Here is a 57,671-nt window from a genome sequence, read left to right as displayed (position 1 = left end):
ATCGCGGGTCTACAAGATCGCCTGAAGAACGACTTCGACCTAGACTTTGATCTCCAAGGTTGGTTGGACGAAGACGACAAGCTTTACGAAGAAGCACTACGTGAACGTATCCTAGGCATGGCTGTTGATGCTTACAAACAGAAAGAAGAAGTGGTTGGGGCACAAGTGCTACGTAACTTCGAGAAGTCTGTAATGCTGCAAACGCTAGATGGTCTATGGAAAGAGCACTTGGCTGCGATGGATCACCTTCGTCAAGGTATCCACCTACGTGGTTATGCTCAGAAGAACCCGAAACAAGAGTACAAACGTGAGTCGTTTGAACTGTTTGAAGGTCTACTGGATGTACTGAAGTCAGATGTTATTACTATCCTTTCGAAAGTTCGCGTTCAGCAACAAGAAGAAGTAGAAAAGATGGAAGCGCAGCGTCAGGCTCAAGCTGAAGAAGCAGCGCGTCGTGCACAAGCGCAACACGCAACAGCAGAAAACCAGCTAGGTGATGATGAAGCAGAAGCAGCGTCGCCACAAACTGTAGTTCGTGATGAGCGTAAAGTTGGCCGTAACGAGCCTTGCCCATGTGGTAGTGGTAAGAAGTACAAACAGTGTCACGGTAAAATCAATTGATGCTTTGCTGTAAAGGCTGATAACTGCGTCGGCGATGCTCATTTACACTTGTAAACTCCGCGTCGCCTCCTTGTTCTCAACCATTACAGCTTTGCCTAAATATAATTTTATTTATTCAAGAGTCGCTTAGGCGGCTCTTTTTGTATGTGAAAATAATAAGGTTTCGATAGCGTCATCCTCGAGAGTGAGGGACGATCGAGTCGGGGATCTTTCGAACTAACAAAAGAGCAGATTCCCTATCTAATTCGTTCCTCATTGTAGTGAATGACGGTAGAGACATAGAAGGAACACCATCAATGAAAAGAATTCATATCGTAGCGGGTATTATCTTCAATCAAGATAAGTCACAGGTATTTATTACAAAGCGTCCAGATGATAAGCACAAGGGCGGTTTCTGGGAGTTTCCAGGCGGCAAGGTTGAAGAGGGTGAGACCATTGAGCAAGCGATGACTCGTGAGCTCGATGAAGAGATCGGTATCAAAGTGACTGAGCAGTCTCTGTTTGAGCACCTTGAATTCGATTACACGGACAAGTCACTTAAGTTCGATTTTATTCTCGTGACTGATTTTGAAGAGCAACCATATGGTAAAGAAGGTCAGCAAGGTGAATGGGTAAGCCTTGAATTATTGAATCAGTACGCTTTCCCTGAAGCAAATGTGCCAATTTTGGAGCGAGTAGTAAAAGAGTTTTCTTAATTGCTAGCCTGAGTTTGAGATTGTTGTTAGTTTAAAGAGATTAATCGAATGAACGTTGCCACAAGAGAACTGTGGTGACGGAAACCAAAACAATGGAGATATTCGCAGTGGTAAGAATTGCAATAGCAGGAGCCGCGGGTCGTATGGGCCGCAACTTGGTGAAAGCCGCTCATCATAACTCAGAAGCTAGCGTTGGCGCTGGCTCTGAACGTCCTGAGTCATCATTAGTTGGCGTTGATGTTGGCGAGTTATGTGGGGAAGGTCGTTTTGATGTTGCTCTTGTGGATGACTTGTCTAAAGCCATCGAAGAGTTTGATGTGATTGTCGACTTTACCGCACCTGTTAGCACGTTAGCGAATATTGAACTTTGTAAACGCCACGGTAAAAAACTCATCATCGGTACGACAGGCTTCTCTGAAGAAGAGAAGCAGGTGATTGATGCAGCCTCAAAAGAGATGCCTATCGTAATGGCACCAAACTACAGTGTAGGCGTTAACCTAGTATTTAAGCTGCTAGAAAAGGCCGCTAAAGTGATGGGTGATTACTGTGATGTTGAAATCGTTGAGGCTCACCACCGTCATAAAGTAGATGCACCATCGGGTACTGCTATTGGTATGGGTGAAGCGATCGCCGGTGCTATGGGTAATGAGCTGAATGATGTAGCGGTATGGTCACGTGAAGGCATCACGGGTGAACGTACGAAAGATGAGATTGGCTTCGCAACGATTCGTGCTGGTGACATCATTGGAGAGCATACTGCGATGTTTGCAGATATCGGCGAACGAGTAGAGATTACTCATAAAGCGACGGACCGAATGACCTTTGCGAATGGTGCGATCAAAGCAGCAGTTTGGCTCAATGACAAACCAGCGGGCTTTTATACCATGACTGATGTCCTTGGTTTGAATGACCTGTAAATAGATAATTATGCGCTGGCAATTGCCGGCGCTTTCTTTATTTGCTACCTTTAACTCTGTATTCTTGTTTCTCACCTCTCTCTTAAATCTACCTTTTAACATCATTTTTACCTCACTTTTCTTGTTGTTTTGTTGTCTTGGTCTTGTTTTTGGATTAGATCTTTAAATCTTCATGTTTTCTGTTTGTATTTATCGATTGCTTTTTGTTGGTGATGTTTTTAGTACTTAAAGACTGAGAAAAGTAATGGGATAAAATTGGAAAATCTCAATATAGTGCTTAATTGACCATGAAAGTTGAACTTTTGGAGCTTTGGGTAGATAAATTGAATTAGTGCGTACAAATCTTTAATTTCTTTTCCGTTAAATGTTGACACGTATCACGCACATCACTAAAATACCGCCAATTTGTCTAATTTCCATAAACACGCAGTTTCTGGTGTTACAGGAAGGTAGATTTGCAAATTAAATCAATTTTAATGCATATTTATTTCTGGAGGTTGTCTTGAAAAAGTCAGCACTACTTGTCCTAGAAGATGGGACAGTATTTCACGGTGAAGCCATTGGCGCTGTAGGTTCTGCAGTTGGTGAAGTCGTTTTTAATACCTCGATGACGGGGTACCAAGAAATCCTCACTGATCCTTCCTATTCTCAACAAATCGTTACCCTTACTTACCCTCACATTGGCAATACCGGAACCAATTCCGAAGACGAAGAATCCTCTTCAATCCACGCTCAAGGCCTTGTGATTCGCGATCTCCCTCTTATCGCTTCTAACTTCCGTAATGAACAATCCCTTTCTGATTACCTTAAGTCGCAAAACGTTGTTGGTATCGCTGATATCGATACTCGTAAGCTGACGCGTATTCTTCGTGAAAAAGGCGCACAGAACGGTTGTATTGTAGCGGGTAACAACCTAGACGAAGCTTTGGCTCTAGCTAAAGCAAAAGAATTCCCTGGCCTGAAAGGTATGGACCTTGCGAAAGAAGTTACAACAAAAGAAGCGTATCAATGGAAACAAGGTTCGTGGACGCTTACGGGTGGACTTCCTGAAGCGAAAGCAGACTCAGAATTGCCATACCACGTTGTTGCTTATGACTTCGGTGCAAAACGAAACATCCTACGAATGCTCGTTGACCGCGGCTGCCGCCTAACGGTTGTTCCTGCTGAAACTTCTGCTGAAGAAGTGCTTGCACTAAACCCAGACGGTGTATTCCTTTCAAATGGTCCTGGTGACCCAGAACCATGTACTTACGCAATTGAAGCGACAAAAGTGTTCCTAGAAAAAGGCTTACCAATCTTCGGTATCTGTCTAGGCCACCAAATTCTTGCTCTTGCGTCAGGCGCTAAGACAGTGAAGATGAAGTTTGGTCACCACGGTGCAAACCACCCAGTTAAAGATTTAGATCGTGATGTTGTGATGATTACTTCGCAAAACCACGGCTTTGCTGCTGACGAAGACACACTTCCTGAAAACCTACGTGCAACGCACAAGTCTCTATTTGATGGTTCTCTACAAGGTATCCACCGTACAGATAAACCAGCATTTAGCTTCCAAGGTCACCCAGAAGCAAGCCCAGGTCCAGAAGACGCAGCGCCGTTATTCGACCACTTCATTGAACTAATTAAAAAGCACACAGCGTAATTCGGAGTAGTAGACAATGCCAAAACGTACTGACATTAAAAGTATTCTAATTCTAGGTGCTGGCCCGATCGTTATCGGCCAAGCATGTGAGTTCGATTACTCTGGTGCTCAAGCTTGTAAAGCGCTTCGCGAAGAAGGTTACCGAGTTATTCTTGTAAACTCGAACCCAGCGACCATCATGACTGACCCTGATATGGCTGATGCAACTTACATCGAGCCTATCCAATGGGAAGTTGTTCGCAACATCATTGCGAAAGAGAAGCCAGATGCAGTTCTACCTACAATGGGTGGCCAAACAGCACTTAACTGTGCACTAGACCTAGAGAAACACGGTGTTCTTGAAGAGTTCGGTGTAGAGATGATTGGTGCAACGGCTGACGCTATCGATAAAGCAGAAGATCGTTCTCGTTTCGATAAAGCGATGAAGTCTATCGGCCTTGAGTGTCCACGTGCGGATACGGCGAAAACCATGGAAGAAGCTTACGGCGTTCTAGATATGGTTGGCTTCCCATGTATCATCCGTCCATCATTCACTATGGGTGGTACTGGCGGTGGTATCGCATACAACAAAGAAGAATTTGAAGAAATCTGTCGTCGTGGTCTGGATCTATCTCCAACCAACGAGCTTCTAATCGATGAATCTCTTATCGGTTGGAAAGAGTACGAGATGGAAGTGGTTCGTGACAAAGCGGACAACTGTATCATCGTATGTGCGATTGAAAACTTTGACCCAATGGGCATCCACACGGGTGACTCAATCACAGTTGCACCAGCACAGACGCTAACAGACAAAGAATACCAACTGATGCGTAACGCATCTCTAGCAGTACTGCGTGAGATTGGTGTTGAAACGGGTGGTTCTAACGTACAGTTTGGTATCAACCCGAAAGATGGCCGTATGGTTATCATTGAGATGAACCCACGTGTATCTCGTTCTTCTGCACTAGCATCTAAAGCGACAGGTTTCCCAATCGCTAAGATTGCAGCAAAACTGGCTGTGGGTTACACGTTAGATGAACTACAAAATGACATCACGGGTGGCGCAACACCAGCATCATTCGAACCAACAATCGACTACGTAGTAACTAAGATTCCTCGTTTTAACTTCGAGAAATTTGCAGGTGCTAACGACCGTCTAACGACGCAAATGAAGTCTGTTGGTGAAGTTATGGCTATCGGCCGTAACCAGCAAGAGTCTCTACAAAAAGCACTTCGCGGCCTAGAAGTTGGCGCGACAGGCTTTGACGAAATGGTTGACCTAGATGCGCCTGACGCACTAACAACAATTCGTCACGAACTAAAAGAAGCTGGCGCAGAGCGTATTTGGTACATCGCGGATGCATTCCGTGCGGGTATGTCTGTAGATGGCGTATTCAACCTAACGCAAATCGACCGTTGGTTCCTAGTTCAAATCGAAGACATCGTTAAGCTTGAGCAAGAGCTTAAAGCGAAAGGCTTTGCTGGTCTGAACAAAGACGAGCTTAACAAGCTGAAGCGTAAAGGTTTTGCGGATGCACGCCTATCTAAGATTCTAGGTGTAGCGGAAAGCGAAATTCGTCGTCTACGTGACCAATACGACATCCACCCAGTGTACAAGCGCGTTGATACGTGTGCAGCTGAGTTCTCTTCAGATACGGCTTACATGTACTCATCTTACGATGACGAGTGTGAGGCGAACCCAACAGACAAAGACAAGATCATGATTCTTGGTGGCGGTCCAAACCGTATCGGCCAAGGTATTGAATTTGACTACTGTTGTGTACACGCATCACTAGCTCTACGTGAAGATGGCTACGAAACTATCATGGTTAACTGTAACCCTGAGACTGTTTCAACGGATTACGACACTTCTGACCGTCTGTACTTCGAACCAGTAACTCTGGAAGATGTACTAGCAATCGCTCGTGTTGAAAAGCCAAAAGGCGTTATCGTTCAGTACGGTGGTCAAACGCCACTTAAACTGGCTCGCGCACTTGAAGCGGCTGGCGTGCCAATCATCGGTACTAGCCCTGACGCAATCGACCGTGCAGAAGACCGTGAGCGTTTCCAAGTTGCTGTTGACCGTCTAGGTCTTCTACAACCAGAGAACGCGACAGTAACAACAATGGAACAAGCGGTAGAGAAATCTCGCGAAATCGGCTTCCCATTGGTTGTACGTCCTTCTTACGTGCTTGGTGGTCGTGCGATGGAAATCGTATACGACGAGCAAGACTTACGTCGCTACTTCAACGAAGCTGTAAGCGTATCGAACGAATCTCCAGTTCTTCTTGATAGCTTCCTAGATGACGCGGTTGAAGTGGATATCGATGCTATCTGTGACGGTGAGCGCGTAGTTATCGGCGGTATCATGGAGCACATCGAACAAGCGGGTGTTCACTCAGGTGACTCAGCATGTTCTCTTCCTGCATACACGCTAAGCCAAGAAATCCAAGACGTAATGCGTGAGCAAGTTGAAAAGCTGGCGTTCGAGTTGGGTGTTCGTGGTCTGATGAACACGCAGTTTGCTGTGAAGAACAACCAAGTCTACCTAATCGAGGTTAACCCTCGTGCAGCACGTACGGTACCGTTCGTATCTAAAGCAACTGGCGCACCAATCGCTAAGATTGCAGCACGTGTAATGGCGGGTCAATCGCTAGAGTCTCAAGGCTTTACCAAAGAAATCATCCCACCTTACTACTCAGTGAAGGAAGTGGTACTTCCATTCAACAAGTTCCCAGGTGTTGACCCACTATTAGGCCCAGAAATGCGCTCTACTGGTGAAGTTATGGGTGTTGGCGCAACGTTCGCAGAAGCTTACTCTAAAGCAGAATTGGGTTGTGGCAACATCTACCCAGAAGGCGGCCGTGCACTTCTTTCTGTTCGCGAAGGCGACAAAGAGCGCGTTGTAGACCTAGCATCTAAGCTATCTAAGCTTGGCTACCAGCTAGACGCAACACACGGTACAGCAGTGATTCTTGGCGAAGCGGGTATCAACCCACGTCTAGTAAACAAGGTACACGAAGGCCGTCCTCATATTCTTGACCGTATCAAGAACAACGAGTACACCTACATCGTGAACACTGCCGCTGGCCGTCAAGCGATTGAAGACTCTAAAGTTCTTCGTCGTGGTGCACTTGCTGAGAAAGTGAACTACACAACTACGCTAAACGCAGCGTTTGCAACGTGTATGGCTCACACAGCTGACGCGAAGACGACAGTAACTTCTGTTCAAGAGCTACACGCACAGGTAAAAGCTTCTCAAGCTTAATTTGTCTTAGCTTAGCTAACTGAACTGAAGTTAGCGGATATAAATGCTCAAAGCCCACTCTTCGGAGTGGGCTTTTTTATGTCTGTGATACAGCGTTAGTTAAATGATGAATATTTGGAATAGGTTAAAATCTTGTGTTTCGTTATTGATCGCCTGCTCAGGATGGTAAGTTGTCGCTACACGAGACTTTGAGGCGTTGGGCATATGGAAATCACTCTGGAAATATTGGCTATCTTATTTGTTGTCGCAACGGCAGCTGGCTTTATCGATGCGATGGCTGGCGGTGGCGGGCTACTGACTTTGCCAGCACTACTCGCAGCGGGAGTCCCACCGACACAAGCCCTAGCAACTAACAAGCTTCAAAGCTCTTTCGGCAGTTTTTCCGCAAGCTGGTACTTCGTGCGTAACGGTATCGTTAGTATCAAGGAGATGCGCCTCGCTATTTTGTGTACCTTCATTGGCTCGGCGATTGGTGCAGAACTCGTTCAGTTCATTGATGCGAGCTTATTGACCAGCGTGATCCCACTGCTGCTGATCGCTATCTCACTCTACTTCTTATTAGCACCACAAACTAAAGCCTCTGAAGGTAAGCAGAAGATCTCTGAAGCCATGTTTGCTTTGTGTATTGGCGGTGGTGTTGGCTTTTACGATGGCTTCTTTGGGCCAGGTACCGGCTCTATCTTTACTGTCTGCTTTGTCGCAATTGGTCATTTCTCTTTAGTCGATGCGACCGCTCGTACTAAGGTGTTGAACTTTACCTCTAACATCGCTGCACTGATCTTCTTTATTTTGGCAGGCTTGCCAATTTGGGAACTCGGCTTAGTGATGGCAATTGGTGGCTTTATGGGGGCTCAGCTAGGCGCTAAAGTGGTGGTGACAAAAGGGCAGAAGTGGATTCGCCCTCTAGTGATTGTGATGTCGATGCTAATGGCTTCTAAACTGCTTTGGGAACAGCATCAACAATGGATTCTATCAGTGTTTTAACCCGTGGAGACTGATAGCTATTTGGTCTCACGCAGATATGAATCGGTCGAATTAAGCCCGCTAATTCTGGGAAACTATACAGATATTGAGATTCAATATTGAGTGTTTTTACGATAGATAGTGGGATCAAAGCAGGTCCTGTCCCACCTAATGCAAGCTGCGCCGCTGCGGTGTAAGCGTCCATTTCCATCAAAGGTTTAATGCCAAACTTTTCTAATACTGAAAGTTGGTAAGAGTTGGCTGGGTTAGTCATGTCATTCGTGATGACTTTGGGTGGAAGCCCGTTCAACGGCAGTTTACTTACAATGTAAAAGGGCTCGTCGAATAGATGAAACGTCATTAATCCATGATGTGGCGGCAACAAGCCTGCGCATAAACCTAGGGTTGCCTTACCGGACTGAACTCGCTCGATGATTCTGGGCGTATGGTTGGTGGTTATGGTGATGTATTTATCTTGTTGGATAAACAGCCCCATCATTTCACCTAAATAGCCGGCGATCAGAGACTTAGAGCTGTCTAAGGTGATGAGAGTGGTATCTTCCAGTTCTTGCTGTTCATAAATAAGACCACGAAGTTCATTGAACGTAGGCCCAATACTCTCGATCAGTGCTATTGCATCTGGCGTGAGTTTTATCTGCCGACCGCTCGGCTCAATAAGCTTTTTTCCCAACTTCTTTTCTAAGTTAGCAATCCGTTTGCTTACCGCTGATTGGCTGATATACAGCAAGCTGCCAGTGCGGCTCATGGTTTTGGCTTTACTCAAAACCAAGAGAGTTTCGATTCCTTCGAGTAGCATTTGATGGTATTCATGAAAGTTGGGAATGATACCTCCAACTTATCTCAATCAAGGCCGTTGCTCTAGCTTTTGTTTATGAGTTCTTGAACCAAGCTGGCGATTCTTGAACCGTAGTATTGAGCAGTGAGCAAGTCATTGTGGTTAACGTTATCTTCACCATCATCGATACTAGACACTAAACCAATGTTTGAGCCAGTACGGTTTAACCCTAAATTATCTGTGTGTCTTGATGCGTCTAAGCCAACCCAAAGCATTCCGTGCTGGCAAGCTAGAGTGAAAAAGCTAAGCAAGGTTTGTTGTTGCTCTCCATTAAGACTTCCGCCTGTGGTGAATCCAGCAGCGAGCTTGTTTCGCCATAGCTTCTTGCAGTAGTTATCACTGCTCGCATCCATAAAACTTTTAAACTGAGCGGCAGGTGACCCCATATAGGTTGGAGCGCCAAAAACGATCGCATCGCAAGTGTCTAAGAGTTTGAGCTTTTCGTCGTTGTTATATCGGCCTTCAATGACCTCCGAAGGCAGCACTTCAATGAGTAAGGCAGAGTCAGGTAGCTGTGTGTTTACACCCTCAGCGATTAGTTCGGCGACTTGCTTAGTTGCGCCGCATTTAGAAAAGAAAACAATTCCAATTTTATTACAGCTCATCCTAGAACCCTCATCGTTAGTAAATGAATATCTTTATAAAGTTATCTGTTTACTAATATAGCCCGTCAATTGGTTAAGTAAATAAAAAGCATTACTAAGTTAAAAGTAGATATGTGGAAGTGACTTGAAGGGGAGAGGAAGAGCAGATCGCGAGGTGGCAAGATTAAAAAAGGCCCCTCAGCGGAGCCCTTCTTTTAACGATAGCTTATTTAATCGCGAACGTTGGCAAAGATAAGTGCCAACGAATGGCGCCAAGTCTAATCAACAATGTAGAGAACACGCCAGCTAGGAATGCCGTCTCTGAATCGTGGCCCATGCGAATAGCCATAGTGTGGAATGCACCGCCGATGATACAAGCGGTCGCGTAGACTTCGCTTCGTAGGATCATCGGTACTTCACGAGCAAGTACGTCACGAATAATACCGCCGCCGCAGCCTGTAATTACGCCCATGATAATGGCAACCAATGCTGAATCTTGGTACGCCAAGGCCTTTTCAACACCAATGCCAACGAACACAGCTAAACCTATGGCGTCACAGACAGGGAGGATCCACCATGCCAAACGCTTGGGGCGTCTTACGATAATCATAGTCAGTAAGCAGGTACCGATAATGACCCAAAGATAGGTGGTATCGGTTATCCAAAATACGGGAGTCGCGCCGAGTGCCATGTCTCGAATTGTACCACCGCCAATAGCGGTTACACTGCCGAGAACGGCGACACCAAAAGGGTCCATTTTTAGGCGGCCAGCGACAAATACGCCAGAGATAGCAAAGATGGCAGTGCCAAATAAATCGATAATATAAAGCAGCATGGAATCCATGATACTGGTGCTCTTATTGTTAAAATTGTAGGGACAGGTCGGTGGCGAATTGTACGAAAAAACAGACTAAAAAGTTAGTGATTTTCTCTGACTCTATCGAAGTAATCGCACACTTGTTGGATCGCTTGCAAAGTTCGGGTTGTTGGGCGATTAATCCAGTCTGAGTTGAGTGACCATATCTGATTTTTAGCGACGGCTGGGATCTCTTCTTCCCACGATTGCCACATGGTCCCATTCTCAATAGCGTGCTGAGAAGTGAAGATCACCTGAGGTTTATTCAGTACGACTTGCTCAATACCGACTTGCGGGTAGGGGGAAGCACTGTCTTCAAAAATATTTCGGCCGCCACAAAACTCAAACACTTCGCTTGGCCAGTGTCCTTGTGCCACGGTGATAATCGGTTTTTCACTCAGCTGGTAGAAGTAGCTGACCTGCTCCGCATCTTTGTATTTTAGCCTTAATGCGTTGAGCTGTTCTTTGTACTGCTTAGCATTATTCTCACCGATACTTGGATCGCTGGCGTATTGGCTAAGCTGTTCAATATTGGTCGCGATACTGTCTAGGCTTTTGGTTTTCGAGTAATAAATATTAAAACCAAACTGCTCCAGTTTCGCCAGTTCTCTCGGTGGGTTACCCGCTGGCCAAGCAAGGATAAGATCTGGTTGCAGCGCGATGATTTTCTCAACCTTGATGCCTTGATAATTTGCCACTTTTTCTAGCTTATCGGCTTGTGGTGGGTAATCACTTCGTTCACTTACGGCAACTAGGCTATCGCCTAAACCCGCACTGTATGCGAGTTCTGTGGCGTGAGGGGCTAGGCTGACCACACGTTTTGCTGTGGTTACTTCGGTTGCAAGCGTGCTTGGTATCCATAAGCTAAAGCTAATCGCGAAAGTTGCACATGATGTAACAAGTTGAGAGGGTTTCACTTTAAATCCCTTGGTGAATAATGAGTAAGGCTAGGCTTTGTAACAATATCCAGATAGCGATGCGTCCAAATAATAGCTTTTGAACCTGCGATAAGTGCAGTGCGGATGGTGCGATTCTGCCGCCTAATTTTGCGCGAATAGCTTTGGTGTCGTTGTAAATTGCTGGGCCACCGAGTGATAGCTCAAGCTTGTTCCCCACAGAGGTAATCAACCACGCAGGGCCTGGCAGAGGCCAAGAGCGACTTTGAGTGAGCATCATCTTAAATGTGTGAGATGCTTTATCACCGCATACGATCATCAAGGCAAATAAACGCATTGGGATAAATTCGAGGATAGCGACAATCTTGATTGCCGTTGAGCCAAAAGGAGAGAACTGCTTGCGGCTTGGTGACCAAGCTCGGGCTAATTCGACAATCAGACGATACATTAATGCCGCGATTCCGCCTCCGATGGCGTACCAAAATAGGACACAAACCACATTACGACCGTAGCCCATGATGATAGTTTCAGCTCCAGCTTTCCCAAGCCCTAACGATGATAGTGAATCGGTTTGGCGATTGACAATCGGGGCCAGTAATTGACGTGCTGTCGCTTTATCTTCTCGGCTAAGTGCTTTGATGAGTTGGTTCGCTAGCTTTTCATTGTTACGCCAATCAATAGCGAGCAGTAACAAAGCCAGTTGGAACAGTTGAGTCTGCCAAACCAGAGGTTGCAGTGCCAAGAGAATAATCAGAGTTGGAAGTACCATTAACCCCCAGGCTAAGGTGCCGGAGATAAGGCTTTGAGAGTAACTTTGATTGTTGTTGACCTTAGTTGCTAGTAGTTCAGCAAACTTATGCCATAAGGTCGTGGGGTGTGCGGCATGAGGGATCGGTAGAATCAAATGAAAAAGCAGTGCTCCCCACATTACAAGGAGCACGCCATTTGCAAATACCTGATCAAACAGTGTTTGCATGCTTAGTCGCTTACTTTAGTAGGGCAACCATTTTGATAACCATCTCAGAAGAGCTTTGTGCTGCTAGTGGCAGGAACTCTTCAAAACTCATTGGTGATTCTTTGTCTGCAACATCAGAGATTGCACGAACAACCACAAATGGTACTTGGAACTGGTGACAAGCTTGAGCAATCGCAGAAGCTTCCATTTCTACAGCTACTACTGATGGGAAGTGCTTACGGATGAACTCTTGGCGTTCTGCAGTGCAAACAAACGCGTCGCCAGTACAGATAAGACCACGAACCGCGTGCTTGTCTTCCATTTGAGCTAGCGCTTGCTCAGCGACTTTCATTAGGTTCTCGTCTGCTTTGAATGCAGCTGGTTGACCTGCCATTTGACCGATTTCGTAACCGAAAGCTGTTACGTCTGCGTCGTGGTGACGTACTTCAGTAGAGATAACCACATCACCAAGGTTTAGAGTTGAATCAAAACCGCCAGCAGAGCCAGTGTTTAGAACGACATCTGGTTGGTATTCACTTAGTAGGATAGAAGTACCAACAGCTGCTGCTACTTTACCAATGCCTGATTGAAGCAAAACAACGTCAACACCATTTAGCTGACCAGAGAAAAAGGTACAACCGCCTTTATTAACTTCAGTAATGTCTGAAATAGCTGCTTTTAGGATCGCAACTTCTTGCTCCATTGCGCCAATGATGCCGATTTTCATGTGTAGTCTCTTAATTAAAAATATTTAAACAGTAGAGCGAAATTGTAGCATGGATAAGAAGCGTCGAGCGACTGCCCAGAAGCACTTCTCATCCGAATAGTGTGGATTTACTCCAGTATTCTTTGTCTATTTGATTAGACCTTCGCTTTGCAAGCTAGCACGGAGTTGTTCTGCTCGTTTACGGTTCACACCAAAATCAGAGTAGCCAGTGCGGGACTCGGAACGAACGATGAGCTTGTCTCCATCGACTTTTAGCTCAAGGTCATCGACAAAGCGCATGATACGAGATGTGCACTCAACACGCAGGTAATCATCGGTTTTGTTGGCTGTTTTCGCGCCCGGCAAAGTTAGAGCGACTTGCTCAATGGCATCAAGGTTTGCTGAATCGGATAGTTCGTACGCAGCCAAAGCATGTTGTTCACGGTCATCTTGTGTTGATACGCAATTAGGTTTGTCACCACAAGGTGATGAGGTTCTATCTTTCATGTCCGTGATTCCTTGGCTGCAAGCGGTTAATGTTAAAAGTGATAGCGAGAGGAGAGCGGATTTTTTCATTGTGTTTCCTATGGCTTGTTTTTAATTCTAATTGTAGTTATCAGAATTGGCTTGTTTGCTGTTTTTTGTTCCGCTTGTGATAAACGTATCTAATTCAAAAAAGGATCCATAATTGGATCCTTTTTTATAGTAACGAACTGAGTAATAAAGGAAACCCACTCACACTTCTAGGTAATCTAATATCCCTTCAGCGGCTTTGCGGCCTTCATCGATAGCGGTCACCACTAAGTCAGAGCCGCGAACCGCATCGCCACCGGCAAATATTTTGCTGTTGGTGGTTTGATACTGAAACTCTTGTTGACCGGGCGCTTTAATACGGCCCCATTGATCAAGCTCGACACCGAAAGGTTCTAACCACTCCATAGCGTGAGGTTGGAAACCAAATGCCATGATAACGGCATCGGCTTCAAGAATGTGCTCACTGCCTTCAACAGGTTCTGGGCGACGACGGCCCGCTTCATCAGGTTCACCTAACGCGGTTTTCACGACTTTAACGCCAGCAACATGCCCAGAGTTATCAAGCTCTAAGCCGATAGGCTGGAGGTTAAACTTGAACTTCACGCCTTCTTCACGTGCATTCTTCACCTCACGGCGAGAACCTGGCATGTTGGCCTCATCTCGACGATAAGCACACACCACATCAGCCGCATTCTGACGAATAGAGGTTCGAACACAGTCCATCGCGGTATCACCACCGCCAAGCACGACGACTTTCTTACCCTGCATATCGATGAATGGGGTTGGGTTTTCCAGCTCCATGACCTTGTAGGTATTCGAAATCAAGAATGGCAGCGCATCATACACACCCGGAGCGTCTTCATTATCTAGACCTGCCCGCATGTTTTTATAAGTGCCTACACCAAGGAAAACTGCGTCGTAATCATCGACCAGCTCTTGAAGTTGAATGTCTTTTCCAACTTCGGTATTCATTCGGAATTCAACGCCCATTTCGCTAAAGATGCGGCGACGATTTTCCATGATACCTTTCTCAAGCTTGAACGATGGAATACCAAAAGTGAGGAGACCACCTATCTCTGGGTAACGATCAAAGACAACGGCTTTCACGCCATTGCGTACCAAAATATCAGCCGCCGCAAGACCTGCCGGGCCTGCTCCTATGATTGCGACCTTTTTATCGGTCCATTCAACGTGAGACATGTCTGGCTTCCAACCCATCTCAAAGGCTTTATCGGTAATGTACTTTTCAATGTTACCTATGGTGACGGCACCAAAATCATCATTGAGAGTACAAGAGCCTTCACATAAGCGGTCTTGAGGGCAAACACGGCCACATACTTCTGGCAGGCTGTTGGTCTGGTGAGACAGTTCAGCGGCTTCGATAATGCGCCCTTCATTAGCAAGCTTAAGCCACTGAGGGATGTAGTTGTGAACTGGACATTTCCATTCACAATAAGGGTTACCACAATCTAAACAGCGGTCTGCTTGTGCTTTGGCTTGCTGTTTAGTGAAAGGTTCGTAGATCTCTACAAACTCAATTTTACGTATCTTGATTGGTTTCTTCGCTGGGTCTACGCGATTCACATCAATAAATTGGTATACATTCTGGCTCATTATTGGCTCCTTCCAATTATTGCGCTTGAACACGAAGTTCAGCTGAGCTGCGGCTTTGGTGGCCGAGCAAGGTGTTTAGATCCGCCGTCTTTGGTTTCACTAGATAGAACTTTGGAATCCATTCATCAAAGTTCGCCAGAATAGCTTCAGCGTGTACTGAGCCTGTCTCTTCTAAGTGCTCTGCAATCAAGCCACGCAGGTGTTCTTGGTGGATATATAAGTCAGATAGGGAAAGCGCCTCAACCGACTCGTTGTTCACTCGACCTTGGAAGTCTTCATTCTTATCCATGACATAAGCGAAGCCACCTGTCATACCCGCACCGAAGTTGACGCCAGTTGCGCCAAGAATGGCAACAATACCGCCGGTCATGTATTCACAAGCGTTGTCACCTGCGCCTTCAATTACAGCAACCGTGCCTGAGTTACGTACGCCGAATCGTTCGCCAGCAGTACCTGCTGCAAATAACTTGCCTCCGGTTGCACCATACAGGCAGGTGTTACCTATGATGGTCGCTTCGTTACAAGTAAATGCGGTGCCTTGGTGAGGTTTAATGACTACCTTACCGCCAGCCATGCCTTTGCCAACATAGTCATTGGCATCGCCTGTTAGGTACAGCTCAACGCCACCTGCGTTCCAAACAGCGAAAGATTGGCCTGCAGTGCCATCGAGATACAATTTGATTGGTGAACCTGCCATGCCTTGGTTGCCATATCGCTTAGCAATTTCGCCAGAGATACGAGCGCCTATAGAACGGTCTGTATTAATAACGTTGTAGTAAAGGCTGGTGGACTGTCTTTTCTCAATCGCATCGAGTGCATCGTCTAGGATCTGCTGGTTGAGCTGAGCCTTATCAAATGGTGCGTTTGGTTCGGTCCAATACAGAGGATGCCCCTCTGGTGATACCGGAGCTTCCAGTATCGATGAGAGATCCAGTTTACTCTGTTTCGCAGTCAGGCCTTCAACAGCCTCCAGTAAATCTGTGCGTCCGATTAGGTCAGTGAGTTTTTCTACACCAAGGTCAGCAAGGTGTTGGCGAACTTCATCGGCTAAGCCTGTAAAGTAGTTAACCACCATATCTGGTAGCCCTTTGAAGTATTCGCGGCGTAATGTTTCATCTTGAGTTGCAACACCTGTTGCACAGTTATTGAGGTGGCAGATTCGTAAGAATTTACAACCCATTGCCACCATCGGTGCAGTACCAAAGCCAAAGCTTTCAGCACCGAGAATCGCGCCTTTAATTACATCGAGACCGGTTTTCAGACCACCATCGACTTGCAGGCGGATCTTATGACGAAGTCCGTTTGCAACCAGTGCTTGCTGAGTTTCTGCTAGCCCAAGTTCCCAAGGGCAACCCGCGTATTTTACCGAGGTCAGTGGACTTGCTGCGGTACCGCCATCGTAACCAGATATGGTGATCAGATCGGCGTAGGCTTTTGCCACACCAGTCGCGATAGTACCAACACCTGGTTCAGACACTAACTTCACAGAAACCAAGGCTTTAGGGTTAACTTGCTTAAGGTCGAAAATCAGCTGAGCCAAATCCTCGATCGAGTAAATATCGTGATGTGGAGGAGGGGAAATCAGAGTGACACCCTGAACCGAATATCTCAGTTTAGCGATCTCTGCCGTGACCTTATGACCTGGCAGCTGACCACCTTCGCCTGGCTTCGCACCTTGTGCTACCTTGATTTGCAGAACATCCGCATTGGTTAGGTAATGTGGTGTTACCCCAAAACGACCAGACGCAATTTGTTTGATGCGCGAGTTACGGTCGGTACCAAAACGTCTTGGATCTTCACCGCCTTCACCTGAGTTTGAATAACCGCCTAAACGGTTCATAGCCATTGCCAGAGCTTCATGCGCTTCTGGGCTTAGGGCACCAATTGACATCGCTGCGGAGTCAAAGCGCTTGAATAGATCGCTGCTTGGTTCGACTTGCTCAAGAGTTAATGGTTTATCGGCTTTCTTCAGGCTCATTAAGTCACGTAACATAGCCGCAGGGCGAGCATTTACCTGCTTAGCAAAAGAGAGGTAATCCGATGTTTCGCCAGTTTTTACTGCGGTTTGCAGTGTGCCAACCACGTCTGGGTTATAAGCGTGGTATTCACCACCATGGACGTATTTCAGTAAACCACCGTGCTCGATTGGCTTCCGCTTGGTCCATGCTTTACGCGATAAGTTGTAAATATCTTGCTGGAAATCGCTAAAGCTTGCGCCTTGGATTCGAGTGGTAACTCCGCGGAAACAGAGCTCAACGACATCAGAATGTAGGCCAACGGCTTCGAAAAGCTGCGAACAGCGGTAAGAAGCAATGGTTGAAATCCCCATCTTCGACATGATCTTATACAGACCTTTGTTGATGCCGTTTTGGTAGTTCTGCATCGCTGCGCGATAGTCTTTGTCTAAAGAGCCATCATCGAGCATCTTGCCTAACGTTTCATACGCAAGGTACGGATAAACCGCCGTTGCACCAAAGCCAAGTAGTACCGCGAATTGGTGTGGGTCGCGAGCGGTTGCTGTTTCCACTACGATGTTGGCATCACAACGTAGGTTGGTATCAGCAAGGCGAGTCTGCACTGCACCAACCGCCATTGCTGCTGGAATTGGCAGTTTACCTTTCTCTAAACCTTTATCCGATAACACAACCAAAACCGCACCATCACGCACTTCTTGTTCCGCACGATCACATACGTCATTGATGGCTTGTTCGAGATCTTGCTGAGCTGGAGCGTAGTGCATGCTTAGGATCGCATGGCGATAGTGCTTTTGATTCAGTTGCAGAAGTTGCTGCATGTCTGAGTAAAGCAGAACAGGAGAATCAAATGTCACACGATAGGCGTGACCATCTGTTTCACAGAACACGTTCATCTCTTGGCCAATGCTGGTGGCGAGCGACATCACGTGCTTTTCACGTAGAGGATCAATCGGTGGGTTGGTGACTTGGGCAAACTTCTGACGGAAATAATCAGTGACCAGTCGCTCTTTCGAGGAGAGTACCGCCATTGGCGTGTCGTCGCCCATCGAACCGACCGCTTCCTGTCCCATGTCACCAAGCACGCGTAATACTTGATCGGACTCTTCGTTGCTCATCGCAAACTGTTTTTGATAGGTTTTGAGCGTGTCATCGTCGAAGCTACGCTTACCCACTTGATCATCATCGAGTTCAGAAAATGGTGTTAGCTTGTGGACGTTCTTTTCCATCCACTCCTTATATGGGTGACGGCCTTTGAGGTCATTGTCGATCTCATTAGATTGCCATAGCTTGCCGCGGCGAGTATCGATCACCAGTAGCTCACCTGGCCCAACACGGCCTTTTTCTGCGACTTCATCTGGCGCATAGTTCCAGATACCAACCTCTGATGCCAGCGTGATTAGGTTGTCTTTGGTAATGACATAGCGCGCAGGACGCAGGCCATTTCTATCTAGGTTACATGCAGCGTAACGACCGTCAGACAGAACGATACCAGCTGGGCCATCCCACGGTTCCATGTGTTTGGAGTTAAAGTCGTAAAATGCGCGAAGATCTGGATCCATATCTGGGTGGTTCTGCCAAGCAGGCGGAACCAGCATACGCATAGCTCGGAACACATCCATACCACCGGCTAGGAATAGATCGAGCATGTTATCTAGGCTTGAGGAGTCAGAGCCCGTTTCATTCACGAAAGGTGCTGCAGTTTGCAAGTCTGGCAGCAGTGGTGAAGCAAATTTATAGGCACGAGCCTTGGCCCACTGACGGTTACCCTCGATGGTATTGATCTCACCATTGTGCGCTAAATAACGGAATGGCTGCGCGAGAGGCCAACGTGGTTGTGTGTTAGTCGAGAAACGCTGGTGGAACAGACATATCGCTGATTCCATACGTAAGTCTGCAAGATCGAGGTAAAATCGCGGAAGATCGGCAGGCATACACAAGCCTTTGTAGACCATCACTTGTGTTGAAAGGCTACAGATATAGAAATCTTTGTCTTCGGTGATCTGTTTTTCAATTCTGCGACGCGCGATGTATAAGCGGCGTTCGATATCACGCTCACGCCAACCGGCTGGCGCAGAGATAAATACTTGCTGAATATTTGGAACAGAATCTTTTGCGATAGGACCTAATACTTCAGTATTGGTCGGAACTTCACGCCAACCAGCAACGGTCAATGTCTCTTGGGCGAGTTCTTTATTGACGATCTCTTGTGCTGATTGAGCTTTGATTGGGTCTTGGCTGAAGAAAATCATGCCAATAGCGTACTGCTTGCCGAGATTAAAATTATTCTCTTCTGCAATAATTCTTAGATAGGAATCTGGCTTCTGTAGTAGTAAGCCACAGCCATCTCCAGTTTTACCATCCGCAGCGATACCACCACGGTGTGTCATGCGATCTAGGGCTGAAATAGCAGTTCTTACCAACTTATGACTAGGTTGGCCTTCCATTTGCGCTATTAAACCAAATCCACAGTTGTCTTTTTCAAGACTAGGATCATATAGAGCCATTGCAATTCTCCCTTTTGCTTCTCTGTCATCCAGACAGTAAATGACTAACTATTCATGTACTTGTTATTTTTTATAAACTTACCGTTTTTTAGCTAGTTCAACGTTATCCTTTGTGTTAACAAAACCCAGTGGCTTTATTTTCACCAGTTTTACAACGTATAGCTAATTGTGTTTAAGGTCAAGTTCATGGTTAATTATCATGCATAAACGCGATTAACCACGTAATAATCTAAAATACTCGATTGATATCAATTAGATATAAATAGGAAATGTTAATGATATTTAACACTTGTAGTGAGGGCGTATCTGTAGTGACAGAATGCTAGATAGAAAAAAGGCTAGCATCGAGTGCTAGCCAAATATAAAAGTTAGGAAGGGTGTTGCTTTTCCTTTAGGCTAACGTCATTGACGTTAGCCCGAGAAATATTATGCGGAAAGCATGAGTGAATCGGCTTTCGCTTCTAGGTTTGAGTTGCCCATTAAGAAGTCATCAATCGCAATTGCACATTCACGACCTTCGTTAATGCAGCGAACGACTAGAGACTGACCTGTACGCATATCACCAGCCGCAAAAACGCCTTTCTGGTTTGTTGCGTAACCTTCAGAAGCAACGTTACCGCGCTCGTCCAGTTTGATATCAAGTTGAGCAAGTACACCGGTTGGTTCTGGGTGTAGGAAACCCATCGCTAGGAATGCTTGGTCACATGGAATCACACGCTCTGAGTTTGCTACTTCGTCAAAAGTAGGACGCTCACCTGGCGCTGCGTCTTTCCACACGATATCGGCGATACGTAGACCGGTCACTTCGCCTTGATCGTTACCGATGAACTCTTTAGTCAAGATGTTCCAATGACGCTCACAGCCTTCTTCGTGGGAAGTCGTGGTCTTCATGATCATTGGGTATTGAGGCCAAGGCATGTTTGCAGGGCGCTTCTCTGGTGGGATCGGCATGATCTCAACCTGAGTAATACTCGCTGCTTTGTGACGGTTTGATGTACCTACACAGTCAGAGCCAGTATCACCGCCACCGATAACCACAACGTGCTTATCTTTAGCGTGAATCTCTTCACCTTTTAGGTCCATGTCGTTTGCGCGGCGGTTGTTTTGGCCAAGGAATTCCATAGCAAAATGAACGCCTTTCAATTCACGACCTGGGATTGGTAGGTCACGAGGAACCGTAGAACCACCAGTTAGCAATACCACATCAAACTCTTGGCGTAGCTGCTGGGCGTTAACATCAACACCAATGTGTTGATTCACTTTAAATTCAACGCCAGCTTCAGCCATTAGGTTGATCTTACGATCAATCACGTCCATGCCCAGTTTGAAATCTGGGATACCGAAACGCAGTAGGCCGCCAACTTTCTCGTCACGTTCAAATACCGTCACTGAGTGGCCAGCGCTGTTTAGCTGCTCAGCTGCGGCTAGACCTGCAGGGCCAGAGCCAACAATCGCTACGGTTTTGCCTGTGCGAGAGCGAGGAGTTTTTGGCTTTGCATACCCTTCACGGTACGCAGTTTCTACAATCGTTTTCTCGATATTACAGATGGTGATTGGGTCTTGGTTGATACCTAGTACACAAGCACTCTCACAAGGAGAAGGACACACACGACCTGTAAACTCAGGAAAGTTATTGGTCGAGCTTAGGATGTTCCAAGCTTCTTCCCAGCTGTCACGGTAAACCGCGTCATTAAATTCTGGGATGATGTTACCAATCGGACAACCGCTGTGACAGAAAGGTACGCCACAGTCCATACAACGAGAGGCTTGAGTATTAATCTTGTCGCCAAACTCTTCGTTAAGTACGAACTCTTTGTTGTCTTCAATACGAACCGATGGATCGAGCTTCTTTGGAAGCTCGCGACCGTGTTCTAAAAATCCAGTAGGCTTACCCATTATACTGCCTCCACTTCTTCCGTTTGTGCCTGTTGTGCTTCAGCTTTACGCTTCTCAAGAACTGCTTTGTAGTCGCGTGGCATTACTTTAATTAGTGATGCAACACTTGCTTCAAAGTTGTCTAGGAAAGACTGAGCAACTTCACTTCCTGTGAATTCAACGTGCTTGGTTAGCATATCTAGTAGAAGATCTTTATCTTCTTGTTCAATTGGATCTAGGTCTACAAGTTCAGGGTTAAGCTTGGTTTCGAAGTCACCGCCTTTATCCCAAACATAAGCGACACCGCCACTCATACCCGCAGCAAAGTTACGGCCTGTTGAGCCAAGGATAACGGCTACACCGCCAGTCATGTATTCACAACCGTGGTCACCAACGCCCTCAACAACAACCTTCGCGCCTGAGTTACGTACACAGAAACGTTCACCAGCCATACCGCGAATGAAAGATTCACCTGAGGTTGCACCGTAGAAACACACGTTACCAACCACGATGTTATCTTCAGCAACGATAGAAGACTTCGCATCTGGGTACAGTACTAAAGTACCGCCAGACAGACCTTTACCCCAGTAATCGTTCGCGTCGCCTTCTACTTCGAACTTAACGCCTTTCGCAAGGAACGCACCGAAAGATTGGCCAGCACTACCGTGGAACTTAACGTTCATTGGTTGTGGTAAACCTTGGTCTTTGTAAACTTTCGAGATTTCGTTCGACAGCATGGTGCCTGCAGAGCGGTCCGTGTTGATGATTGGGAAGGTCGCATTTACAGCTTCACCTTTCTCAAGTGCAGGAATCGCAGCTTGGATCAACTTGCGGTCTAGAACATCTTCTAGGTTGTGGTTTTGTTGTGTTTGGTTGTAGATACCATCTTCTTCACGAGCCTGCTCAATGTGCAGTACAGGTGTTAGATCTAGGTTCTTGTACTTCCAGTGGCCGATGTCGTCACGAACTTTAAGTTTGTGCGATTGACCCACCATCTCATCGATAGAGCGGAAGCCAAGTTCAGCCATTACTTCACGTAGACCTTCAGCCATGTATTGGAAGAAAGTCACTACGTCTTCTACGCGGCCGTCGAAACGCTCACGCAGAGTTTTGTTTTGTGTTGCGATACCAACAGGACAGGTGTTCTTGTGACACTTACGCATCATGATACAGCCTTCAACAACCAATGCTGCTGTTGCTACGCCCCATTCTTCAGCACCAAGTAGCGTTGCTACTGCAAGGTCACGTGGTGTTTTCATCTGACCATCAGATTGAACAACGATACGGTTACGTAGGCCGTTTTTCAGTAGTGTTTGGTGCGTTTCCGCTAGACCCAGTTCCCAAGGCAGACCTGTGTGACGGATAGAAGACATCGGAGATGCACCCGTACCACCATCGAAACCTGCGATAAGTACTACGTCAGCTTTCGCTTTTGCTACACCTGATGCAATCGTACCAACACCTGCTTCCGATACTAGCTTCACGTTAACGCGGCCAGCGCGGTTTGCGTTCTTCAAGTCGTAGATCAGCTGAGCCAAATCTTCGATTGAGTAGATATCGTGGTGTGGCGGTGGCGAGATAAGACCTACGCCAGGAGTAGAGTGACGCGTCGCGCCGATCCAGTCATCAACCTTATCACCAGGTAGTTGACCACCTTCACCAGGTTTCGCACCTTGAGCCATCTTGATTTGCAGTTCGTCAGCGTTCGATAGGTAGTAAGACGTTACACCAAAGCGACCAGAAGCCACCTGTTTAATTGCTGAACGTTCCCAGTCACCGTTTTCTTTGCGTTCGAAACGTGCTGGATCTTCACCACCTTCGCCTGAGTTTGATTTCGCGCCGATGCGGTTCATTGCAACAGCCAGTGTTGAGTGAGCCTCATGCGAGATAGAACCAAAGCTCATTGCGCCGGTAGCGAAACGCTTAAGGATATTCTCGATTGGTTCTACTTCCGCTAGAGGAATAGAGCCTGCTGGGTTTTTGATGAAATCAAGTTGGCTACGTAGCGTTGCTGCGTTGTCGCCCTGGTCATCAACGGCTTTCGCATACTTCTTGAACTGAGCGTAATCTTTATTGCGCGTTGATTCTTGAAGTAGAGAGATGGTTTCTGGGTTGAATAGGTGTTTCTCACCACGCTGTTTCCATTGGTAAACACCGCCAACATCAAGGATTTGAGCTGGGATTTCACGAGCTGGGTAACCAACACGGTGACGAACAAGCACTTCACGAGCGATGTCGTCGATCGTTAGGCCTTGAATACGCGAAACCGTACCTGTGAAGTATTTTTCAACCACTGACTTGCTGATACCAAGCGCTTCAAAGATTTGCGCACCGTGGTAAGACTGCAGTGTCGAGATACCCATCTTAGAGAAGATTTTCAGTAGACCGCCGTTAACACCTTTACGGTAGTTATCGAAGAATTCACGTGGGTGAACGTTAGGGTCTAGTTTCTTAGTACGTTGTAGTTCAACAATCGTTTCAATCACTAGGTATGGGTTAACTGCGTTAGCACCGTAGCCCAGAAGCGTTGCGAAGTGGTGTGTTTCACGAGCATCACCCGTTTCAACCACGATGTCACACTTAGCACGTAGGCCTTTACGGATTAGGTGGTGGTGCACAGCGCCAACAGCCAGCATTGCTGGAATTGCAGCGTGGTTAGAGTTAACCGCACGGTCAGTCAGTAGGATGATAGAGTAACCATCAATTACGGCATCTTCTGCATATTGGCAAATACGTTTCAGTGCACGCTCTAACTTACCTTGGTCTCCGTTTGCTTGGAATACGATATCTAGCGTCTTCGCTTGAAGGTGCTCGTTATCAATAGCACGCAGCTTTTCTAACTCAGAGTTAGACAGTACTGGAGACTCAAGCTCTACCTTTTGACAGTGTTCTGGTGTTTCTGAAAGTAGGTTCTGATCTTTACCTAGGTAAGTGTTCAGAGACATAACCATACGCTCACGGATCGGGTCGATCGGTGGGTTAGTTACTTGAGCAAACAGCTGCTTGAAGTAGTTTGAAAGGTGCTGCGATTGGTGAGAAAGAATCGCTAGCGGCCAGTCAGCACCCATTGCAGAAAGCGGCTCATAGCCGGTTTTCGCAAGAGGTAGAATGATTTCGTTTACTTCTTCAGAGCTCACACCAAACGATTGTTGTTTGTGGAGAAGTTTCTCTGGAGAAGGTTGGCTAAATTCGTTGCTCGCATCTGGCAGCTTTTTCAGACTCAGAAGGTTCTCTTCAACCCATTTCTCATAAGGTTGAGATTTCGCGATGCCATCTTTCACTTCTTCATCAGAAATGATGCGGCCTTGCTCAAGGTCAGCAACGAAGATACGACCTGGTTGTAGACGACCACGGTACTCAACGTTTTCTGGTGCGATTTCAACAACGCCAGATTCAGACGCCATCACTAGGAAATCGTCTTTTGTCACTGTGTAGCGAGAAGGGCGCAGACCGTTACGGTCAAGGGTTGCACCTACTTGAACACCATCAGTGAAACATACCGAAGCTGGGCCATCCCATGGTTCCATTACGTTCGCGTGGTACTGGTAGAACGCGCGACGAGTTGGGTCCATGTTTTTGTTTTCTTGCCATGCTTCCGGGATCATCATCATCAGCGCATGTGGCAAAGTACGACCAGACAGAACTAGAAGCTCCAATGCCATGTCGAAGTTTGATGAATCCGAGCTGCCTTCCTGACAGATAGGCAGTAGCATGTCGATTTCAGCTTGTGTGAATAGATCCGATTCTAGGATCGCTTCACGCGCTTTCATCCAGTTTAGGTTGCCGCGAACTGTGTTGATTTCGCCATTGTGCGCGATGTAACGGAAAGGCTGAGCTAGACGCCAACGTGGGAATGTATTGGTAGAGAAGCGAGAGTGTACTAGTGCTAGAGCCGTCACCATAGTTGGATTTTGCAGGTCTAGGAAGTACTGAGGAACTTGTTCTGTTGTTAGCTGACCTTTGTACACCAATGTCTTGTAAGACATAGAGTTGATGTAGAAGTCATCACCGATATTTGAAACGCTTTCTAGGCACACGCGAACGGTGTAGTTACGTAGAACGTAAAGTTTACGCTCAAGCTCTTCTGGAGTAATACCAGGGCCGCCAGAGATAAATACGTGTTCAAATTGAGGTTCAGTGCTTAGTGGGTCAGCACCAATCATTGAATTGTCCGTCGGAAGTTCACGGTAGCCGATCACTTCTAACTCTAGGCGTTGTGCATTGCGTTCTAGAATGTCACGACACTGTGCACGTTTGTGTTCATCTTTAGGGAAAAGTACAACACCAACACCATATTTTTCAAAAGACGGCAGTTTAATTCCAAGCTTAACGGCTTCTTCAAGTAAGAATTCGTGCGGCTTCTGTAGCAGGATACCTGCACCATCACCAGAACACGGATCGCAGCCTTGGCCGCCACGGTGTTCCATACGTGCAAGCATATCGAGTGCTTGAGTTACTACATCATGAGATTTGCGATTCTTTAGATGCGCAACAAAACCGATACCACAAGCGTCATGCTCCAGTTCAGGAGTATACAGACCCTGTGAGTTCTGCTCTTGATCTACCATAGATACATCCTTCCAGTTAAATCTAGGCGCAACTTCTTTGTATAAAGTCAGCCTTGTCCTTTTATATTTATGAGTCTAAACCGGCCTGTGTTGGCGGTTTGAATCCTTTCCGTATCTCGCAGGAAAAGTATTGCGAGAAAAACAATCCTTGGTGATATCCGTTTATTTTTAGCCACAAACTAGTGGTTTATATAGGTGGGAGTTAGATATCACCGACTTATTAGCAAGTTTTCGTTGTAAGAAATTACACAAAAATAGCCAATATGTGTAAGTATCCTACAATTTTGTCTAGGCGAATTGCAATGAAAGTTGAACCGTGTAGACCATTTTTTTCGTTTTATTTTGAATTTTATGTCTAACAAATGTGCAACATTAGGCAAATAGAGCGACTTTTTTGCATGTTTATTGATATTTGATAGGTTGCTCGCAAAAAGCCTTGAGTAAACTAATTGGTCGAATTTTGCAGGGATGTAATTTTTTTTCAAAAAAGACTGATATTCATTCTTATTTACTTGAGCGCTTTGAAAATATGCAATTACATGAGTTGGTCAATACTATCGGCCAAGATCTTCAACGCCGTTATGGCGAAAAGGTTCACAAGCTAACGCTGCACGGTGGTTTTAGCTGTCCAAATCGAGATGGAACCATTGGTCGCGGAGGCTGCACTTTTTGTAATGTGGCGTCTTTTGTCGATGAGCAAACTCAGGTTCAAAGTATTGCCGACCAATTAAAAGATCGTGCGGGTGAAATCGCTCGTGCTAAGAAGTATCTGGCTTATTTTCAGGCGTACACCAGCACTTATGCTGAGGTGCAAGTGCTCAAGAATATGTACGAAGAAGCGCTAAAAGCACCGGGTGCGGATATTGTGGGGCTCTGTGTTGGTACAAGACCAGACTGTGTGCCTGATTCTGTTTTGGAATTATTGGCTAGTTATGTTGAGAAAGGGTACGAGATCTGGTTAGAGCTCGGCTTACAAACGGCTAATAACGATACTCTTAAGCGCATCAATCGCGGCCATGATTTTGCGGTGTATGAAACGATCACCCAGCGTGCACGCGCTCTCGGAATTAAGGTGTGTACTCATCTTATTGTTGGACTACCAAAAGAGACCAAAGCCGATAACCTTGAAACGTTAGACAAGGTATTAGCAGTCGGTACAGATGGCATCAAGCTTCATGGCCTTCATATAGTAGAGGGAAGCACTATGGCCAAAGCATGGAAAGCCGGCAAGCTAGAAGCACCAAGCCTTGAAGAGTATGTCGACATTGCTACTGATATCATCCAACGCACTCCTGCGAACGTGGTTTACCATCGTGTTTCATCTGCGGCAAGACGCCCTACATTACTCTCTCCGTTATGGTGTGAGAACCGTTGGCTAGCGATGACAGAGATAGGTCGATCACTGGATAAAACCGGTGCTCAAGGCGTGAAAACAGGCCCTGCATTCGAGTACATATTACCTGTTTTAAACGCAACTGATTGATAGAAATGAGTGAGAGTAGGTAACAGCAGATAAAACCAACAAATAGTGGTAACATTTCCCTCACAGATTTTATGGTATAGATTGAGAGTAGATGGAACTGGTAATGACTTGGTTGTGGGATAGAGCTTATGGCTACGGTATATATATCGTTCTCATATTGCTGTTTGCCCTGATCTGCTGGCATCTTTATGCTCGTTATCAGTCGCACATTGAACAACTGCTACTCTCTACGCCATCTCCTCTCTTTTTCGTTGATGTCCGAACCGGCGAGATCTTGTATGCCAACCGCCAAGCGATGCAATTGCTTGGTATTCGCCAGATTGGTATTCACTTTCGTTTTCCAACAGTGGAGAGCGAGAACAGCTTTCGCCATTACCTTACTAACCACATCAACTCTCGATCGTTTGAGCAGAACTCGTTGTGGGCACTGTCTGAGTTTGAATTTTTCAAGATCAATCTTGTGGGGCGTAAGATCCGTTTTAGAAGTAAAAAGTCGTGGATGATTCACGCATCTCCCTATAAGAACACTAATGAGGAGTTGTCCCAAGAGCTACGTGAACTGAACGTTGCTCGTACCGCTTTGGACTCTTTGTCTGAACTAATCTACGTAAAAGATCAAAAGGGCGAATTGCTCGCGAGTAATCGCTCGTTTAAAAAGTTTTGGCATGGCCGCCCAGAAGAGGGCACCTTGAGCGTTTCTGGTGGTGCACTGAAAGGGCGCGTTAGTGAGCGTTCATGGACAACTGACCAAGATGGTAAAAGCTGCCTACTCGAAACGTACCAAAGCGTCTTACTTTCTCAAGATGGGGAAAATATTGGGACACTTTCTATTAGCCATGATGTGACCGATTGGCACGACATGCAGCAACAACTGCGTGGCGAAATGGAGAAACGGAAAGACACCGAAGTGGCACTTGCGCAAAGAGACACTATCTTGCAAAACATCTTGGAAGCCAGCCCAGACTCGATCGGTATCTTTAATGAAAACATGGTTTATCAAGCGTGTAATAAACCCTTTGTTACAGCGCTCGGGATCTCTGAAGTCAGTGATTTGATTGGCAAGCGACTACAAGATGTCGTGCCAAACAGTATGTATGTACGGATCTCTGAAACCGACCATCAGGTTCTTCATCAAGGTAAATCGCTGCGCTATATCGATAAAGTGATGTCTAGTGACGGTGAATACACTTGGTATGACGTGGTGAAGTCGCCATTTAGAGATCCTGCATCCAGCACCAATGGTGTGTTGATCATGGCTCGTGATATCACTGAGCGTTACCTTGCAGAGCAGAAGCTCGAAGAGGCGAACCTAGAGCTTGAACGTCTCAGCTTTATGGACAGTTTGACTCAGGTTTCTAACCGACGCCGCTTTGATGAACAGCTGTCGACACTATGGCACTACCATGTGCGCGAGAAGTTGCCGTTGACCATCATGCTTTGTGACATCGACTTCTTTAAAGGTTACAACGACTTCTATGGTCACCAACAGGGCGATGATGCTTTGATTCAGGTTTCACAAGCCTTTAAGCAGGTATTGAATCGTTCGTCTGATTGTGTGGCTCGTTATGGCGGCGAAGAGTTCGGCTTTATCTTGCCAAACACAACCGCTGATGGGGCATTAATGGTGGCACAACGTATTCATGATGAAGTGCTCAAGCTTGGGCTGATTCATGAAAAGTCGACCGTTTCTGAGTTCATTACCGTCAGTATTGGCATTATCTCTTACGTGCCTACTCCTAATGATGAGATGGAGTCTGCGGTAGCCTTAGCCGACAGTGCGCTTTATCAAGCGAAGTCTGATGGCCGAAACCGTTCTAGTGTGCATCCATCATCGATCCGCTAAGCCAATCTATTACTGATTAAGCCATTATTTACTTGGGTTATCTGTTTTAAACAATATAACCCAGCTCTCTTGCTGCATGTGATGTAGCTAGCTTACCTCCTATCTTCAAACAGGGTAGAATGTTGCTAGTCTTATCGCATGGAGCGCTAAATGAAACCCATGAAAAATCTCGCCCAGTATTACGTGGATCTACTCGTAAAACTGGGGATTGTCCGCTTTTCTATCTTACTCGCCCTAGCGCTTGTTGCCCTCGCCGTTGTTGTACAAGTCGGTATTACGCTCGCACTTAAAGGCAATGTTGATGACATCGATATTGTCCGTTCTGTTTTCTTTGGTTTAGTGATTACACCTTGGGCGGTTTATTTCCTTTCTGTAGTGGTTGATCAGCTTGAAGAGTCTCGTCAGCGTTTAGCTAAGTTAGTCTCTAAGCTTGGTGATATGCGTGAGCGCGACCAAGAGTTGAATAACAAGCTGCAGCTCAATATCGAGAAGCTCAATCAAGAAATTGAAGAGCGTGAAAAAGCTGAAGAAGCACGTGCTGAAGCGATGCATGACCTCGAAAATGAGGTGTTTCAGCGTGAGCGAACTCAGCTGGAACTTGCAGAGCGAACAGCGCTGCTACGTTCGTTTATCGATGCTTCGCCTGACCTTATCTACTATCGCAATGAAGATGGCGTGTTCTCGGGTTGTAACCGAGCAGTCGAAGAGCTAACCGGCAAGAAAGAAAAAGACTTGGTGGGTTTGACGCCTTGGGATGTCTACAGTAAAGAAATCGCCCAGCAAGTTGTTGAAACCGATAAAAAAGTTTTTGCTGACAACCAGGCTCTGACCTACGACCAATGGCTCGAATACCCAGATGGGCGTAAGAGCTACTTCGAACTGCGTAAGGTGCCGTTCTACAGCAAAGATGGTCGCCACCTTGGTTTGGTCGGCTTTGGTCGTGATATTACCGAGCGTAAAGAGCACCAAGAGTCTATCGAGAAAGCCAGCCGCGATAAGACCACCTTTATCTCTACTATTAGCCACGAGTTAAGAACGCCGCTTAATGGCATCATTGGTTTAAGCCGCATGTTACTCGATAGTCAATTGACCATAGAGCAGCGTAAGCAGATGCAAACCATCAAAGTGAGCGCGGTAACACTGGGTAATATCTTCAACGATATTATCGATATGGATAAGTTTGACCGTCGCAAGCTTGAGCTATTCCCAACCCCAATCAACTTTGAAGATTTTGTTGTGGAGATCGAAAGTATCTCGGCATTAATGGCTGAACAGAAAGGATTGAGGTTCGACTTAGAACGATTGTCTGACCTTCCAGTAGCTGTTGAGGTTGATGGCACTCGTCTAAGACAGGTGTTATGGAATCTAGTTAGTAACGCGATGAAGTTCACCAAAGATGGTGGCGTGGTGATGACAGTCAGCGCCGATATTGATGGTGATTTTGCCAACATTACCATGGAAGTCGAAGACACAGGTATTGGTATCCCTGAAAGCGAACTCGAGAAGATTTTCGCGATGTACTATCAGGTTAAATCGGGCACCGATAACTTGCACGCTGTGGGCACCGGTATCGGCCTTGCTGTTTCTAAACAGTTGATCAACATGATGGATGGCGACATTGAAGTGACCAGTGAAGAGGGCTTTGGTAGTACCTTTACGGTTTCGATTCGTGTGCCGGTTAATCATGATACTCAAGCCTTGATCAAGAAACCTAGAAAACAGTCGAACCTTAAGATCTTCATGGTTGAAGATATCGAACTTAATATCACGGTTGCGCGCTCGCTGTTGGAGAGTTTAGGTCATGAAGTGACTGTGGTGATGACTGGTAAAGAGGCGCAAATTGCTTTTAATCCAGAAGATTATGACTTGGTATTGTTGGATATCCAGCTACCAGATATGACAGGCTTCGACATTGCTCAGTACTACCGTGAGAAATACAGCAAGCTACCGCCATTAGTGGCATTGACTGCAAATGTACTTAGCAACAAGCAAGAGTACTTCCAGAAAGGTATGGATGAGGCGATCAGTAAGCCGCTATCCGTGAGAGCGATTCAAGATGTGATAAGCGAACTCATTGAGGATGCACCAGAGGTTGTTGAAGAAGCCGAAGTGACCGAAAAAGTTGATGAAAGTAAGCCAACTATTTCTTCTATTGATACCAGTTTGCTTGATATTGATATGCTAGAGTCTTATGTTGACATTGTTGGACCGAAGCCGGTTTTAGATAGCATCGTGATGTTTGAAGATATGATGCCGGAGTATATGGAAATATTGAACTCCAACATGGTCGCGAAAGACCAAGCCAGTATCGTCTCTGAGGCGCACAAGATTAAAGGTGCTGCAGGTTCAATTGGTTTGAAGCGCATCCAGCAAGTGGCTCAGAAAGCTCAATCTCCAGACCTACCAGCTTGGTGGGAAAACATTTCAGATTGGGTCGATGAGATTAATAACGAATACCAGAATGACATTGAAGTCTTAAAGAGTTGGTTAAACCAAAGGTAGAAGAATAATGAAAAAATTAGCATTCGCCGCATGCGTAGTGGCATTAGCGGGCTGTGCTGCACCACAAGTTGAGTGGCAGCAGGACAACCAAGTTGAAGTATCTGCAGCGACAGTCACAATGAAAAGCAACCTTTGGCACAACAAGATGCCAACGATCGGAGAGACTCAAGACAAGACTCTGCATGGTGCTATTTACCTAGAGTCAGATTCAGAGTTACCAGCAACACTAGCGGTGGAGAGTGTGACTGTTAAGCAAGGTGCAGATACCTTGCTAGTAACGTCTGACGATCTAGATCTAAGAACGCACAGCGAGACTCAGTGGGAAGTCGCTTTTGTATGGCAGCTAGAGATCGACAGTGAAAAGCCTGTTGATGTTGCGGTTGAACTGAAAGACGGCGAAACGGTGAAGTGGCTGGTGGAGAAAGACGTTAAGGTCGATACGGTTTACTAAACCTTATTCAATCCAGAACAACAAAAAAGGGAGAATGCGTTAGCATTCTCCCTTTTTAATAACTATTGATTGCGCTTCTACTCTAATAAAACACTCAGTGCTTAACGATTGGAAACGCCAATCTAATTAGTCTTCTAGGTCACCACAGAAGCGGTAGCCTTCACCGTGAATCGTTGCGATGATTTCTGGTGTACCAGAAACAGATTCAAAGTGCTTACGAATACGACGGATTGTTACGTCTACAGTACGATCGTGTGGCTTAAGCTCACGGCCTGTCATCTTCTTAAGAAGGTCTGCACGTGTTTGGATCTTACCTGGGTTCTCACAGAAGTGAAGTAGAGCACGGAACTCTGAACGAGGTAGCTTGTAGCCTTCGCCGTCTGGGCTAACCAGAGAACGACTGTTGATATCTAGTACCCAACCGTTGAACTCGTACTTCTCAACGCTGCGCTTCTCTTCTTGAACAGAGCTTGTGCTCATTGAACGGTTAAGAAGGTTGCGCGCACGGATAGTCAGTTCACGAGGGTTGAAAGGCTTAGTGATGTAATCATCAGCGCCGATCTCTAGGCCTAGGATCTTATCAACTTCATTATCACGACCAGTTAAGAACATAAGCGCTACATTTGCTTGCTCACGTAGTTCACGCGCAAGTAGTAGGCCATTCTTACCTGGAAGGTTGATGTCCATAATTACAAGGTTAACTTGGTTATCAGATAGCACTTGGTGCATCTCTTCACCGTCGCTAGCCTCAAAAACAGCATATCCCTCTGCTTCAAAAATACTCTTTAGAGTGTTACGAGTTACTTGCTCATCTTCAACGATAAGAATCTGCGGGGTTTGCATTTGGCGGTACCTAAATTTGTGACGAAACTGTGCTAATAGAATAAATTCTAGGCAAAAACATAACATACAGGTAATGTATTTTTGATGATAACTTAAAGTTTTCAAAAAAACACTTACTTCCAGCTATCTGCCTTCCTTGAAGTATTGCCCAATAACGTAGATCCAGTACGCCTTTCAATCATTCTTTTAGTGATTGCACCGGATTCTATAATGTTAACAGCATGCTAACAACGCGAGAATGTTAATTCCATTCACTTTGTTGATTTACATCAATTGCCGTATCGCAACAAACTTTAATAGTATGGCTACAACTTAACCAGTGGTATGGTGACTATTTAGCAGGAAAACCAGAATGATTATTCGAGATAGTGATCACATCTCGCCTGCTAAAGAACTGATTATGAACCAAGGAAGCCGAAAGCTGTCTTTAGATTCTAGTAGATAAATATGTTCAATCAAGCCTAATTCAGTATTAGATTGAGCATAGAACAATGAAAACAAAGGAATAATTTTTAATAACAATATAAAAGCATAGGGGCTTGCCTGATTTGCGGGTTTGCCTTACTCATGGAGGATATATGCACGATATAACACCTGACTTATGTGATGAGTTTGAAAGCAAAGTCACCCTACTTAACCTACCTTTGCAGAACTTCGGACAACGTGGTGCGTTCTGGGGAAAAATTGTAACAGTTCGTTGTTATCACGATAATTCCAAGGTTCGTGAGGTATTAGCGACCGACGGCAATGGTAAAGTGCTGGTTGTCGACGGAAATGGCTCGTGTCAAAAAGCGCTACTTGGCGATCAACTCGCTATTCTTGCTATAGAAAATGGTTGGGAGGGCGTGATTGTTAACGGCGCTGTGCGTGATGTTGGCATGATGTCGCAAATGGACTTAGGTGTTCAGGCGCTAGGTGCATCACCATTCAAAACAGAGAAGCGCGGTGTGGGCCAAGTGAATGTGACATTGACAGTGCACAATCAATTGATTCAGCCTGGTGATTACATCTATGCAGATTGGAATGGTGTGTTAATTTCATCTGAGCAGCTGCTCGAATCTTAGGTTATTTACCTATATCAAGCTTATTAGGTTAGAAGCGAAACCCTAATCCTACTTCGACACCTTGCTGCCACTCTTCGTAATCAAGGGTGGCATGCAAATCCAAGTTGTCTGTCAGTTGTACTCGGCTCGATACTTCAGCTGCGACAGACTTCTCATTTTCTTCGGTTTCATCTTTATAGGTATGAAGAGAACTGTTGAAAGAGATCCTTTCTGAGAACTGGTAACTGACACCGCTCAAGAATCCACTTTCGTGTTTCAATGATGCACTGTTGATCCGCGTACCGACATAAAGATCCACATCGTCAAACAAGCTATAGGCGTAGCCACTGTCGACTTTCCACGTATCGAAACTCTCGTTGGATGCATTTTGGGATGAGATAAAGAATTTGTGTGCCGAACGATCAATCTGACCGGGCAATAAGGGCAAGCTATTCGCTGAACAAACAACAGGCATAGCAAAGGCTAAAAGAATAAGTAATCTCTTCACTTCCCACTCCTGATGTCATTTATTATTGTTCTTTGAACGTTATCGTTCAATTAAAGCACAGTTATTGTATGCTTGCTGAACAATCGATATAGCGTTTTGTTATGACCTTATATGAAATTGATTGCTTTTCTCTGTTCGTTAATCAAACTGTATCTTCGAATTGTCGGTGCACACTGGATGTTTTATCACTGAAATGACGGTTTGCTCTGAAAAACGCTTCGAATGTAAAAAAAACGCAACTTTTCATTGACGTCTAGTGGTAAAAATTGATACACGTAGAGTAAAGCACAAGCAGAGAATTTGATATGCAGCACGTAAGCCACCTAGTAATGACCACAACCATTATTATTACCGACATTAACATTGTTGGGGCAGGCTGCTAAGTAACGGATTTTAAAAAAAAGGCCTGTATCCAACAAGATACAGGCCTTTTTTTGTACCATTTTTATGACTTATGGAGAAAGGGATGCGCGTTTTAAAGTTTGGAGGTTCATCATTAGCTGATGCAGATCGTTTTTTACGAGCGGCTGATATTATCGCTAATAATGCCCAGCAAGAAGAGCTAGCCGTTGTACTATCGGCTCCAGGAAAAACAACCAATAAGTTGGTCGCTGTTATTGAAGCTGCACTGAAAAATGGTGAAGCTGAAGCACAAATTACAGAGATCGAATCTTCATTTAATACTCTGTTTTCAGAGATCAAAGCAGCTGTGCCTTCTATTGATGGTTCAGCGTTTCAAGAGCAGGTCGATACCTCTCTTACTCAGTTAAAGCAGTTCGTGAATGGCATCAACCTACTTGGTATGTGTCCGAATCACGTCAATGCTCGCATCATCAGTAAAGGTGAGCGAATCTCTATCCAGTTAATGAAAGCGGTACTGGAAGCGAAAGGCCAACCTGCCAGCCTGATTGACCCTGTTCAATACCTATATGCTAAGGGTGATCACCTAGAAGCTATGGTCGATGTGGATGTCTCTACTCAGAACTTCCAACAGTCGCCACTTCCGAAAGGCCACGTTAACATCATGCCTGGTTTTACTGCTGGTAATGAGAAAGGTGAGCTAGTCACGCTTGGTCGTAATGGCTCTGACTACTCAGCAGCTGTGTTAGCGGCGTGTCTACGTGCTGATTGCTGTGAAATCTGGACTGATGTCGATGGCGTTTACAACTGTGACCCGCGCTTAGTTGACGATGCTCGTCTGCTTAAGTCTTTAAGTTACCAAGAAGCGATGGAGCTTTCTTACTTCGGTGCTTCGGTTCTACACCCTAAAACTATTGCGCCTATCGCACAATTCCATATTCCTTGTCTGATCAAAAACAGCTTTAACCCTCAAGGTGCGGGCACACTTATTGGTCAAGACACTGGCGAAGATAACCTAGCGATCAAAGGTATTACGACGCTAAGTGACCTAACTATGGTTAACGTGTCTGGCCCAGGCATGAAAGGCATGGTTGGTATGGCGAGCCGTGTATTTGGCGCGATGTCTTCAGCTGGTGTTTCTATCGTTCTTATTACTCAATCGTCTTCTGAGTACAGCATCAGCTTCTGTATCGAATCGGCTGACAAGTTAAAAGCTAAGCAAGTGCTATCAGAGGCGTTCGAACTTGAGCTTAAAGATGGCCTATTAGAGCCAGTTGAGTTCATGGACGACGTTGCTATCGTGACGCTGGTGGGCGATGGGATGCGTACTTCACGTGGTGTTGCTTCTCAGTTCTTCTCTTCTTTAGCTGAAGTGAACGTTAACATTGTAGCGATTGCACAAGGTTCATCTGAGCGCGCTATCTCGGCGGTTATCCCTGAAGACAAAATTTCAGAAGCAATTAAAGCTTGCCACGAGAACCTATTTAACTCTAAGCACTTCCTTGACGTATTCGTTGTTGGTGTTGGCGGTGTTGGTGGTGAACTTGTTGACCAGATCCAACGTCAGCAAGGCAAACTGGCTGAAAAAGGCATCGTGATTCGCGTATGTGGTTTAGCCAACAGCAAAGGCTTGTTGCTAGACAGTGAAGGTCTACCACTAGAACAGTGGCGCGATCGCATGTCGAGCGCGACTGAAGAGTTCAGCCTAGCTCGCTTAGCGGCTCTTGTTCAACGTAACCACATCATCAACCCAGTATTGGTTGATTGTACGTCTAGCGAAGATATTGCAGCGCAGTATGCTGACTTCCTAGCAGCAGGCTTCCACGTAGTCACACCGAACAAGAAAGCAAACACAGCAAGCATGGCTTACTACCATCAGCTGCGTGAAGTTGCACGTAACTCACGTCGTAAGCTGATGTACGAGACAACCGTAGGCGCAGGTCTACCAGTAATCGAAAACCTACAGAACCTAATCTCTGCAGGTGATGAACTTGAGAAGTTCAATGGCATTCTGTCTGGTTCTCTTTCTTACATCTTCGGTAAGCTTGATGAAGGCATGACACTGAGCCAAGCAACGAACATCGCTAAAGACAACGGCTTTACTGAACCTGACCCACGTGACGATCTATCTGGTATGGATGTGGCGCGTAAGCTGCTTATCCTTGCTCGTGAAGCTGGCATGGCACTTGAGCTTGAAGATGTAGAAGTTGACCAAGCCCTACCACCAGGTTTTGATGATTCAGGCACGGTTGAAGAGTTTATGGCTCGCTTACCTGAAGCGGACGCTTACTTCCAAGAGCAATCAGCTATCGCAGCAGAAGAAGGCAAAGTACTTCGTTATGTTGGTGAAATCGCGGAAGGTAAGTGTAAGGTTCGTATCGCAGCTGTTGATGGCGACGATCCAATGTTCAAGATTAAAGATGGCGAGAACGCGCTAGCATTCTACAGCCGTTACTACCAACCAATCCCACTTGTTCTTCGCGGCTACGGTGCCGGTACTGAAGTAACAGCAGCAGGCGTATTCTCTGATGTGATGCGTACTCTTGGTTGGAAATTAGGAGTTTAGGAATGAGTTCAAGTGATATGGATGTTGTCGTTTATGCTCCTGCATCAATCGGTAATGTCAGTGTAGGCTTTGATGTACTGGGGGCCGCTGTGTCTCCAGTGGATGGCACATTGCTGGGTGACCGAGTTATGGTTAAAGCCGGTGATGAACCATTCTCGCTTAAAACCGCAGGCAGCTTTGTTTCTAAGCTGCCAACTGAAGCGAAAGAAAACATCGTCTACGACTGTTGGGTGGTGTTCTCTAGAGAGCTAGATAAAAAAGGCGTTTCGATTAAGCCATTAGAAATGACGTTAGAAAAGAACATGCCTATCGGTTCCGGTTTAGGTTCAAGTGCATGTTCAATCGTAGCGGCGCTTGATGCGCTAAACCGTTTCCATGGTCAGCCACTGGATGAAACTGAACTGCTTGCCCTAATGGGTGAAATGGAAGGTAAAATTTCAGGCGGCGTGCATTACGATAACGTAGCACCTTGCTACCTAGGCGGTGTGCAATTGATGCTTGAAGAGCTAGGCATCATTAGCCAAGAAGTCCCATGCTTTGATGACTGGTATTGGGTAATGGCTTACCCGGGCATTAAGGTTTCAACGGCAGAAGCGAGAGAGATCTTACCGTCTCAGTACCGTCGCCAAGATATCATTGCACATGGTCGCCACTTAGCGGGCTTTATCCACGCATGTCACTCAGGCCAACCTGAACTGGCAGCGAAGATGATCAAAGACGTGATCGCTGAACCATATCGTGAGAAACTGCTTCCAGGGTTTGCTGACGCACGTAAATATGCGTTGTCGGCTGGTGCATTGGCTACTGGTATTTCCGGTAGTGGCCCAACTCTATTTAGCATTTGCAAAGAACAAGATGTCGCCGAGCGTGTTGCACGCTGGTTAGAACAAAATTACGTACAAAATGAAGAAGGATTCGTTCACGTTTGTCGCCTAGATAAGCAAGGTTCGATCGTTACAGGAAGTGAGTTATGAAGCTGTACAACATCAAAGAAAATGATGAACAAGTCTCTTTTGGCCAAGCCGTTCGTCAAGGCTTAGGTCGTAATCAAGGTCTATTTTTCCCATCTGAACTGCCAAAGTTTGATGATATCGATGCGCTGCTAGCAGAGGATTTTGTCCCTCGTAGCTCAAAGATTTTATCGGCACTTATTGGTGATGAACTACCGAAAGAGCAGATTGACCAAATGGTGGATGCAGCGTTCCAATTCCCTGCGCCTATCAACCAAGTAAAAGATGGTGTTTACGCACTTGAGCTTTTCCATGGCCCAACACTGGCGTTTAAAGATTTTGGTGGCCGCTTCATGGCGCAATCTCTAGCGGCAGTTTCAAATGGCGGTCAAATCACTATTTTGACAGCAACATCAGGTGATACTGGTGCAGCAGTTGCGCATGCTTTCTACGGCATGGAAGACATCAACGTTGTGATTCTTTACCCGAAAGGCAAGATCAGCCCGCTACAAGAAAAGCTATTCTGTACGCTGGGTAAGAACATTCACACGGTAGCGATTGATGGCGACTTTGACGCGTGTCAGGCACTAGTAAAAGATGCGTTTGATGACGCAGCACTGCGTGAAGAGATTGGTCTTAACTCAGCAAACTCTATCAACATCAGCCGCTTGATGGCTCAGATCTGTTACTACTTTGAGGCAGCTTCTCAGCTAACCAAAGAGCAGCGTGAAAACCTGGTTATTTCTGTACCAAGTGGTAACTTCGGTAACCTAACTGCAGGCCTATTGGCGAAAGCGCTTGGCTTACCAGTGAAGCGTTTCATTGCCGCTACCAATGAAAATGATACGGTTCCTCGCTACCTAGAAACCGGTGAGTGGGCTCCAAAGCCAACCGTTGCGACAACATCGAACGCGATGGATGTGAGCCAACCAAACAACTGGCCTCGTATCGAAGAGCTTTGCCAACTGAAAGGTTGGGGCTTAGATACTCTAGGCAAAGGTAAAGTATCTGACGAGCAGAGTGCTGAATCAGTACGTGACCTTAAAGCGCAAGGTTACCTTTGTGAACCACATGGTGCTATCGCTTACCGTCTATTGGATGAACAGTTGCAAGAGGGTGAAACAGGCTTGTTCCTATGTACAGCTCACCCTGCTAAGTTCAAAGAAGTGGTCGACGATATCCTAGGTTCAGATATTGAATTACCAGGTCCTCTAGCAAAACATGCTGCGATGGATCTATTGTCTGAAGATTTAGATAACGATTTTGAAGCGCTAAAAGCAGTACTTCGTCGTGTTCAACCTGCGTAATCTGTTATAGATAAAAGCAATTGAATTTAGACCATAACAAGAAAGGTGAATGAGCAATCATTCACCTTTTTTATTGCCTGATAGCTTATAAAGTTAACTTTATTTAGGTCATCTCTTAAGGTTAAATGGTTTATCTGGTTAATAGATTTAATCCAAGCTCAACGGAAAGGGATAGTATGAATTTTTTGATTTTCCTTGGCTCTGTACGTGAGAGTACACCGCCAAGACCTGCTCGGTTAGGAATGAGAGTCAGTAAGGCGTGTGCAAAACTACTAACGAATAAACATTCTGAGCATACGGTTGAGATCATCGACCCACTGGATTACGACTTTGGCGAGGTGTTTAAACCTGAATTTTCTTACCATCGCTCCAAAGTACCTGCACACCTTGCTGAGTTAGCGGACAAGATTGCCAAAGCTGATGGCTACGTGATGGTAAGCCCAGAATACAATCATTCAATGAGCCCGGCATTGGCCAATATTCTTAATCATTTTGGTAGCTCGCTATTTTCGTATAAGCCGAGTGCGATTGTGACGTACTCTGCGGGGCAGTGGGGCGGGGCAAGAGCATCGGTTTCGATGCGTACCTTCTTATCTGAACTCGGTTGTTTACCGGTTTCTGCGATGATTCATCTACCTAAAGCGCAAGAAGTCTTTGATGAAGAGGGTTGCGTTGCCCAAGAGTCAGAGCAAGCTCAATGGGATGAATACATGAACCGAACCTTTCATCAGTTGATGTGGTGGGCACAAGGTGCAGCGTTACAGAGAGATAAAGTGGATCCAACGTCGTTAGCAAAAGCCTTCACTAAAGATCCTTCTCAACGAAATGCGCCATAGCCAGTCTATAGGTAATTATTAGCAGTATAAAAACGAAAAAAGCTTGGCCATTTCTGACCAAGCTTTTTAAATCTTTAACACTCTAGTTTCTGAGATTATAGAGACTCAGTGAACGTACGTGCGATAACGTCACGTTGCTGTTCAGTTGTTAGAGAGTTGAAACGTACAGCGTAACCCGATACACGGATAGTTAGCTGTGGGTAGTTCTCTGGGTGAGCAACTGCGTCTTCTAGTGTTTCACGCTTAAGAACGTTAACGTTTAGGTGTTGACCACCTTCGATACGTGGTGCTGCTTCGATAGCAACTTCACGGCTCTCGTATTCACCTAGGTCTGCAGCTGGGATAACTTGGTCAGCTTCGAAACCAGCAGTAGCTGCAACACAACGAGCTTCATTCTTTTCGCTGTCTAGTAGCCAGATTGAGTTTAGTAGGTCGTCGTTTGCTGCTTTAGTAATTTGAATACCTTGGATCATAACTATCTCCTAGTCCACTGAATGTGGTTTGATTATGGTGTTAACTTTCGATTTTTATTGAGCTGGGTAATATATACCTAATGTTTGTGAGGTTAACATTGATTTAAGTCAAAAAACAACCAAAAACCATATTTTTACAAAGGTGATTATTTTGAGGTAAATCAATAAAACCTTTGAAAACAAACTAATTACAAAATATTTTAAAGTATAAAAAATATTTAACGGTCATATTTGTTGTAATTTTACTACATTTGTTGCTCTTTTATTGAGCAGTAACCGATGCGACCCTTTATTTATGATGCATTCTGAAAGTGTGAAGTGATTTAATGACAAACAAAATTTCATCGTCAAAACCTGAAACAAATATTAAGTTTATTGGCGCTCATGTGTCGGCCGCTGGTGGTGTTGATCAGGCTCCTATGAGGGCTCGAGAGATAGGCGCTAATGCGTTCGCACTGTTTACGAAAAACCAGAGACAATGGGCAGCAAAGCCGTTAGAGGCGAAAACCATTAGTGCCTTTAAAGCCAACTGTAAGATGCTAGGCTTTTCAGCAGAGCACATTCTTCCTCACGACTCCTACCTGATTAACCTCGGCGCACCAGAAGAAGAAAAGCTAGAGAAATCGCGCGCTGCCTTTATTGACGAAATGGAGCGTTGTAATCAGCTTGGTCTAACGCTACTGAATTTTCATCCTGGGAGTCATTTAAAGAAAATCTCAGAAAGCGAATGTTTGGCTAAGATCGCTGAGTCTATCAATCTCGCCCATCAAGCTGTTCCTGATGTGATTGCGGTGATTGAGAATACTTCTGGTCAAGGCACTAACTTAGGTTGGAAGTTCGAGCATCTCGCTGAGATCATTGATCAGGTAGAAGATAAGTCTCGTGTTGGCGTATGTTTGGATACTTGTCATACCTTTACAGCGGGCTATGACCTAAGAACAAAAGAGGCGTGCGAGCACACTTTCGCTGAGTTCGACCGCATCGTGGGTATGCACTATCTCAGAGCAATGCACATCAATGATTCAAAGGCTGAGTTCGCGAGCCGAGTTGATAGACACCATTCTTTAGGAAAAGGTGAAATTGGCTGGGATTGTTTCGAGTATATTGCCTCGGATCCTCGCTTTAATGGTATCCCGCTTATCTTAGAAACGATTGATTCGACGATTTGGAAAGAAGAAATTCAACAACTTAGAATGTTTCACCGCGCAGCAACGGTTGAGAATGGCGAAGCGTAATAATAGAGGAGAAAATTAAATTTCTCCGTTTTATCGAAATTGGCACCTTTCTTTCATAGCAACTAAGTGAATATGTAGTTCACTGTTTGATAGAGGAGGGTGCCATTATGTATTCTAAAACTCATACCCCAAGAACGTCTTCAACTATCCATGCTGCAGCTCGCTTACCTGCGCCAAATCGTCATATTCATAGTCATGGTCATCATCGAACTCAACAAAAAAGTGGTTAATAGAGATCCACACAACTTGAACTGATTATTATGATTCATCAACGAATGAACCCTACACATCATGTTTATTGATAGCTGTATGAGGTATAACTAGGGCGTGTTGATCTTTCGAGCTGATTTTTGCAGCGAGTTGTTGGGTATTTATACAAGGCAGAGGCTTTGACGTGTAGCTAGCCTACATGAGAAGCCGCTAACGCAGTAGAAATGACCAGCAAACGCTGCCCGAAGGGTTCGGCTAAAAGCGTTTTACTCTTTGTTGAGGGAGATTTGCTTAGAATGACTAGGCTACTTCTCCCTCGCCGCGATTAAAACGCTTTTATCTCGAACAAAATTTAACCACGAAAGGTCAACACGCCCTAGCGCCTTATTTAGGACAGTTAGCCGATACAGCTATTTTTTTGTCTGGCGAAACCTAGAAACCTTGATGATTGGGAATTAAAACGATGAACGCGCCAAAGACTTGGGAATCCATTATTAATGATGAACGTGAAAAAGAGTACTTTCAAAGTGTTCTCGCTTATGTCGAACTGCAACGTAATAGTGGGAAAACCATCTACCCGCCACTAGAACAGGTGTTCAGTGCCTTCGATATGACACCTTTCGAATCAGTGCGAGTCGTTATCCTAGGACAAGATCCTTATCACGGTGCTAATCAAGCACACGGCTTAGCTTTCTCTGTATTGCCCGGCGTTAAAATCCCGCCTTCTCTGCGCAACATGTACAAAGAACTGGCACAAGATATCGAAGGTTTTGAAGCACCTAACCATGGTTACCTTGAAGCTTGGGCATCACAAGGGGTGTTGATGTTGAATACTGTTTTGACTGTAGAAGAGGCACAAGCACACTCACATGCAAAATGTGGCTGGGAAACCTTTACCGATGCGATCATTGCTGAACTAAACCAGCGCTCTGAGCCGATCATTTTCTTATTATGGGGCGCACATGCCCAGAAGAAAGGCCAAGCAATTGATGCCCAGAAGCACCATGTATTAGCCGCGCCTCACCCTTCACCATTATCTGCACGTCGTGGTTTCTTTGGTTGTCAGCATTTTTCAACGGCTAACAAACTGCTTTCTTCTATGGATCAGCAACCTATCGACTGGCGTCTACCGGCTGAAGTGTAGGTTGGTTGTTTTCTGAGCAGGGTCAAATCATAACTCGGCATCTTCGTATACACTTATAAATAGTAGGTGTAATGGAGTGCAATACTATGATGATTGAAAGGATAAGACGAGAGCATGGCTATATGGCTCGGTTACTCGCAATACTCAACAATAAGTTAGAGCTGCTAAAGCAGGAGCGAGAGATAAACTATAGCCTGATCGCTGAGGTGGTTCATTACCTGATGAACCATTCAGACAAAGTTCATCACCCTAAAGAAGACGTCATTTACCGCTATTACCTGAAGCAATATGGCAGTGATCAAGCGATTGAAGACCTGGAGTTAGAACATCAGTTGTTATCTGAGAAAACGGCTGATTTTCTCGGTGTTGTCGATATGATTCTCCAAGATGCGGTGGTACCGCAACAGGTGTTTATCGACCAGCTTGAATCCTTTGTGAAAGCGCAACGAAAGCACATGGAGTATGAAGAGAAGCAGGTACTACCAATGATCGTACAAGCATTTACGGTGAAGGATTGGCAAAAAGTTGAATCGCAATGGCTTCAGCCAGAAGATGATCCTGTGTTTGGAGATACGATTGCTGATCAGTATCGTCAACTTGCTGCTCGCGTGCGACAAAATGAGCAAGAGTGTGTTTAGCACCTCGATATCGCTCTCTTTATAGTAGAGGGACCCCTTTATTAAAGGTATATAAAGCGGTTTGTAGGCTGAAACGTCACTTGATGAAATAAAAAAGGCACCTTCATAGGTGCCTTTTGCTATCTGTTTTCTTATCGTGCTGATTAAAGCTTTATATCGTCAAGGCTGAAATCAAGTCCTAGGTTCATCTCTCGCAGCTCTTTCTCAAGCTGTCTACGGTCATTGATTGCCTCAATTTCACGCCACTTACGCTTGAGTGGTTTAGAGCGTGTTTTCTGAGTTGCACGTGGCATTTCTAGTTCTGATATTTCATCGAATTGAAAGTTATCCATAAGCCATATCTCCTTCCGTGGGACTAGTTCTTACGAACTATTAAATATCATATTTAGGTTCACCATAACCTTGATTTGTTTCTCATTTGTTTCAAATACATGAAGGTTTTGTTCTCGTTTTTTATGCATGCTCACACATTGTGATGATTTTTGTGTACAAAAAACGAGCAAACAAACCTAAGTAAACGATTAAATTACAGGTTGTTGAATGTTAATTCATTGTGCGAAAGGAATAGCACTTTATCGACAATGCATTTAACTGCGTATCACGCTTTATTGGATAGTCATCTTATCGTCCTAGAAAAAAACGCAGAACTTCACTATACCTTGTAAAACCTAGGCTGGAGTTATTTTTATAGGATGTCGTTCTTGTTGAGGTAGGGCGATTGTGGATGTTGATAGGATGTCCCGATAATGTGACTTTTATTGGGCTGGATTGTTGAAAATTGTGTTAACAAAAGGTGTGTTATTAGTGAAATGTCATTTTAATATAAATGTATTTGCATATTGATTTTTAGATCATCTCGCTGCATTATCCGCCCGTCAAAAAATACACCGATACGTAAAATGGATGCATGAAGCGACATTTACAATCTAGATCGCAACAAATAAATATAAAACTAATGCCGACACAACTATTGACACTGGCATAGGTGATCTAGAGGAAGGCTTGGAAGCATGATCGGTGCTTAAACTCAATTACGAGGTTCACGTGACAGACTTAATCAATTTGATGAACGATCTCCTTTGGGGATCTATCTTAGTTTATTTACTGGTTGGTGTGGGTATCTACTTCACCGTACGACTAGGCTTCATTCAATTCCGCCATTTCGGCCACATGTTCTCTGTTCTAAAGAACAGCCGCAAAGCAGACAGTGCTGGTATCTCTTCTTTCCAAGCTCTTTGTACTAGTCTTGCTGCTCGTGTTGGTACGGGTAACATGGCAGGTGTTGCTGTAGCGCTTACCGCTGGTGGCCCTGGTGCTATCTTCTGGATGTGGCTAATTGCAATGCTAGGTATGGCAACATCGTTTGCAGAAAGTACGCTAGCACAGCTATACAAAACACGCGATAACGACGGTAACTACCGTGGTGGCCCTGCATACTACATGGAGAAAGGCCTAGGCATGCGTTGGATGGGGGTTCTATTCTCTATCTTCCTAATCATCGCATTCGGTCTTGTGTTCAACGCGGTTCAAGCGAACGCGATTGCAAGTGCAATGAATACAGCGTTTGACTTTGAACGCAGCTACACAGGTGTAGCAATCGTAATTATCTCTGCATTCGTTATCTTCGGCGGTATCCGTAAGATCGCACGTACTGCAGAAATCATCGTACCAATCATGGCATTGGCTTACCTTGCTATCGCACTGTTCATCATGTTTGCGAACATTGAGAAAGTGCCTGAAGTGATCGCTCTTATCTTCAAGAGTGCATTCGGTCTGCAAGAAGCAGCTGCGGGTGGCCTAGGTTACGCAATTGCACAAGCGATGATTAACGGTATCAAACGTGGTCTGTTCTCGAACGAAGCGGGTATGGGTTCTGCGCCGAACGCAGCAGCTTCTGCTACGCCTTACCCACCGCACCCAGCATCACAAGGTTATGTACAAATGCTAGGTGTATTCATGGATACGATCGTTATCTGTTCTGCAACAGTAGCAATCATCTTGATGTCTGGTGAGTATGTACCACACGGTGAAGTAACAGGTATCGAACTGACTCAACGTGCACTAACAGCACAAGTGGGCTCATGGGGCGGCATCTTTGTAGCGGTAGCGATTTTCTTCTTCGCTTTCACTTCAATCATTGCAAACTACTCGTACGCTGAAACGAACCTGATTTTCCTAGAGCACAACAATAAGAAAGGCCTAGTGCTATTCCGTATTATTGTACTAGGTATGGTTATGTTTGGTTCTCTAGCAACGCTACCTACGGTATGGGCACTGGCTGACGTATCGATGGGTCTAATGGCGATTGTTAACTTGGTGGCGATTATCCTGCTGTCAGGTATCGTTATTAAGCTAGCGAAGGACTACAACCGCCAACTTGACGCGGGTAAAGTACCGACATTTGATGCAAATGACTTCCCTGAGCTTAAGTCTCAACTGGAAGATGGTATTTGGGACAACAACAAGAAATAATCTTGTTGGAGCGATAAAGCGCTCATCCTAAAACGATTGCAAAGGCTAAGGTTTCGACCTTAGCCTTTTTCTTTGCCTGCGTTTTCATTCTCAGCGGCTTTGGATGATTGAAAGTGGGTGGTTAGAATCATCTATCAAAGTAATAGGAAGAGTCATAAAGACAAGTTGATGTTTTTTCTATACTCTAGCAGCATCCAGTTAGATAACCGATTAGGGTAAAGTTATGTTAGTTGTCGTGTCTCCAGCCAAAACACTTGATTACGAATCACCATTAGCGACAGAACGCTTTAGTCAGCCTGAGTTTGTTGAACACTCTGCTGAACTGATTGAAGAGTGCCGCAAGCTGACACCAGCAGATGTCTCTGCATTGATGAAAGTGAGCGATAAGATCGCAGGGTTGAACGCAGCGCGCTTTGAGCAGTGGAGCGAGACTTTTACCCAAGAGAATGCACGTCAAGCCATCCTTGCCTTCAAAGGTGATGTATACACAGGCCTAGACGCTGAAACACTGTCGGATGAAGATTTTGACTACGCTCAGAACCACCTACGTATGCTTTCTGGTCTTTACGGCTTACTAAAGCCGCTTGATTTGATGCAACCTTACCGCTTAGAAATGGGCACGCGTTTAGCGAATGCTCGCGGTACTAACTTATACCAGTTCTGGGGCAACATCATCACAGATAAGCTGAATGAAGCGCTGAACGCTCAAGGCGACAATGTACTGATCAACCTAGCATCTAACGAGTACTTCAAAGCGGTAAAACCAAAGAACTTGGATGGCCAAGTGATTACACCGGTATTCAAAGACTGTAAGAATGGTCAATACAAGGTGATCAGTTTCTACGCGAAAAAGGCGCGTGGCATGATGGCCCGCTACATCATTGAGAACAAAGTGGACTCAATTGAAGCGCTGACTAAGTTTGATACAGCAGGTTACTACTTCGTAGAAGAAGAATCGAACGCGAAAGAGCTAGTCTTCAAGCGTGAAGAGCAAAACTAGAGGTTATTGGTTCAAGGTAGTCGCGCTTTAAGGCGAGATACCAACTAGATAAAGAAAAGCCCCATGCAGCGAACTGCATGGGGCTTTTTGTTGAATCATTCAGAAGTTAGCAGATTACTTTTTCTTTGCTGCTTTCTTTTTCTTCGCGATTTTTTTCTTCTTCGCGAGCTTCTGCTTCTCTACTGCTTTCTTATCTTCTTTCTTTGGTTTCTTTTTCTTCGTTACAGCGGCTTTCTTGTGCGTTGGACGCATGCCTTCAACGAAGCGCTCTTTGATTGCTTCTTTGGTGTAACGAGCAACGCGTTCAATCATTAATTGATCGTGCGCTTCGATTAGAGAAACCGCATTACCTTTTTTACCAGCACGAGCCGTACGGCCAATTCGGTGTAGGTAAACATCAGCCGTGCGCGGCATGTCGTAGTTAATTACGTGGCTTACGTCTGGAAGGTCGATACCACGAGCCGCCACGTCAGTTGCTAACAGTACGTTTACAGTACCATCACGGAAACGAGCAATTGCATTGTTACGACGGTCTTGAGGCATTTCGCCTTGAATCCAAGCACATGGAATCTGAGCGCTCTCTAGTAGTGCGCGCAGGTCACCTAAACGCTCACGAGTTTTTAAGAAGACGATACTACGCTCAGCTTCTTTAGTAATGATGTGTTTTAGCAGCTCGAGCTTATGCTCTGCTGTGTCTGCACGGTGGTACCACTGAGTGATCTTTTTACGTTCACGTAGTGATGATTTTGCATCGATCTCTGCTGGGTTGTTCAGTAGGTCTTCAGTGAAACCTTCAACACCTTTACCTTCTAGCGTTGCTGAGAAAAGTAAAGTTTGCTTACGCCAGCGACACTCTGCAGATAGGCGATCAACAACAGGACCAAAGCCCATGTCTAGCATGCGGTCTGCTTCATCTAGGATCAGCCATTCGATAGCACGACAATCAAAGCGCTCAGCTTCGATGTATTCCATTAGGCGGCCTGGAGTTGCAACAACGATGTCTTGGGTAGTGCCAAGAATGTCTGCGTGCTCTTGGTACATCACACCACCTGTGATGGTGAAGATGTTCAGTGCAGTGTATTTCGCAAGCTCACGAGCTTGGTCAGTGATCTGCATTGCTAGCTCACGCGTTGGCGTCAGGATAAGCATACGAGCAGGACCCGCTTTCTTACGAGGGAAATCCTGAAGGTATTGCAGTGCTGGCAGTACGAATGATGCTGTTTTACCTGTACCTGTTGGCGCAGATGCCAAAACGTCTCTTCCATCTAACGCTTGTGGGATTGCTTCAGCTTGTATCTGTGTTGGGCGTTCGTAGCCCATTTCGTCAATTGCTTTAAGCAGCTCTTGGTTTAGATCGAGTTCTGCAAAGGTTCTGATCACTGTTGTTTCTCCACAAGCAATAAATGTTTCTGCCTCAAAAAGCAGACGATAAAAAAGAGTAGTCGGACATTATAGAAGCATTAGTGATTAGGATCACATGGTATTTGCTACATCTTGAGATAAAAATCTTTGGTAAGTGCAATAAATGCCTCGCTATAACCACCTTGATGGTGAATGGTGAGCGATTCACACTGCAAATCTTGCTCGCATGCAGGATCTTTCGATAACTCAAAAAGAATTCGACTTGCGGGCTTCTTGTCTGTGGTTTTGACATCAAGACGCTTGGCTAAGTACCAACCGCACTGTTTAGCAAGCTTGATGAAACCTTCTCCCTCAGGCGTTGGCAGTATAAAACTGGCCGTCGCAGCTTCGGTTGTGATCTCGAAACATCGCTTGGCAAGTTGTAGATGATCCAAGCTGTCAGTGTGTCTAGCAGTTGCTCTTTGGCTCTGCTGTGACTGCTCTCCTGAGTTGAAGTAGGGTGGGTTGCAGATTATCGCGTCAAACTTTTTCGGAAAGTCGGTGGTGAGCACGCTGCCATCATGCAGAGTGATGCGATCTTGCCATGGCGACTGCTCAATATTGATGGTCGCAGCCTCAATTGCGTGTGGATCAATATCGATCGCGGAGATCGAGGCATCTGTAAAGCGCTGCGCGACCATCAAGGCCAAAAGCCCAGTGCCTGTTCCAATATCGAGTGCCGAGGACTTAGGTGCAATGCTTACCCACGCGCCGAGTAGCACACCATCGGTGCTGACTGGCATACCGCTTTGCCCACCGTAAATTGAGAATTGCTTAAAATTGAAGCTTTTAGTCTGCACGATTTTGTCTTTCATGAATGTTCTGAGTATCGAGATATTTTAAGTGATTAGCTCTATTGTTAATCAAATGTGTGAATCAATGTTCTGATTGATGATTTATTGTTGTGGATTATGGTTAGTTGATAATTATGACTATTTTTCCATATCCAGTGTAATCGACTGCTTTTGGTTGATATATGCAAATTTATATGGTGTTTTTGTGTGGTGACTTGCAGCTAGCCAAGTGTTTCGTCATTATGCGCGACTATTTTATAGATTGAGTGGCAGCTTTTCGCTGTAACATTCACGTAAGCACAACATAAATTCATAAATATAATTAAGGATTATCTGTGAAACAGAGTCTAAAACTAACAGATATAATGGCATTGGGCTTTATGCTTTTTGCGTTTTTCTTGGGTGCGGGTAACATCATCTTCCCACCTCTAGCTGGCCAATTGGCTGGTGATCATTTTCTTCCAGCGATGTCTGGTTTCCTGCTGACTGCCGTTGGTCTGCCGTTAATCACTATCGTAGCCGTTGCACTTGCGGGTGGCTCTTGGGATCATCTAACCAAAGATCTTCCTAAGAAAGCCGCGACTATCATGGCTGTGTTGATCTTCATTATCATCGGTCCTGCATTTGCTGCACCACGTACCGGCCTTGTTGCTTATGAGATGGCGGTGAAACCGTTCTTCATCGATGCTTCTCAAGCTCACCTAACATTCTTTTCTATCGCATTTTTTGTGGTTGCCATGTTCTTCTCATGGTCTCAAGGTAAGCTAATTGACGTTATCGGCAAGGTTCTAACACCAGCACTTTTCATCGGTTTAGTTGTACTAGCGGTTGCTGTATTTGTTAACCCTCAAGGCGATATTCTTGGTGCTCACGGTGAATACATCACTCAGCCATTAACGAAAGGTTTCCTTGAAGGTTACAACACCATGGATACTTTTGCTTCACTGATGTTTGGTATGCTGATTGTGGATTCTATCCGCAGCAAAGGCATCACTGACCGTGCGGCAACGACTAAGTACCTAATCAGCGCGGGTTGTATTGCTGCGGCTGGTCTAGCGTTCGTTTATATCTCTCTGTTCTTCCTGGGCGCAACAAGCGCAACGGTTGCAGCGGGTGCTGACAATGGCGGTGCGATCTTAAGCCTATACGTTCAATCACTGTTTGGTCCTTCTGGCCAGCTAGTGCTTTCTGTTATCGTACTGCTAGCGTGTCTAACAACAGCGATTGGCCTTGTGTCTGCGTGTTCTGACTACTTCAGCTCACTAACGCCGCTGTCTTACAAAACTTGGGTAATCATCAACGGTGTTGCTTGTGCAACGGTAGCGAACGTTGGTCTTTCTCAGCTTATTTCTCTGTCTGTACCAGTGTTGTTTGCTCTGTACCCAGTAGCGATCGCATTGGTAGCTCTGACGTTCTTGCGTAGCCGTTTCCCTAATCCAAAAGCGGCGTACCGCGTTGTGGTATTGGTGTCACTAATGTTTGCTCTTATCGATGGTGCGAAAGTCGCGGGTGTTGATGTATCAGCACTGAAGATGCTGCCTCTGTTCGAGATCGGCATGGGTTGGTTACTTCCAACGGCTGCAGCAATCATCTGTATGTTCTTTGTTGGTAAGTCAGCAGAGCAAGAGATGGCAGAAGAGACGGTTTAATCTTTGATTGAGATTAGATAGTCATTCTAAATGACACAGAAAAGGCCTCATTACTTCGCAGTAGTGAGGCCTTTTTGTATTCTGTCTGTTTTGAAATGAACAGTTTGTGGAGAGCTTATGTGCTTACAGCTTCTCGCTGTACTCAACTAAAACTTGTTCAACCCAGCTTGCGATACGCTCGTCGCTCAGTTCATATTGTGAATCTTCATCAAGCGCCAAGCCTACGAACTGTGATTGGTCTTCGGTGAGCGCTTTAGACGCTTCGAATTCGTAACTGTCGTCGTTTGGCCAGAAGCCAACAAATTGAGCTCCGGCAGTTTTTAGTTCGTCATGCAGTAGACCCATTGCATCCAAGAACCACTCGCCGTAACCCTCTTGGTCACCTAAGCCAAACAGTGCCACAACCTTACCTTTTACTGGTGTCGTCGCGATATCATCCCAAAGCTCATTCCAATCTTCTTGGATTTCGCCAAAGTCCCACGTAGAAATACCCAGAAGTAATAGGTCGTAGTCTGCCATCAATGAAAGCGGAGCCTCTTTCACGTTATGGATATCAACTAGGTCTTCACCAATAATGCCGCGAATTTTTTCTGCTGCCATTTCTGTGTAGCAGGTGGTTGAGCCGTAAAATAATCCAATTTTCATAGCAAACGTTCGATTTTAATTTCAGATGGCGAATTCTAACCATAAATCGACTTCGATTGCAGCGATTATCCACTCAAGGTGTAATTTTTATGGCATTCATATTTGCTCTGGCATACTCTCAAAACAGTTTCCAATATTGTGAGTAACACTATGCAGTCGCCTCAAGGGCAGAGCGCAGACCACGGTCTAGTTGAGCAGTTTTTAGATGCTATGTGGATGGAGCGAGGGTTATCAGAGAATACTCTTGTCTCGTATCGTACTGATTTATCCAAGCTATTAACGTGGATGGAACAGAATAATTATCGCCTCGACTTTATTAGTCTATCTGGGCTACAGGATTACCAAAGCTGGCTGGTTGATGCGGATTTTAAGCAGACTTCCCGTGCACGTATGTTGTCGGCGATTCGTCGTTTATTCCAATACCTGCATCGTGAGAAAGTCAGAGCGGATGATCCGAGTGCGTTGTTGATTAGCCCTAAGCTGCCACAACGTCTGCCAAAAGACCTAAGTGAAGAGCAAGTGGATGCTTTGCTCGATGCGCCCGATCCGAATGACCCGATTGAACTTCGCGATAAGGCGATGCTTGAGTTATTATATGCAACCGGTTTGCGTGTTACAGAGCTGGTTAGTCTAACGATGGAAAACATCAGCCTGAGACAAGGCGTGGTGCGTGTTATTGGTAAAGGCGGTAAAGAGCGCTTGGTGCCAATGGGCGAAAATGCTGTGGACTGGATTGAGAGTTTTATCGAACAAGGGCGACCGCAACTGCTTGGTGAAAACAGCTCAGATGTGGTTTTTCCAAGTAAGCGAGCTAAGCAAATGACCCGTCAGACGTTTTGGTATCGTATTAAGCATTACGCGGTTGTCGCGGGTATTGACACAGAATTGCTGTCCCCGCACGTTTTAAGACACGCTTTTGCTACTCATTTACTGAACTATGGTGCAGATCTTAGGGTCGTACAGATGTTGCTTGGGCATAGTGACTTATCGACAACCCAAATTTATACTCACGTGGCGACCGAAAGGCTGAAGCAAATTCATACTCAGCATCACCCTCGTGCTTAAATCCATTTATTTTTAAGGTGAACTTAATGAGCGTATTACGCCGTCTTCCTCTATTAGCGCTACCGCTGATGATCACTGCATGTAATGCATCAGAAGCGAAAGTAGAACAAACCACAACAGCTGCAGAGGTTGCTTCAGCTCAAGATATTGATACCGCAGCGCTAACCAAGCGTTTTGAAAAAATAGGCATCAAGGTGAATAAGATTGTTCCTTCAGATATTGATGGTCTTCTAGAGATTCAAACCAACAGTGGCATTATCTTCTCATCTCCAGCGGGCGATCATTTTCTAGCGGGTACACTTTACTCTCTGGATGAGAACGGCAAATTCAGCGATGTATTGGCAGAGCGTCAAGCGCCTATCAATGCTGAGAAAGTAGCGGCACTGTCTGATACAGTTATCGAATACAAAGCAGATAACGAAAAGTATGTTGTGACAGTGTTTACTGACATCACTTGTGGCTACTGTGTTCGTCTACACAGCCAGATGCAGGGCTATAATGACCTAGGTATCACGGTGCGTTACATGGCATACCCACGTCAAGGTGGTACAGGCCAAGTGGCAGACCAAATGGCGGCTATCTGGGCTTCTGACGATCCAAAAGCTGCAATGCACAATGCTAAGGTAGAGCGTAAGATGCCAGCTTCAAGTAAAGACCTTGAAGAGAAGAAACAGATCATCGCTAAGCAGTACCAACTAGGCCGTGAGCTTGGTATTAATGGTACCCCTGCTATCGTATTGGCAAGCGGTGAGTTGGTGAGTGGTTACTTACCTCCAGCACAGCTGCTTCAGCGTCTAGAGCAGTAGTCTCTAGTAGAGCTGTCACAGTCGCCATCAGTTAATATGGCGACTTTATTACTTATTTATTCCCATGTTTTTGATTTAAGGAGTGGCCTGATTGATATCAGGCCCATTTTTATATGATAGAGATTCAACGCCGTCCTGAGGTCGACATTTCCGTTTTACCTGCTCATTTACCAGATCTGTTAAAACGTATCTATGTGAGCCGCGGAGTCAACAGTGCAGACCAACTTGAGACTGCAGCGAAAGGCCTACACTCCTATCAGAAACTAGGCGGCATTGATGCTGCGGTTGAATTGTTGTTTAACGCAATTCAGCATCAAAAACGCATTATTGTTGTTGGCGACTTTGATGCCGATGGTGCGACCAGCTCGGCGTTGTCGGTACTTGCACTGCGAATGCTGGGCAGTTCAAATGTTGATTACCTAGTACCAAACCGTTTTGAAGATGGCTATGGCCTCAGCCCTGAAGTGGTGGAGCAAGCAATCGAAATTGGTGCGGAAGTGATCATGACGGTTGATAACGGTGTATCTTCGATTGAAGGGGTGCGTTTTGCCAAAGAGAAAGGTTTAGAAGTTCTGGTGACTGACCATCACTTACCGGGCAGTGAATTGCCTATGGTTGATGCGATGGTGAACCCGAATCTAGAGAGCTGTGCATTTCCGTCTAAAGCGCTCGCTGGTGTTGGCGTGGCTTTCTACCTGATGATGGCACTGTGTGTGCACATGCGTAAACTGAATTGGTTTGCTGAACGTGGCATGACAGAGCCTAAGCTGATGGAGCTGATAGACCTTGTCGCTCTAGGTACGGTTGCGGACGTGGTGCCACTTGATGAAAATAATCGAATTTTGGTACACCAAGGCTTGCAACGTATTCGAGCGGGTAAGGCTCGTCCGGGTATTCAAGCCTTGATTGAGATTGCCAAGCGAGATGCAAAGCGTTTGGTCGCTTCGGATTTTGGTTTTGCACTGGGCCCTCGTATCAATGCAGCGGGTCGACTTGACGACATGTCGTTTGGTGTTGAGCTGCTAATGAGCAACAACATCCACGCTGCACGTCGCATGGCGAGCGAGCTTGATGGTTTAAACCAGACTCGTAAAGAGATCGAAGAGGGCATGAAGCAAGAAGCGATGGCTTTCTGTGAACGCCTTGAGTTTGGTAAAGACGACCTACCTTCTGGTTTGGCACTATTCCAACGTGATTGGCACCAAGGTGTGATTGGTATTTTGGCTTCGCGTATCAAAGACAAATACCATCGCCCTGTGATTGCGTTCGCCGATGGTGGAGAAGGGAGCATTAAAGGCTCTTGCCGCTCGATTCCGGGTTTGCACATGCGCGATGCGTTAGATCGCATTGACACTCAAAACCCTGGTTTGATTCTTAAGTTTGGTGGTCACGCAATGGCGGCTGGCTTAACGATCATGGAAAAGGACTTTGAGCGCTTTAGCAAACTGTTCAACGATGTTGTGAAACAAGAACTCGGAGAAACGGCACTTAAGGGCATCATCTTATCTGACGGTGAGTTGTTACCTGAAGAGTTCTCTATGCACACCGCTGAGACGCTGCGCGCGGGTGGTCCTTGGGGACAAGCATTCCCTGAGCCGATCTTCGATGGTGAGTTTAAAGTGTTGCACCAAAAGCTGGTGGGTGAAAAACACCTTAAGTTGATGTTAGAGCCACTATACAAAGGCCACCCAACCAATGTGATGATCGACGGCATCGCTTTCAATGTTGATTTACGTCGCTGGCCAGATGCTTCAGTGAAAACCGTGCATCTTGCCTATAAGCTGGATATTAACGAGTTTCGTGGTAACCAGTCTTTGCAGTTAATGGTTGACCACATCGAAGCAAAATAGCCTAACTTCAATAAGATTACGGCTTTACTCGTCTTATCAAAACAACAAGCTCGGCGCCGAATTCCGGGCTTGTTTTGTCTCTGCTTTATGCCTAAATCGCGCTAATTTCTGAGCTCAAAACTTTATATTGTTGTAAGTGACTGAATATTGGTTTGCCCTCTAAAAATTTCTGTATCTCCGTCACACTTTTGAGTACAATTCTTCGGTTAAATTCTACTCATAAATGATGAGCTAAAATGTTTGAAATCAATCCTATAAAAAACCGTCTACAGGATGTGTCTGAGCGCACAAATATCCTGAGGGGGTACCTTTGACTATGACGCTAAGAAAGAGCGTCTAGAAGAAGTAAACGCAGAATTAGAACAACCGGATGTATGGAACGAACCTGAGCGTGCTCAAGCGCTAGGTAAAGAGCGTTCTGCACTGGAAGCGGTAGTAGAAACGATTGACCAACTTGACCAAGGTGTTGAGGATGTTGATGGCCTACTAGAGCTAGCGGTTGAAGAAGAAGATCAAGAAACGTTCGACGAAATTGAACCAGAGCTAGCGGAGCTTGAAGCTAAGCTAGGTAAACTTGAATTCCGTCGTATGTTCTCTGGTGAGCATGACGCTTCAGATTGTTATATCGATCTACAGTCGGGTTCAGGTGGTACTGAAGCACAAGACTGGACTTCAATGATGCTACGCATGTACTTGCGTTGGGCGGAAGCGAAGGGCTTCAAAACTGAAGTTATCGAAGTATCTGAAGGTGAAGTTGCTGGTTTGAAAGGTGCAACAGTACGTATCTCTGGTGAGTACGCGTACGGTTGGTTACGTACAGAGACAGGTGTTCACCGTCTAGTTCGTAAATCACCATTCGATTCAAGTGGCCGCCGTCATACATCATTTGCTTCTGCGTTTATCTACCCAGAGATTGATGACAACATTACGATCGATATTAACCCTTCTGACTTACGTATTGACGTATACCGTGCTTCGGGCGCTGGTGGTCAGCACGTAAACACCACTGAGTCTGCGGTACGTATTACTCACGTTCCAACTAACACAGTGGTTCAATGTCAGAATGACCGTTCGCAGCATAAGAACAAAGATCAAGCGATGAAGCAGCTACGTGCTAAGCTTTTTGAGCTTGAGATTCAAAAACAAAATGCTGAAAAACAAGCGAACGAAGATACTAAATCAGACATCGGTTGGGGCAGTCAAATCCGCTCTTACGTACTGGATGATTCTCGTATCAAAGATTTACGCACTGGCATTGAAAACCGTAATACTCAAGCGGTTCTTGATGGCGACCTAGATAAATTTATCGAAGCTAGCCTGAAATCAGGTTTATAAGCTTTTCACCGACAAAACTATTTTCATAAAGAAAGACAGGATACATCGAAAATGACTGATGCTGTTCAAAACGAAAACGCACAAGAAGAGAATAAGCTAATTGCTGAGCGTCGTGCCAAGCTGGATCATATCCGCAAGAGCTGCAAAGCAAACGGCCACCCAAATGACTTCCGTCGTGAGCACCTAGCTGGCGACCTTCAAGCGGAATTCGGTGAAAAGACTAAAGAAGAACTAGAAGAGCTAAACCACATTG

General features: G+C 45.5%; 44 protein-coding genes and 1 other annotated feature (2 of these 45 only partly in view). Of the genes, 26 read left to right on the top strand and 18 right to left on the bottom strand.

What is annotated here, in order from left to right:
- The 6 genes from secA to L0991_11100 all read left to right on the top strand — a co-directional run.
- Positions 1–621 carry the end of a preprotein translocase subunit SecA gene (gene secA, locus L0991_11125; protein XGB61959.1) on the top strand. Its footprint begins 2,106 nt before the window's first position, so the window shows 621 of its 2,727 coding nt (coding positions 2,107–2,727); its start codon lies off the left edge, out of view; its stop codon occupies positions 619–621.
- A gap of 296 nt (positions 622–917) precedes the next feature.
- A complete protein-coding gene (mutT, locus tag L0991_11120; GenBank protein XGB61958.1) occupies positions 918–1,316 on the top strand; it encodes an 8-oxo-dGTP diphosphatase MutT in 399 nt (132 codons plus the stop codon).
- Between the two features lie 92 nt (positions 1,317–1,408).
- On the top strand, positions 1,409–2,233 hold the full coding sequence (gene dapB / locus L0991_11115; protein ID XGB61957.1) for a 4-hydroxy-tetrahydrodipicolinate reductase: 825 nt from the start codon (positions 1,409–1,411) through the stop codon (positions 2,231–2,233).
- 502 nt (positions 2,234–2,735) lie between these two features.
- Entirely contained in the window at positions 2,736–3,875 is a 1,140-nt protein-coding gene (gene carA, locus L0991_11110; protein ID XGB61956.1) for a glutamine-hydrolyzing carbamoyl-phosphate synthase small subunit, read from the top strand.
- A 16-nt stretch (positions 3,876–3,891) separates the two neighbouring features.
- Positions 3,892–7,122: a carbamoyl-phosphate synthase large subunit gene (gene carB / locus L0991_11105; protein XGB61955.1), complete on the top strand. Its 3,231-nt coding sequence runs from the start codon at positions 3,892–3,894 to the stop codon at positions 7,120–7,122.
- A gap of 204 nt (positions 7,123–7,326) precedes the next feature.
- Positions 7,327–8,106: a TSUP family transporter gene (locus L0991_11100; protein XGB61954.1), complete on the top strand. Its 780-nt coding sequence runs from the start codon at positions 7,327–7,329 to the stop codon at positions 8,104–8,106.
- Here L0991_11100 and L0991_11095 read toward each other — a convergent pair.
- The 11 genes from L0991_11095 to gltB (L0991_11045) form a co-directional block, all read right to left on the bottom strand.
- Complete coding sequence (locus L0991_11095; protein XGB61953.1) at positions 8,057–8,902, bottom strand: LysR family transcriptional regulator; 846 nt, start codon at positions 8,900–8,902, stop codon at positions 8,057–8,059. The genes L0991_11100 and L0991_11095 overlap by 50 nt on opposite strands.
- A gap of 62 nt (positions 8,903–8,964) precedes the next feature.
- Entirely contained in the window at positions 8,965–9,546 is a 582-nt protein-coding gene (locus tag L0991_11090) for a flavodoxin family protein (GenBank protein ID XGB61952.1), read from the bottom strand.
- Between the two features lie 205 nt (positions 9,547–9,751).
- Positions 9,752–10,369 (bottom strand): TRIC cation channel family protein, encoded by a 618-nt coding sequence (locus L0991_11085; protein XGB61951.1) that lies wholly within the window; start codon positions 10,367–10,369, stop codon positions 9,752–9,754.
- Between the two features lie 74 nt (positions 10,370–10,443).
- Positions 10,444–11,298: a vitamin B12 ABC transporter substrate-binding protein BtuF gene (gene btuF, locus L0991_11080; protein ID XGB61950.1), complete on the bottom strand. Its 855-nt coding sequence runs from the start codon at positions 11,296–11,298 to the stop codon at positions 10,444–10,446.
- Between the two features lies 1 nt (position 11,299).
- Positions 11,300–12,253 carry a cobalamin biosynthesis family protein gene (locus tag L0991_11075; protein XGB61949.1) on the bottom strand — a complete coding sequence of 318 codons (954 nt, stop codon included), beginning with the start codon at positions 12,251–12,253 and terminating at the stop codon, positions 11,300–11,302.
- Positions 12,254–12,263: 10 nt separating this feature from the next.
- Complete coding sequence (gene mtnN, locus L0991_11070; protein XGB61948.1) at positions 12,264–12,959, bottom strand: 5'-methylthioadenosine/S-adenosylhomocysteine nucleosidase; 696 nt, start codon at positions 12,957–12,959, stop codon at positions 12,264–12,266.
- A 126-nt stretch (positions 12,960–13,085) separates the two neighbouring features.
- Positions 13,086–13,514: a DUF1499 domain-containing protein gene (locus L0991_11065; GenBank protein XGB61947.1), complete on the bottom strand. Its 429-nt coding sequence runs from the start codon at positions 13,512–13,514 to the stop codon at positions 13,086–13,088.
- A gap of 159 nt (positions 13,515–13,673) precedes the next feature.
- The gene (locus L0991_11060; GenBank protein ID XGB61946.1) at positions 13,674–15,086 is read right to left on the bottom strand and encodes an FAD-dependent oxidoreductase; all 1,413 of its coding nucleotides are present in this window, start codon (positions 15,084–15,086) and stop codon (positions 13,674–13,676) included.
- A gap of 16 nt (positions 15,087–15,102) precedes the next feature.
- Positions 15,103–19,566 (bottom strand): glutamate synthase large subunit, encoded by a 4,464-nt coding sequence (gene gltB / locus L0991_11055; GenBank protein XGB61945.1) that lies wholly within the window; start codon positions 19,564–19,566, stop codon positions 15,103–15,105.
- A gap of 426 nt (positions 19,567–19,992) precedes the next feature.
- Complete coding sequence (locus L0991_11050; GenBank protein XGB61944.1) at positions 19,993–21,462, bottom strand: glutamate synthase subunit beta; 1,470 nt, start codon at positions 21,460–21,462, stop codon at positions 19,993–19,995.
- On the bottom strand, positions 21,462–26,009 hold the full coding sequence (gltB, locus tag L0991_11045) for a glutamate synthase large subunit (GenBank protein ID XGB61943.1): 4,548 nt from the start codon (positions 26,007–26,009) through the stop codon (positions 21,462–21,464). Before gltB (L0991_11045) ends, L0991_11050 begins: the two co-directional genes overlap by 1 nt.
- A gap of 529 nt (positions 26,010–26,538) precedes the next feature.
- Between gltB (L0991_11045) and L0991_11040 the strand changes: the two genes are divergently transcribed.
- The 4 genes from L0991_11040 to L0991_11025 all read left to right on the top strand — a co-directional run bounded on the left by L0991_11040 (position 26,539) and on the right by L0991_11025 (position 32,288).
- Complete coding sequence (locus tag L0991_11040) at positions 26,539–27,492, top strand: TIGR01212 family radical SAM protein (protein XGB61942.1); 954 nt, start codon at positions 26,539–26,541, stop codon at positions 27,490–27,492.
- Positions 27,493–27,583: 91 nt separating this feature from the next.
- The gene (locus tag L0991_11035) at positions 27,584–29,335 is read left to right on the top strand and encodes a diguanylate cyclase (GenBank protein ID XGB61941.1); all 1,752 of its coding nucleotides are present in this window, start codon (positions 27,584–27,586) and stop codon (positions 29,333–29,335) included.
- A gap of 150 nt (positions 29,336–29,485) precedes the next feature.
- Positions 29,486–31,837, top strand: a complete 2,352-nt coding sequence (gene arcB, locus L0991_11030; GenBank protein XGB61940.1) for an aerobic respiration two-component sensor histidine kinase ArcB — start codon at positions 29,486–29,488, stop codon at positions 31,835–31,837.
- Between the two features lie 7 nt (positions 31,838–31,844).
- On the top strand, positions 31,845–32,288 hold the full coding sequence (locus L0991_11025) for a hypothetical protein (protein ID XGB61939.1): 444 nt from the start codon (positions 31,845–31,847) through the stop codon (positions 32,286–32,288).
- A 126-nt stretch (positions 32,289–32,414) separates the two neighbouring features.
- On the opposite strand, the gene arcA is transcribed toward L0991_11025, so the two are convergent.
- The gene (gene arcA, locus L0991_11020) at positions 32,415–33,131 is read right to left on the bottom strand and encodes a two-component system response regulator ArcA (protein ID XGB61938.1); all 717 of its coding nucleotides are present in this window, start codon (positions 33,129–33,131) and stop codon (positions 32,415–32,417) included.
- Between the two features lie 578 nt (positions 33,132–33,709).
- Here arcA and L0991_11015 point away from each other — a divergent pair.
- Positions 33,710–34,195: a putative 4-hydroxy-4-methyl-2-oxoglutarate aldolase gene (locus L0991_11015; GenBank protein XGB61937.1), complete on the top strand. Its 486-nt coding sequence runs from the start codon at positions 33,710–33,712 to the stop codon at positions 34,193–34,195.
- Between the two features lie 28 nt (positions 34,196–34,223).
- Here the strand turns inward: L0991_11015 and L0991_11010 are convergent, their stop codons facing one another.
- Positions 34,224–34,682, bottom strand: a complete 459-nt coding sequence (locus tag L0991_11010) for a ribonuclease regulator (GenBank protein ID XGB61936.1) — start codon at positions 34,680–34,682, stop codon at positions 34,224–34,226.
- A 318-nt stretch (positions 34,683–35,000) separates the two neighbouring features.
- Positions 35,001–35,119, top strand: a sequence feature (Thr leader region).
- Between the two features lie 29 nt (positions 35,120–35,148).
- Between L0991_11010 and thrA the strand changes: the two genes are divergently transcribed.
- From thrA to L0991_10990, 4 genes are all read left to right on the top strand, one after another.
- Positions 35,149–37,608, top strand: coding sequence for a bifunctional aspartate kinase/homoserine dehydrogenase I (gene thrA / locus L0991_11005; GenBank protein ID XGB61935.1), 2,460 nt, complete (start codon positions 35,149–35,151; stop codon positions 37,606–37,608).
- A 17-nt stretch (positions 37,609–37,625) separates the two neighbouring features.
- Positions 37,626–38,582 carry a homoserine kinase gene (gene thrB / locus L0991_11000; protein ID XGB63891.1) on the top strand — a complete coding sequence of 319 codons (957 nt, stop codon included), beginning with the start codon at positions 37,626–37,628 and terminating at the stop codon, positions 38,580–38,582.
- A complete protein-coding gene (gene thrC / locus L0991_10995) occupies positions 38,579–39,865 on the top strand; it encodes a threonine synthase (GenBank protein ID XGB61934.1) in 1,287 nt (428 codons plus the stop codon). Before thrB ends, thrC begins: the two co-directional genes overlap by 4 nt.
- Before the next feature lie 176 nt (positions 39,866–40,041).
- Positions 40,042–40,701 carry an NAD(P)H-dependent oxidoreductase gene (locus tag L0991_10990; protein ID XGB61933.1) on the top strand — a complete coding sequence of 220 codons (660 nt, stop codon included), beginning with the start codon at positions 40,042–40,044 and terminating at the stop codon, positions 40,699–40,701.
- Positions 40,702–40,796: 95 nt separating this feature from the next.
- Here L0991_10990 and grcA read toward each other — a convergent pair whose 3' ends face one another.
- Entirely contained in the window at positions 40,797–41,174 is a 378-nt protein-coding gene (gene grcA, locus L0991_10985; protein ID XGB61932.1) for an autonomous glycyl radical cofactor GrcA, read from the bottom strand.
- Positions 41,175–41,500: 326 nt separating this feature from the next.
- Here grcA and nfo point away from each other — a divergent pair, with 326 nt between their 5' ends.
- The 3 genes from nfo (at position 41,501) to L0991_10970 (ending at position 44,401) form a co-directional block, all read left to right on the top strand.
- Complete coding sequence (nfo, locus tag L0991_10980; protein ID XGB61931.1) at positions 41,501–42,409, top strand: deoxyribonuclease IV; 909 nt, start codon at positions 41,501–41,503, stop codon at positions 42,407–42,409.
- 673 nt (positions 42,410–43,082) lie between these two features.
- Positions 43,083–43,763, top strand: a complete 681-nt coding sequence (gene ung, locus L0991_10975; protein ID XGB61930.1) for a uracil-DNA glycosylase — start codon at positions 43,083–43,085, stop codon at positions 43,761–43,763.
- Between the two features lie 86 nt (positions 43,764–43,849).
- Positions 43,850–44,401, top strand: coding sequence for a hemerythrin domain-containing protein (locus tag L0991_10970; protein XGB61929.1), 552 nt, complete (start codon positions 43,850–43,852; stop codon positions 44,399–44,401).
- Between the two features lie 143 nt (positions 44,402–44,544).
- Here L0991_10970 and L0991_10965 read toward each other — a convergent pair whose 3' ends face one another.
- A complete protein-coding gene (locus tag L0991_10965; protein ID XGB61928.1) occupies positions 44,545–44,733 on the bottom strand; it encodes a DUF3545 family protein in 189 nt (62 codons plus the stop codon).
- 712 nt (positions 44,734–45,445) lie between these two features.
- Between L0991_10965 and L0991_10960 the strand changes: the two genes are divergently transcribed.
- A complete protein-coding gene (locus L0991_10960) occupies positions 45,446–46,873 on the top strand; it encodes a sodium:alanine symporter family protein (GenBank protein ID XGB61927.1) in 1,428 nt (475 codons plus the stop codon).
- Between the two features lie 223 nt (positions 46,874–47,096).
- Positions 47,097–47,873, top strand: coding sequence for a peroxide stress protein YaaA (gene yaaA, locus L0991_10955; GenBank protein XGB61926.1), 777 nt, complete (start codon positions 47,097–47,099; stop codon positions 47,871–47,873).
- A gap of 114 nt (positions 47,874–47,987) precedes the next feature.
- Here the strand turns inward: yaaA and srmB are convergent, their stop codons facing one another.
- Both srmB and L0991_10945 read right to left on the bottom strand, forming a co-directional pair.
- Positions 47,988–49,253 carry an ATP-dependent RNA helicase SrmB gene (srmB, locus tag L0991_10950; GenBank protein ID XGB61925.1) on the bottom strand — a complete coding sequence of 422 codons (1,266 nt, stop codon included), beginning with the start codon at positions 49,251–49,253 and terminating at the stop codon, positions 47,988–47,990.
- A gap of 107 nt (positions 49,254–49,360) precedes the next feature.
- The gene (locus L0991_10945; GenBank protein XGB61924.1) at positions 49,361–50,089 is read right to left on the bottom strand and encodes a methyltransferase; all 729 of its coding nucleotides are present in this window, start codon (positions 50,087–50,089) and stop codon (positions 49,361–49,363) included.
- 314 nt (positions 50,090–50,403) lie between these two features.
- Between L0991_10945 and brnQ the strand changes: the two genes are divergently transcribed.
- Positions 50,404–51,717, top strand: coding sequence for a branched-chain amino acid transport system II carrier protein (gene brnQ / locus L0991_10940; protein XGB61923.1), 1,314 nt, complete (start codon positions 50,404–50,406; stop codon positions 51,715–51,717).
- A gap of 123 nt (positions 51,718–51,840) precedes the next feature.
- Here brnQ and fldB read toward each other — a convergent pair whose 3' ends face one another.
- Complete coding sequence (gene fldB, locus L0991_10935) at positions 51,841–52,362, bottom strand: flavodoxin FldB (protein XGB61922.1); 522 nt, start codon at positions 52,360–52,362, stop codon at positions 51,841–51,843.
- Positions 52,363–52,512: 150 nt separating this feature from the next.
- Between fldB and xerD the strand changes: the two genes are divergently transcribed.
- The 5 genes from xerD to lysS all read left to right on the top strand — a co-directional run.
- Positions 52,513–53,427 carry a site-specific tyrosine recombinase XerD gene (xerD, locus tag L0991_10930; GenBank protein XGB61921.1) on the top strand — a complete coding sequence of 305 codons (915 nt, stop codon included), beginning with the start codon at positions 52,513–52,515 and terminating at the stop codon, positions 53,425–53,427.
- A 26-nt stretch (positions 53,428–53,453) separates the two neighbouring features.
- Positions 53,454–54,233: a thioredoxin fold domain-containing protein gene (locus L0991_10925; protein ID XGB61920.1), complete on the top strand. Its 780-nt coding sequence runs from the start codon at positions 53,454–53,456 to the stop codon at positions 54,231–54,233.
- 113 nt (positions 54,234–54,346) lie between these two features.
- Positions 54,347–56,083 carry a single-stranded-DNA-specific exonuclease RecJ gene (gene recJ / locus L0991_10920; protein ID XGB61919.1) on the top strand — a complete coding sequence of 579 codons (1,737 nt, stop codon included), beginning with the start codon at positions 54,347–54,349 and terminating at the stop codon, positions 56,081–56,083.
- A 236-nt stretch (positions 56,084–56,319) separates the two neighbouring features.
- Positions 56,320–57,418 (top strand): peptide chain release factor 2 gene (prfB, locus tag L0991_10915; GenBank protein XGB61918.1). Its coding sequence is split into 2 segments (ribosomal slippage): positions 56,320–56,394 and positions 56,396–57,418, totalling 1,098 coding nucleotides; the frame shifts between segments, so codons are not numbered across the junction.
- A gap of 51 nt (positions 57,419–57,469) precedes the next feature.
- Positions 57,470–57,671, top strand: the 5' end (the start) of a protein-coding gene (gene lysS / locus L0991_10910; protein XGB61917.1) for a lysine--tRNA ligase. Its footprint extends 1,316 nt past the window's final position; 202 of the gene's 1,518 nt are visible here — the first part of the coding sequence; its start codon is at positions 57,470–57,472; its stop codon lies beyond the right edge, outside the window.

Source organism: Vibrio chagasii (assembly GCA_041879415.1).
Classification (GTDB): Bacteria; Pseudomonadota; Gammaproteobacteria; order Enterobacterales; family Vibrionaceae; genus Vibrio.
Note: the sequence above shows the minus strand (reverse complement) of the source record. Positions and strands in the feature narration are given on the sequence as shown.

Bases quoted from the DNA above. Each gene is read 5' to 3' on its own strand.
- L0991_11060 (XGB61946.1), bottom strand. From the start codon at position 15,086: ATGAGCCAGAATGTATACCAATTTATTGATGTGAATCGCGTAGACCCA.
- L0991_10965 (XGB61928.1), bottom strand. From the start codon at position 44,733: ATGGATAACTTTCAATTCGATGAAATATCAGAACTAGAAATGCCACGT.
- nfo (XGB61931.1), top strand. From the start codon at position 41,501: ATGACAAACAAAATTTCATCGTCAAAACCTGAAACAAATATTAAGTTT.
- L0991_10990 (XGB61933.1), top strand. From the start codon at position 40,042: ATGAATTTTTTGATTTTCCTTGGCTCTGTACGTGAGAGTACACCGCCA.
- L0991_11015 (XGB61937.1), top strand. From the start codon at position 33,710: ATGCACGATATAACACCTGACTTATGTGATGAGTTTGAAAGCAAAGTC.
- recJ (XGB61919.1), top strand. From the start codon at position 54,347: ATGATAGAGATTCAACGCCGTCCTGAGGTCGACATTTCCGTTTTACCT.
- L0991_11025 (XGB61939.1), top strand. From the start codon at position 31,845: ATGAAAAAATTAGCATTCGCCGCATGCGTAGTGGCATTAGCGGGCTGT.
- L0991_10970 (XGB61929.1), top strand. From the start codon at position 43,850: ATGATGATTGAAAGGATAAGACGAGAGCATGGCTATATGGCTCGGTTA.
- L0991_11065 (XGB61947.1), bottom strand. From the start codon at position 13,514: ATGAAAAAATCCGCTCTCCTCTCGCTATCACTTTTAACATTAACCGCT.
- xerD (XGB61921.1), top strand. From the start codon at position 52,513: ATGCAGTCGCCTCAAGGGCAGAGCGCAGACCACGGTCTAGTTGAGCAG.
- thrC (XGB61934.1), top strand. From the start codon at position 38,579: ATGAAGCTGTACAACATCAAAGAAAATGATGAACAAGTCTCTTTTGGC.
- L0991_11050 (XGB61944.1), bottom strand. From the start codon at position 21,462: ATGGGTAAGCCTACTGGATTTTTAGAACACGGTCGCGAGCTTCCAAAG.
- ung (XGB61930.1), top strand. From the start codon at position 43,083: ATGAACGCGCCAAAGACTTGGGAATCCATTATTAATGATGAACGTGAA.
- dapB (XGB61957.1), top strand. From the start codon at position 1,409: ATGGAGATATTCGCAGTGGTAAGAATTGCAATAGCAGGAGCCGCGGGT.
- L0991_11090 (XGB61952.1), bottom strand. From the start codon at position 9,546: ATGAGCTGTAATAAAATTGGAATTGTTTTCTTTTCTAAATGCGGCGCA.
- mutT (XGB61958.1), top strand. From the start codon at position 918: ATGAAAAGAATTCATATCGTAGCGGGTATTATCTTCAATCAAGATAAG.
- gltB (XGB61945.1), bottom strand. From the start codon at position 19,566: ATGGCTCTATATGATCCTAGTCTTGAAAAAGACAACTGTGGATTTGGT.
- L0991_11075 (XGB61949.1), bottom strand. From the start codon at position 12,253: ATGCAAACACTGTTTGATCAGGTATTTGCAAATGGCGTGCTCCTTGTA.
- mtnN (XGB61948.1), bottom strand. From the start codon at position 12,959: ATGAAAATCGGCATCATTGGCGCAATGGAGCAAGAAGTTGCGATCCTA.
- fldB (XGB61922.1), bottom strand. From the start codon at position 52,362: ATGAAAATTGGATTATTTTACGGCTCAACCACCTGCTACACAGAAATG.
- L0991_10925 (XGB61920.1), top strand. From the start codon at position 53,454: ATGAGCGTATTACGCCGTCTTCCTCTATTAGCGCTACCGCTGATGATC.
- L0991_11035 (XGB61941.1), top strand. From the start codon at position 27,584: ATGGAACTGGTAATGACTTGGTTGTGGGATAGAGCTTATGGCTACGGT.
- thrB (XGB63891.1), top strand. From the start codon at position 37,626: ATGGATGTTGTCGTTTATGCTCCTGCATCAATCGGTAATGTCAGTGTA.
- carB (XGB61955.1), top strand. From the start codon at position 3,892: ATGCCAAAACGTACTGACATTAAAAGTATTCTAATTCTAGGTGCTGGC.
- L0991_10945 (XGB61924.1), bottom strand. From the start codon at position 50,089: ATGAAAGACAAAATCGTGCAGACTAAAAGCTTCAATTTTAAGCAATTC.
- L0991_11100 (XGB61954.1), top strand. From the start codon at position 7,327: ATGGAAATCACTCTGGAAATATTGGCTATCTTATTTGTTGTCGCAACG.
- L0991_11040 (XGB61942.1), top strand. From the start codon at position 26,539: ATGCAATTACATGAGTTGGTCAATACTATCGGCCAAGATCTTCAACGC.
- grcA (XGB61932.1), bottom strand. From the start codon at position 41,174: ATGATCCAAGGTATTCAAATTACTAAAGCAGCAAACGACGACCTACTA.
- L0991_11085 (XGB61951.1), bottom strand. From the start codon at position 10,369: ATGGATTCCATGCTGCTTTATATTATCGATTTATTTGGCACTGCCATC.
- L0991_11095 (XGB61953.1), bottom strand. From the start codon at position 8,902: ATGCTACTCGAAGGAATCGAAACTCTCTTGGTTTTGAGTAAAGCCAAA.
- thrA (XGB61935.1), top strand. From the start codon at position 35,149: ATGCGCGTTTTAAAGTTTGGAGGTTCATCATTAGCTGATGCAGATCGT.
- arcA (XGB61938.1), bottom strand. From the start codon at position 33,131: ATGCAAACCCCGCAGATTCTTATCGTTGAAGATGAGCAAGTAACTCGT.
- yaaA (XGB61926.1), top strand. From the start codon at position 47,097: ATGTTAGTTGTCGTGTCTCCAGCCAAAACACTTGATTACGAATCACCA.
- gltB (XGB61943.1), bottom strand. From the start codon at position 26,009: ATGGTAGATCAAGAGCAGAACTCACAGGGTCTGTATACTCCTGAACTG.
- arcB (XGB61940.1), top strand. From the start codon at position 29,486: ATGAAACCCATGAAAAATCTCGCCCAGTATTACGTGGATCTACTCGTA.